This window comes from Bradyrhizobium arachidis, from assembly GCF_015291705.1.
In the GTDB taxonomy this organism is placed as follows: Bacteria; Pseudomonadota; Alphaproteobacteria; order Rhizobiales; family Xanthobacteraceae; genus Bradyrhizobium; species Bradyrhizobium arachidis.
Genome location: NZ_CP030050.1, coordinates 3296835 through 3353156, shown reverse-complemented (window position 1 = coordinate 3353156; position 56322 = coordinate 3296835). Strand labels below are relative to the sequence as shown.

The following is a 56322-nucleotide window of genomic DNA, read 5'->3' as shown; positions in this document are numbered from 1 at the left end:
CTTCCAGACGTTCCTGTTTCTCACGCCGATCATCGGCCCGGACAAGGCGATCGCCGAAGCGCTCGAGATCGCAGGCGATCCGGTGGAGATCCTCACCGTGAACCTGATCTCGCATCGGGAGCTCGGGCTGATCAAGTCCAGGGGGCTCGATCCATTTCTCGACCTGCTCGATGACAACGACTATCCGCCGATCTTCGATCCGGCACGGAAGTCGTATGTGTAGGGTGCGCCCTTCCTTCTCCCCTTGTGGGAGAAGGTGGCATAGGCGGCCTTCGGCCGCCGTTCTTAAGAACGCCGATGCTTCGCATCGGCCATGGCGCCGGATGAGGGGTTCTCTCTCCGCGACCAATTCTACGACTGATAGGTCTGCATCTGCGGAGACAGACCCCTCACCCGTCTCGCCGCTGCGCGGCGAGCCACCCTCCCCCGCAAGGGGAGAGGGTGAGGAGCCTCAATCCACCATGTCCGCGACCGCCTTGCCGCAGGCCGTGGTGTCGGCGTTGCCGCCGAGATCCTTGGTCCGCAACGTGCGTTCGGCCAGCGTGCGCTCGATCGCCTCGACGATCGACTTGCCGGCGACCTTCTCGCCGAGATGCTCGAGCATCATCGCGCCCGACCAGATCATGCCGATCGGGTTGGCGACGCCCTGCCCTGCGATATCAGGCGCCGAGCCGTGCACCGGCTCGAACACCGACGGGAAATCGCCCTCGGGATTGATGTTGCCCGACGGCGCGATGCCGATGGTGCCGGTGCAGGCCGGGCCGAGATCGGACAGGATGTCGCCGAACAGGTTCGAGCCGACCACGACGTCGAACCAGTCCGGATGCAGCACGAAGTTCGCGGTGAGAATGTCGATGTGGTACTTGTCCCACTTCACGCCCGGAAACTTCTTGGCCATCGCCTCCACGCGCTCGTCCCAATAGGGCATGGTGATGGAGATGCCGTTGGACTTGGTCGCCGAGGTCAAATGCTTCTTCGGCCGCGACTGCGCGAGCTCGAAGGCGAACTTCAGGATGCGGTCGACGCCGGTGCGGGTCATCACCGTCTGCTGCGTCACAAATTCGCGGTCGGTGTCCGGGAACATGCGGCCGCCGACCGAGGAATACTCGCCTTCGGTGTTCTCGCGCACCACCCAGAAATCGATGTCGCCAGGCTTGCGGTTCGCCAGCGGCGACGGCACGCCGGGCATCAGGCGCACCGGGCGCAAATTCACGTACTGATCGAACTCGCGGCGAAACTTGATCAGCGAGCCCCACAGGGAGACGTGATCCGGAATCTTGGCCGGCCAGCCGACCGCGCCGAAGTAGATCGCATCGTGCTTGCCGATCTTCTCCTTCCAGTCGCCGGGCATCATCTGGCCGTGCTTCTCGTAATAGTCCCAGGACGAGAAGTCGAAATGATCGAATTGCAGCGCGACGCCGTGCTTCTTCGCCGCTGCCTCCAGAACGCGCAGGCCTTCGGGCATCACTTCCTTGCCGATGCCGTCACCGGGAATGACTGCGATCCGGTATTGTTTCTTGCTCATCGAGAACGTCCTTGGTTGGTCCGGCAGCCGCCGCGTTTTGACCGCACTGCAATGGACCAAAGTCGCGGGCAGCGCAACGCTGCACTGCAATGTTGACCATGGCGCGGCCGAGCGCCTACTGATTTCATCTTGTTCCCATCCTTGCGAGTACTCCCATGGATCTGCATCTGCGTGGCAAACGCGTCCTGATCACAGGCGCGTCCAAGGGCATTGGCGCAGCCGCCGCCGAGGCTTTCGCTGAAGAAGGCGCGCACCTCCTGCTCGCCGCCCGCAGCGGCGACCAGCTCAAGGCGCTGGCGGAGCGCCTGCGTTCTGCGCACCAGATCGACGCCGCGACCAGTGTCGTGGACCTGCGCAAGGCCGAGGACGTTGGGCGGCTCGCCAGCGAAGCCGCCGACATCGATATCCTTGTCAACAATGCCGGCGACATTCCAGGCGGCTCGATCGACAAGATCGACGAGGCGACCTGGCGCCACGCCTGGGAATTGAAAGTGTTCGGCTACATCAACCTGACGCGGCAGATCTACGCGCAGATGAAGGCCAGGGGCGGCGGCGTCATCGTCAATGACATTGGTGCCGCCGGCGAGAAGTTCGATGCCAACTACATCTGCGGCAGCGCCGGCAATGCCGCGCTGATGGCCTTCACCCGTGCGCTCGGGGGAAAAAGCCTCGCCGACAACATTCGCGTGGTCGGCATCAATCCCGGCCCGGTCGGCACCGACCGCCACGTCACCCTGCTCAAGACCCGCGCAAAGCACCAGTTCGGCGACGAGAGCCGCTACAAGGAATTCCAGAAGAGCCTCCCGCTCGGCCGGCCTGCGCATGCGCGCGAGATCGGCGATCTCATGGCGTTCCTGGCGTCGGATCGCGCGGGCTATACGTCCGGCGTGATCTACACGGTGGACGGCGGCATCAGCGCGGGATGGGGTTAAACTAACATAGAGCATCGAGCGTCGTCGTTCCGGGGCGATGCGAAGCATCGAACTATGGTGCGCAATTGCGCACCTGAGAATCTCGAGATTCCGGGTTCGCCCTCCGGGCGCCCCGGAACGACAATCAATTGATAGGAGTAAAACACTTGTCTCAAGACCTGATCCGCGACACCGCCTGCACCGTCGTCGACAAGCTGCGTTCGGGCGATGTCTCGCCGCTCGAGCTGCTGGATGTGGTGGAGAAGCGCGTCAGGGAGGTCGACGGCAAGGTCAACGCGCTGCCGACGCTGTGCTTCGATCGCGCGCGCGACAATGCCAAGGCGTTGATGCAGAAGCCGGCCGGCGCGCGGGGGCTGCTCGCCGGCCTGCCGGTTCCGATCAAGGACCTGACCGACGTCGCGGGCGTCCTGAACACCCAGGGCTCGCCGATCTTCAAGGATAACATCCCCGCAACGTCCGACCTCATGGTCGAGAACCTCGAGGCCAACGGCGCGGTGGTCTACGCCAAATCCAACACGCCGGAATTCGGTGCCGGCGCCAACACCTTCAACGAGGTGTTCGGCGCGACGCTCAATCCCTGGGATACGTCAAGGTCGGCGGCCGGCTCGTCCGGCGGCGCCGCCGTGGCGCTCGCCACCGGCATGGCCTGGCTCGCGCAGGGCTCCGACATGGGCGGCAGCTTGCGCAGCCCGGCGGCATTCTGCGGCGTCGTCGGCATGCGGCCGAGCATCGGCCGCGTCGCGCATACCCCGAAATCGGCGATCGACCGCAATCTCGGGGTGGTCGGCCCGATGGCGCGCAACGTCGAGGATCTCGCGCTGCTGCTCGACGCCATGAGCGGTGATTATGCCGCCGACCCACTGTCGCTGCCGGCGCCCCTGACCTCGTTCCTGTCCGCCGCGCAGTCGGGCAAGAGACCGAAGCGCATCGCCTATTCGCCCGATCTCGGCATCACGCCGGTTGATCCCGAGGTGAAGGCGATCACGCGCAAGGCAGCGGAGCGTTTTGCCGAAGCCGGCGCCATCGTCGAGGAGGCGCATCCGGATTGGCGCGAGGCGCATGAATGCTTCCACGTGTTGCGCGCTTTCGATTTTGCGATCACCAAGGCCAACCTGCTGCGCACCAAGCGCGACCTGCTCAAGCCGGAGGTGATCTGGAACATCGAGGAAGGCCTCAAGCTCACGGTCGAGCAGCTCGCGCGCGCCGAAGCGCAGCGCGTCGGCATGACCGCACGCGCCATCGAGTTCTTCAAGACCTATGACCTGTTGCTGACGCCCACGACCATCGTGCCGCCCTTCCCGATCGAGCACCGCTATGTCGCCGAATGCGCCGGCAAGAAGTTCGAGAACTACGTCGAATGGCTCGGCATCGTCTACGCGATCACGCTTGCCTGCTGCCCGTCGCTATCGCTGCCCTGCGGCTTCACCGCCTCGGGCCTGCCGGTCGGCGTGCAGGTCGTCGGCGCCCCGCGCGCGGATGCGCAGGTGCTCGCCGGCGCAAAGGTGCTGGAGGACATTCTGGGCCTTCGCGGCACCACGCCGATTGACCCGAAGGTCAAGGCATGATGCGGGCCGCACCGGGGGACCTAGCCGTCCCCCGATGCCGGCATCCGCGTGCCCTAGTCGTTTGCTTTCGGGCCGCCGTGATATTGATGCGCGTCGTAGCCCGCATCCTCCGACATAGCCGTGTAAGCCATGGAGCCCGGATGGACCTGTGACATCCGGACAGCCGCTTCCGAAGCCATGGATGGATGGTGCACCACCTCGCGGGCGTCGGCAGCGGAGCAAAGCGCGACCAGAACGGCCGACGCGGCGAGAACGGATTTCATCATGATTTGACGTGCCTCGTGTTGAAGCCCACCAGCAAACCAGACGTGGGTTTCGCAACGTAGGATTCCCAGTCTGAATCGGTGCTCCTGCCATAGGCGCGGCATAAACATTTCGTGCTCCCGGATTTACCTCGAAGCGGTGTGAGCCTCGAGGCTCCGGCTGTAGCGCGACATCGCGAAGCAAAATACGAAATAGATCGCGGCAACGAAGATGTAGACTTCCACGGAAAACTGCTGCCAGGCCGGATCGATGATCGCGGTTTTCGCTGTGGTCAGCAGGTCGAAGATGCCGATGATCAGGACGAGACTGGTGTCCTTGAAGAAGGCGATGAAGGTGTTGACCAACGGCGGGATGACGTGGCGGATCGCCTGCGGCAGGATGATCAGCCGGTGCTTGCGCCAATAGGACAACCCCAGCGCATCCGCCGCTTCATACTGCCCGCGCGGCACGGCCTGGAGGCCGCCGCGAATGACTTCGGCGAGGTACGCGCCCGCGAACAGGATGATCGCGATCTGCGCTCGCAAGAGCTTGTCGATGTTGAAGCCGGCAGGCATGAACAGCGGAAACATCACGCTCGCCATGAACAAGAGGCTCACCAGCGGCACGCCGCGGATCAGCTCGACATAGAGCACGCTGAGCGAGCGGATCGCCGGCAGTTTCGAACGCCGGCCGAGCGCGACCAGGATGCCGAGCGGAAAGCCGAACGCCAACCCGAACGTCGCCAGGATCAACGTCACCGGCAGGCCGCCCCAGCGGTCCTGCGAGACGAAGGAGAGCCCGAACACCCCGCCCCACATCAGCACGCTGATCAGGGCCAGTGCCCCGATCCAGAGATAGACCAGCTCGCGCCGCCAGAGGACGCGACGGGTCGAGAGATAATACAGCGCGATGAACAGCAGCACCGACAGCGCCGGCCGCCACTGCTCGTCGAACGGATAGGTGCCGAACAGGATGAAGCGGTATTTTTCGGGGATGATCGCCCAGCAGGCGCCGATGCCACGCGCGGCACGACAGGCGCTGGAGTCATTGGCCGGCGCCAGCCAGACCGCATTCGCGATACCCCATTGCACGAAGCTGAAGATGCCCTTGGCGAGCAGCGCCAGCAGCACGACCGTGAGGATGCCGTTCGGGATCGACGAGAACAGGTTGGTGCGCAGCCAGCGCAGCACCGGGTTACCGGCTTGCGGACGCCGGGCTGCACGTGGTGCATCGGGGATGTCGGTGATCGCGGTCATGCTCAGCGCTCCACCAGCGCGATGCGCGCATTGTACCAGTTCATGAAGAAGCTGATGGACAGGCTGATGGTCAAAAACACCGCCATGATCAGCGCGATCGCCTCGATTGCCTGCCCGGTCTGGTTCAACGTGGTGTTGGCGACCGAGACCACGTCCTGGTACCCGATCGCGACCGCGAGCGAGGAGTTCTTGGTGAGATTGAGATACTGGCTCGTCATCGGCGGCACGATGACGCGCAGCGCCTGCGGCAGGATGATCTGCCGCAGCATGAAGCTGCGGCGCAGGCCCAGCGCATTGGCGGCATCCCACTGCCCGCGCGGCACCGACTGGATGCCGCTGCGCACGATCTCGGCGATGAACGCCGAGGTGTAGGTGACGAGCGCGATCAGCAGCGCGAAATATTCCGGCGCGAGCGTGAGCCCGCCGACGAAATTGAAGCCGCGCAGCTGCGGCCATTCGATGGTCCAGGATACGCCGAGCACCAGCGAGACGGCCACAGGCAGCGCGACGATGAGGCCAATCGCAAACGGCCAAGCCGGCCGCGGTTTGCCGTCGCGCATCTGCTCCGCGATCAACCGTCGCCGGATCAGATAGAATAGGGCTAGCCCAAGCACGGCCGTGCCGAGCACCCAGAGCTGCGGCAAACCAACCGGGATGGCCGGCAGGATCAGGCCGCGATTGGACAGGAACACACCCTCGACCGGCCGCCACGCTGCGCGCGCGGCCGGCAGCGCCTGCATCAGCACGTACCAGAACAGGAGCTGGAGCAGCAGCGGAATGTCGCGCAGCGTTTCGACATAGACGGCGGCAAGCCGCGACAGCAGCCAATTCGCCGATAGCCTGGAGATGCCGATCAGCGTGCCCACGATGGTGGCGAGCACGATGCCGATCACGGCGACGCGCAGGGTGTTGGCAACGCCGACGACGAACGCCCAGAGATAGGTATCCCTAGGACTATAGGGGAGCAGGCTGTCGGCGATGGGCATGCCGGCCTCGCGGCCGAGGAAGGCAAAGCCTGTGGTGATGCGGCGCGCCGACAGATTGGTGACGGTGTTGGACCAGAGGAAGGCGATGACCGCGACCGCGATCCCGACCACCAGCACCTGCCAGAACAGGCCCTTCAGCTCGCGGGGGCCCCACGCACCGAACAGGCGGCGGCGCGGCGGCGGTCTTGGCGTGTCTGATGTCACAGCACAAAAATCCTTCTCAAAAGCAACGATTTCCGGCGGCGCACGTCAACTGTTGCACCAATCCAAGATTCATGCAACAAATGTTTCATGGCCGAGCCCGCGAAATCCTCGCCGCTGAGCGAACTGCGTATCGCATTGCCATCGCTTCCCCTGCGCCTGCAGGAGGTCGGCCGCTTCGTCGCCGCCAATGATTACGACGCCACCACCCGTTCGATGCGCGATCTGGCCGCCGAAGCCGGCGCCGATCCCGCCGCGTTCACGCGGCTTGCCAAGGCGATCGGCTATTCCGGCTGGGACGAGCTCCGCGCGGCGCTGACCGAAGCGCGGCGGCCGTCACAGACCTCGCCGTTCTCCGCCAGGGCGAAGGGCCGGCGTCATGGCCCCAACGCCGATGTCGCGCTCGTCATCGACAAGCTCGCGGCCGAAGGCGCCGGCCTGCCACGCATTCCGGCGCAGCCGATTGTGGCCGCAGCCCGCGCGCTGCACGACGCCAAGCGGATCTGGATCGCCGGCTACCGCAGCTGCCGCAGCGTCGCTGAGCTGTTGAACTACGAACTGCGGCTGTTCCGCCCGGAGCAGGTACAGCTCGTCGGCGCGTCCGGACCCGACGATCTCGATCTCGGCGCCTTCCGTCCCGGCGAAGCCGTCATCGTCGTCGGCTTTCTGCCCTACACGAACGCGAGCGTGCGCGTCGCGCAAGCCGCCCATCGCGCCGGCGCAACGCTGATCGCGATCGCGGACAGCCTCTCGGCACCGATGGCCGAGGGCGCCGACCAGGTGCTGCTGTTCGAGGCGGCCTCCTCGCCCGGCTTCTTCCCCAGCCTCACCGGCGCCATCGCGATCGCGCAGTCGCTCGCCGCGGTGACGTTCTCGCTCGGCGGCACCGCCGCGAAGAAGCGACTGGAACATACCGAGGCGCGGCTCGCCGCTGCCTCCACCTACGTCTCAGAGAAAGGTTGACCCATGAGCACCCGCACCAGCCGCGTGCTGCACCGCTCTCTCCGCGAAACGCCGCCCAAGGCGATCGGCGGCGAAGGCGTCTATCTCTTCGCCGAGGATGGGCGCCGCGTGATCGATGCCTCCGGCGGGGCGGCGGTCTCCTGCCTCGGCCACCAGCATCCGCGCGTGATCGCGGCGATTGCCAAGCAGGCCTCCACGCTGGCCTATGCCCACACCGCGTTCTTCTCATCCGAGCCGGCCGAGGCGCTCGCGGAGACGCTGGTCGGGCACGAGCCCGGCGGTCTCGCCTACGCCTATTTCGTCAGCGGCGGATCGGAGGCGATCGAAGCCAGCATCAAGCTGGCGCGGCAATATTTCATCGAGCGCGGTGAGCCGCAGCGGCAGCATTTCATCGCGCGGCGGCAGAGCTATCACGGCAACACGCTCGGCGCGCTCGCCGCCGGCGGCAATGCCTGGCGCCGCGCACCCTATGCGCCGCTGCTCTCGGCCGCGTTCAGCCATGTGACGCCGGCCTTCGCCTATCACGAGAAGAACGACGGCGAGTCGGATGCGCAGTTCGTCGCGCGCCTTGCCGCGGAGCTGGAGGCCGAGTTCCAGCGCCTCGGCCCGAACAGTGTCGCGGCGTTCCTCGCCGAGCCCGTTGTCGGCGCCACCGCCGGCGCGGTGACGGCGCCGGACGGCTACTTCAAGGCGGTGCGCGAGATCTGTAACCGGCATGGCGCGCTGCTCATTCTCGACGAGGTCATGAGCGGCATGGGCCGCACCGGCACGACGCATGCCTGGGAGCAGGAAGGCATCTCACCTGACATCCAGGCGATTGCAAAGGGTCTCGGCGGCGGCTACCAGCCGATCGGCGCGATGCTCGCGAGCAGAGAGATCATCGATACCATCCGGTCCGGCTCCGGCGCGTTCCAGCACGGCCACACTTATCTCGCCCATCCCCTCGCCTGCGCAGCCGCGCTTGCGGTGCAGGATGTGATCCGCGAGGACCGCCTGCTCGATCGCGTGAGGGAGCGCGGCAAGCAGCTCGAGCAGCGGCTGACCGAGCGATTCGGCAATCATCGCCATGTCGGCGACATCCGCGGGCGCGGCCTGTTCTGGGCGATCGAGCTCGTCGCCGATCGGGCCAGCCGCACCTCGTTCGACCCAGCGCTCAAGCTGCACCAGAAGATCAAGGCGGAGGCCTTTGCTAACGGGCTCGGCTGCTATCCCGGCGGCGGCACCGTGGACGGCGTCCGCGGCGACCATGTGCTGCTGGCGCCGCCCTATATCGCCTCGGCCGACGAGATCGATCAGATTGTCGACAAGCTCGGCACGGCCGTCGACAACGTGTTGCGTAGTGTCAATCACTGAGGGGAGAGTAGAATGAGGAAAGTGGTTATCGCAGCGGGCGTGCTCGCGGCATCGACGGTTGTCGCATCGGCGGCGACGCTGGACACGGTGAAGAGCCGCGGCACGCTGGTGTGCGGCGTCAGCGCCGGCTTCGCTGGTTTCTCGGCACCGGACTCGCAAGGCAATTACAAGGGTCTCGACGTCGACTATTGCCGCGCGCTCGCCGCCGGCGTGCTCGGTGATCCCAGCAAGGTGCGCTACGTCTCTCTGACGGCGCAAAACCGCTTCACAGCCCTGCAATCGGGCGAGATCGATGTGCTCTACCGCAACTCGACCCAGACCTATTTGCGCGGCGTGACGCTGGGCCTGCGCCAGGGTCCGATCAATTTCTACGACGGCCAGGGCTTTGTCGTGAAGAAGGACCTCGGCGTGAAGGAGCTGAAGGACCTCAAGGGTGCCACGGTCTGCGTCGCGCAGGGCACCACGCATGAGGTCACGCTCGGCGATTACGGCCGGGCCAACGGCATCGACTGGAAGCCGCTGGTGTTCGACCGCGTCGACACCATGTACCAGACCTTCTTCGGCGGCCGCTGCGATGCCATGACCCAGGATGCCTCGGCGCTCGCCGGCGCCGTGACGACCGCCGCACCGAACCCGGCCGATTACGTCGTGTTGCCGCAGACCATCAGCAAGGAGCCGCTCGGCCCCTTCACCCGCAACGGCGACGAAGTCTGGAGCGACATCATCACCTGGCTGCATTACGGCCTGATCGAAGCCGAGGAGCTCGGCGTCACGCAGGCCAATGTCGAGGAGATGACGAAGTCGCAGACGCCTGCGATCCAGCGGCTGTTGGGTGCCTCCGGCGATCTCGGCTCGCGGCTCGGGCTCGACAACAAATGGCTGGTCATCGCGATCAAGGCCACCGGCAATTACGGCGAGATCTACGAGCGCAATGTCGGCAAGGCGAGCCCGCTCAAGCTCGAGCGCGGCCTCAATGGCCTCTGGAGCAAGGGCGGCTTGATGTACGCGGTGCCGTTCAAATAACTTCTCTCGTGTCCCGGACGCGCTGCAGCGTGCAACGCTGCTGCGCAGAGCCGGGACCCGGCAGCCGCGATTGGCCCCGGCTCTGCAGCGCAATACTACGCATTGCGCTGCGTCCGGGGCACGAGACATATCAGGTAGTCACCTGCAATGAGCACGCCTCCTCGCATCGCCCTGATCCACGCCCTCAAGCATTCCATCGCCCCGATCGAGGCGGCGTTCGCGCAGGCGTGGCCGGAGGCGCGGCTGATGAACCTGCTCGACGACAGCCTGTCGGCGGATCTGGCGCGCGACGGCGAGCTCAATGATGCCATGACCGAGCGTTTCCTTGCGCTCGGCGACTATGCGGCGGCGACCGGAGCAAATGCGATCCTGTTCACCTGCTCGGCCTTCGGTCCCTGCATCGAGGCGGTAGCGCGGGCGCATGCGCCGATGCCGGTGCTGAAGCCGAACGAAGCCATGATCGAGCGTGCCGTGACGATGGGCAAGCGGATCGGCCTGCTCTCGACCTTCCCGCCGACGTTGGTATCGATGCCGCCGGAGTTTCCCGCCTCCGTCCAGATCGTGCCGAAGCTCGCCGAGGGCGCACTGGCGGCGCTCGACCGCGGCGACCGCGCCACGCACGACCGGCTGATCGCGGAAGCCTCGCGCGACCTGCACGATTGCGACGTCATTGCGCTGGCGCAGTTCAGCATCGCGGCGACTGCGCCGCTGGTCGCAGAGGCGACGGGCCGTCCCGTGGTGACAACGCCAGACAGCGCGGTCGAGAAGCTGATGCGGCTCTTGAAGGCGAAAACCTAGGCGCCAGCCTTCTTCTGGCGCCGCGCGTCCTTGATCGCAACCGCGAGCGCGGCCTTCGTCTCGTTGACAAAATCCTCGACCAGCTCCTCGCGCGTGGCGTGCGCCGACTCGCCCGTGAACAGGCCCTGCTCGGCCAGCATCACCACGCCGTGCAGCGCGGCCCAGATCTTCAGCGCCTGCCGCTCGCGCAAATAGCCGACGGCGGGCGCTTCCAAGGCTTCGATCACGAGCCCGAACGTCTCGCGCGTCGCCGCGTGCAGCTCGCTGCCCTTGGCCGCGCATGACACGATGCGGGATGCGAACATCAACCGGTAGATGCCGTTGCGGCGCAGGCCGAAATCGAGCGTCGCCTGCGCCAACCGCGACAGTTTCGATTGCTTCGACGGCTTCGCCATCGCCTCGCGCAGGATCGTACTGAGCTGGCGGAACGCTTCGGCCGTCGCCGCCGCAAGCAGCGCCTCGCGATCCGCGAAGTGCCGGTACGGCGCCGGCTGCGAGACGCCGAGCTGCTTTGCCAGCGCCTTGATGCTGATCGCTTCAGCCCCGCCCTGCTCCGCCTCTCGGAGCGCGGCCTTGATCAGAGCGTCGCGGAGATCGCCGTGATGGTAGGTCTTCTCGGGCTTGCGGGCGAGTTGTGAGCGCATGTTGCGGTCAAGCCTATAAGTTTGCCCTTGACAGGGGAAGCCTGTCGCGAATGTAATATCATATAACTTAGAATAAGCCGCAAATGTCGCGGACAAGATTGACACGAGGAACGCGCCGCCCTTCGGGCCCGGCGCATACGACCGAGGAAGCCGCCATGACAGAGCGACTGAGGGTTCACGTCGATCCCGACAAGTGCCAGGGCCACGCACGCTGCAAGGCGCTGGCGCCGGAGCTGTTCGAGCTCGACGAATACGGCAACGCCCATGAGGCTGGCGATGGCGTCGTGCCGCCGGGCCTCGAAGACAAGGCCTGGCTTGCCAAATCCAACTGCCCGGAAATCGCAATCGATGTGATCGAAGAGTAGCGGGGACCTCCCCCCGCGCCCCGCGTGCTTTCAGCGAACACGAGCTACAAGGGATTTTCGAGATGTCCGACGTCAGCCAGCCCGCCGCCCATCCGCCCGTGACCGACTGGGTCCATGATTTCGACCACACCGACCCGCAATGGACCGACGACCCCTTCCCGATCTGGGAAGAATTGCGCGCCGCCAGCCCCGTCGTGCATACCGACCGCTTCCTCGGCTGCTACATGCCGACGACCTACGAGGCGGTACGCGCGATTGCCAACGACACCGAGCATTTCTCCTCCCGCCGCATCATCGTCCGCGACGTGCGGCCGGAGATCACCAGCAAAAACGCCGCCCCGCCGATCACGTCCGATCCGCCCGTGCACAAGCCGGCCAAGCAGCTGCTGCTGCCGCCTTTCACGCCGGACGCGATGAAAAAGCTCGAGCCGCGAGTGCGCGCGATCTGCAACGAGCTGATCGACGGCTTCATCACCGAAGGCCGGATCGACGCGGCGGAGCGCTACACCAAGCACATCCCGGTGCGTGCGATCGCACATATGCTCGGCATTCCCGAGACCGACAGCGATCTCTTCATCAACTGGATCCACATGATCCTCGAGCTCGGCATCAAGGACGAGAACGTGCTGCTCCAGGCCGTGCAAGAGATGAGCGCCTATTTCAGCGGACACATCGAGGCGCGCAAGAACAAGCCCACCGACGACCTCATCTCCTATTTGATGAATGCGAAGGACAAGGAGGGCAATCCGCTCGAGGATTCCCATGTGCTGGGCTCGCTGCGGCTGCTCCTGATCGCCGGCATCGACACCACCTGGAGCGCGATCGGCTCCTCGCTCTGGCATCTCGCCAAGACGCCTGTTGACCGCGAGCGGCTGATCGCCGAGCCCGGGCTGATCCCGACTGCGGTGGAGGAACTGCTGCGCGCTTATTCGCCGGTGACGATGGCCCGCGAGGTGGTCAAGGAGACCACGATCTCGGGCTGCCCGGTCAAGACGGGCAACATGGTGCTGCTGTCGTTCCCGGCCGCCAACCGCGACCCGAAAATGTTTCCGGACGCTGACAAAGTCGTGATCGACCGCCGCGAGAACCGCCACGCCGCCTTCGGCCTCGGCATCCACCGTTGCGTCGGTTCCAATCTTGCGCGCATGGAGATGCAGGTTGCGCTGGAGGAATGGCTGAAGCGGATTCCCGACTTCCGGCTTGATCCGGCAGGCACCGTGACCTGGTCGCAGGGCACGGTGAGAGGCCCCCGCCAGTTGCCATTTTTGCTGGGAAAGGCGATGTAGGCCTTTTCCAGGACCAACGGAGAGGCCGGACGTGACTGAGCAAGCAACCCAACCGGCCTCTGACCACTTCGACATCGCCGACGCCGAGCGGCGGATCAAGGCGATCTTCATCGGCTCGATCGGCAATCTCGTCGAGTGGTACGACTTCTACGCCTACACCGCGTCTGCGCTCTATTTCGCCCCGGCGTTCTTCCCCGGCAACGACCCCGTCGTACAGCAATTGAATGTCGCCGTGGTGTTCGCTGCGACCTTCTTGATGCGCCCCCTGGGCGGCTGGTTCTTCGGCTACCTCGCCGACCATTTCGGCCGGCGCATCTCGCTGACCCTGTCGGTCGTCTTCATGTGCTTCGGCTCGCTGATCATCGCGGTGACGCCGACCTATGCCTCGATCGGTCTTGCCGCCCCGGCCATCCTGGCGGTCGCGCGCGTGATCGAGGGCTTAAGTCTTGGCGGCGAATACGGCGCCAGCGCCACTTACCTGAGTGAAGTTGCCGATCCCAGGCACCGCGGCTTCTATTCCAGCTTCCAGTACGTCACGCTAATCGGCGGCCAGCTCACCGCGATCATCGTGCTGTTGCTCCTGCAAAAGGTGTTCCTCACGCCAGAGGAGCTCAAGGCCTGGGGCTGGCGCATCCCGTTCGCGATCGGCGCGGCGCTCGCGATCTTCGCCGCCGTGATGCGGCGCGGCCTGCACGAGACCGAGGCTTTCGAGGAAGCCAAGAAGGTGGTGAAACCAACGGGCTCGCTCGCCAATCTGCTGCGTTACCCGCGCGAGCTGTTGCTCGTGGTCGGCCTCACCGCTGGCGGCACCGCGGCGTTTTATACCTTCACCACCTACATGCAGACCTTCGTCAAGCTCTCGGTCGGGCTCACCGAGGACCAGACCACTTTCGTGATCTTCGGCACGCTGATCTTCGCGACCATCCTGCAGCCGATCTACGGCGCGATCTCCGACAAGATCGGGCGCAAGCCGCTTTTGATCTTCTTCGGCGTCGCCGGTACGCTCGCGACCGTGCCGCTGCTGATGACGCTGAAGGAGACCAAGTCGCCTTTCATGGCCTTCATCCTGATCTGCTGCGCCTGGCTGTTCGTCGCCGGCTACACCTCGATCAACGCGGTGGTAAAGGCCGAGCTGTTCCCGACCAATGTCCGCGCGCTCGGCGTCGGCCTGCCCTATGCCATCACGGTGTCGATCTTCGGCGGCACGGCTCCTGCGATCGCGCTCTATTTCAAGAGCATCGGGCACGAGGACTGGTTCTATTACTATCTCGCCGGAATCATCTTCCTGTCGCTGATCATCTACTCCACCATGCGCGACACCAAGCACGCCTCGGCGATGCATCGCCACGAGTAGCCCATTCACGAGCAACCCATGGCCGACGAGACGCCATCCGACAGCAAGCTGACGCGCACCAAGGAGAAATGGGCGCGCGAGGGCCGCTTCCTCACCGGCAAGGTCACGCGGCCGGAGGACCAGCGTCTGCCGCCGGGCCAGCATCTGACACAAGACTGGCCGGTGCTCGATCTCGGCGTCGTGCCGCCGGTGTCGCGCGAGCGCTGGCGGCTCGACGTCTATGGCGCGGTCGACAATCCCGTGTTCTGGACCTTCGCCGAATTCGCCGCGCAGAAGCAGGCGCAGTTCACCTCCGACATCCACTGCGTAACCACCTGGTCGCGCTACGACAATCTTTGGGAGGGCCTCGCGACGCGCGAGCTGCTCACGGCCTGCCAGCCGCGCGAAGATGCACGCTTCGTGGTGCTGCATTCCTATGATGGCTACATCACCAACCTCGCGCTGGAAGATTTTGCCGCCGAGGACGCGCTGCTCGCCCATAGCTGGTCAGGCCAGCCGCTGTCCGACGAGCATGGCGGCCCGGTGCGGCTGGTCGTGCCGCATCTGTACTTCTGGAAGAGTGCAAAGTGGCTTCAGGCCATCGAGTTCCTCACCGAGGACGCGCCGGGTTTCTGGGAAGTCCGCGGCTATCATAACCGCGGCGATCCCTGGGCCGAGCAGCGCTATTCAGGCGATTAGACTTCGAACAAGAGCGGGGGAGAATCATGGCAACGGAGCGCTTCCAATTCACCGGCGAGGGTGGCCATCAGCTCGCGGCCGCACTGGAGTTGCCTGACGGAGAGCCCACGGCTTACGCGCTGTTCGCGCACTGTTTCACCTGCGGCAAGGACACGCTGGCGGCCAAGCGCATCTCGGTTGCGCTCGCCGCAAGGGGCATCGCCGTGCTCCGCTTCGACTTCACCGGGCTCGGCTCCAGCGAAGGCGATTTTGCCAATTCGACCTTCTCCTCCAACGTCGCCGATCTCGTGCGCGCCGCCGATCATCTGCGCAGCGTCCGCAAGGCGCCATCGATCCTGATCGGCCACAGCCTCGGCGGCGCCGCGATCCTCGCGGCCGCCGGGAAGATCCCCGAAGCCAGGGCGGTCGCGACCATCGCGGCACCTTCGGACCCGGCCCACGTCACAGGTCTCTTCAAGGACCATCTCGACAACATCCGCGCGCAGGGCGAGGTCGAGGTCTCGCTCGCAGGGCGCCCGTTCCGGATCAAGCGCGAATTCCTCGACGATATCGTCGAGCACGAGCTGATGAAGGACGTCACCGGCCTGCACAAGGCGCTGCTGGTGATGCATTCGCCTGTCGACGACACCGTCGGCATCGACAACGCCACGAAGATTTTCGTTGCGGCGAAACACCCCAAGAGCTTCGTCTCACTGGATCACACCGATCATCTGCTGACCAAGCCGGCCGACGCGCTCTACGCAGCCGATGTGATCACGGCCTGGGCGACCCGTTACATCGATACGGCGACACCTGCAAAGGCGATGGACCTCCCCGAGGAGCCGCGCAGAGTCGTGGTTCAGGAGACCCGCGAGAGCAAGTTCAACCAGATCATCACCGTGGGGCCGCATCATCTGATCGCGGACGAACCGAAGGCTGCCGGCGGCGAGGATGCTGGCCCGGGACCTTACGACTTCCTGCTCGCCGGTCTGGGTGCCTGCACCTCCATGACCATGCGCCTCTATGCCGATCGCAAGTCGCTGCCACTCGATCGCGTCACGGTGACGCTGAAGCATTCGAAGATCTACGCCAAGGACTGCGCGGAGTGCGAGACGCGCGACGGCATGCTCGACCAGATCGAGCGTGATATCGCAATGGACGGCGCGCTCGATGCCGAGCAGCGCAAGAAGCTGATGGAAATCGCCGACAAGTGCCCGGTGCACCGGACGCTGACCTCGGAGATCCGCATCGTGACGAAGGCCGTGGACTGAAGTGGTGCGCTAGAAACACGACGCCATTGTCCGCACCGCCGCGCTGATCTCGCTCTCGCGCCAGGCCGCGAAGCCGAGCAGCAGGCCGTGATCGCGTGGCCGGCCGAGCGCGAGACTCGATAGAGCGCGCGTCTCGACACCCGCCGCGACCAGCCGCCTCACGGCCGCCTGATCGGCCCGGCCGCGCTTGAGGCGCGCGACGAGCTGGATGCCTCCGGAGGGCACCTCGACCGAAAGCGCCTCGCCGAGATGACGCTCCAGTCCCGCGGCGAGATGATCGCGGCGGGCGTGATAGAGCCGGCGCATCCGGCGCAGATGCGCGAGGAAGTGCCCGTCGGCAATGAACTCGGCCAGCGCCTCCTGGATGTGGCTGGACGCGATCAGTCCGATGTGCCGCTGCGCGATCTCGAGGGTGCTGACCAGCGCGGGCGGGACGACGAGATAGCCGAGCCGGATATCCGAGGTCATCGCCTTCGAGAACGTACCGACATAGAACACACGGCCATGGGCATCGAGCCCTTGCAGGGCCGGCACGGGGCGGCTGTCGTAGTGGAATTCGCCGTCGTAATCGTCCTCGACGATCCAGGTCTTGCCGGGCTTGCTCGACCTGAGAAATTCGGTGCGGCGCGCCAGCGACATCAGCCGTCCCGTCGGGTGCTGGTGCGATGGCGTCATGAAGATGAGCGTCGGGGCCGCCAAGCCCGGCATCCGCTGCATGCCCTGCTCGTCCAGCCTGATGCCGGTCACGCGCGCGCCGGAGGCGCGGAAGGCGGCCGCCGCGCCGGGATAGCCGGGATCCTCGACCCAGACCTCGTCACTGGGCGAGATCAGCGCAGCCGCGATCAAGGTCAGCGCGGCCTGCGCGCTCGGCAGGATCAGGATCTGGTCCACTGTGGCGCGAACACCCCTGCTCGTCGCGAGATAATGCGCGAGCGACTCGCGCAGGCGCGGCCGGTTGATCGGTCCGAGCTCGCGTCTGGCCGCGCGCACGGCACCGCGGCGCAGGCAGCGCGCCCAGACCTCGTTGGGAAACTCCCTGGAATCGCCATGGCCCGGACGCAACGGCTTTAGCGGTGCCTGATAGGACATCGGCCAATCGGTCTGCCTGAGCTTCGACGCCCATGGCGAGAGCCGCGGCTCGGCGGTACGCGCACTCGCGGCGCTCGCCCCTTTGCCGGGCTCGCCGCCATCGACCGTCACGACTGGACGGCGACCATGCGATGCCTCGAGATATCCCTCAGCGGCGAGCTGCTCGAACGCATAGGTCACAGTGTTACGCGAGACACCGAGATCGCTTGCGAGCCGGCGGCTCGACGGCAACACGCGGCCTTTGCCGAGACGGCCGCTCGCGATCAGGCTGCGAAGCTGGCCCGTAAGCTGTGCCATCAGCCCCTGCTCGTCGGCCCGGTTCAGGGCGATCATGGCGGAGATCACACCATCCAAGACTGGCACTCTGTTATTCTCCAATCTGGCCCTTTTTCAGGTGCCAGCGACGATGCTATCCGGCGCACTGGACTGCTTCAAGGACCTACGAGATGAACTCCCTGTCACCCCGCGCGGCCATCGGCCTGTTCCTGATCGTCGTCGTGGCCTGGGGCGTGAACTGGTCGGTGACGAAGCAGCTCGTCCAGTTCTTTCCACCGCTCTGGACGTCAGCGATCCGGAGCTGGATCGCGCTGGGCGGATTGTTCGTGATCCTCGGACTGAGCAACAATCTGGTCATCCCCGAGCGGCGCGACATCCCGGTGGTCCTGAGCGTGGCGCTGCTGCACATGACGGTGTTCTCGGTCCTGGTTGCGGCCGGTGTGCGCTTCCTGCCCGCGGGCAAGGCCATCGTGCTCGGTTACACCACGCCGCTCTGGGTCGCGATCGCCGCGCCCATGCTGGGGAAGGACACGCTGACCGCGCCAAAGCTCGCCGGCGCACTGCTCGGGCTGATCGGCCTTGCCGTGATCCTGAACCCCGCATCGATCGACTGGACCAACGTCAACGTCCTCATCGGCGCCGGGATGGTCATCCTCGCCGCGATGTCCTGGGCGGCGAACATCATCTATATCCGCGCGCATCGCTGGATCGCCTCTCCGCTCCAGCTTCTGATCTGGCAGGTGCTCGTCGCGACGATCGTGCTGACAGTCAGCGCGACGGTCGTGGATGGGCTGCCGCATGCGGAATGGTCGTGGAAGCTCGTGCTGCTGTTCCTGTATTCCGGCCTGATCGGAACGGCGCTGGCCTATTGGGCGATGTCGATGGTCAACAAGAGCATCTCGGCGCTGACGACTTCGCTCGGCACCACCGGGACACCGCTCGTCGGCATCGCCGCCGCCGCAATCCTGCTGGGTGAGCCGATCGACATCAGCCTTGCCGTTGCGGCCGGACTGATCGTCACCGGCATTGGTCTTGCGACACTGGGCGACCGGCTGCTGCGCGGTCAGGCCACCGCGAGCGGCTGAACGCGCAACACGCCGCGCAGACCTGCCGTGGTGCCGAGCAGGATGCCGGCGACGGCAATGAACGAGCCCAGTGCGAGCGTCGATAGGCCCGTAAGCCCCTGCCCGATCGAACAGCCGAACGCCATCACGCCGCCGATGCCCATCAGCGCAGCGCCACCACCTGAGCGCAGCATGTGGCGCGGCGAGGAATAGCCTTCGAGATGGAACCGGCCGGTGGCGAGCGCGGTGACTAGGCTACCGCTGAAGACGCCGGCGACCGTCGCGATGCCGAAGTTGAGCGTCAGGCCGGTCGAGAGCATCGCGTATTGCAGGCTGTCGGCGATCGGCGCGATGAAGGTCAGCGACGTCACCGGAACAGGGTTGAAGTCGTCGGCACCGAGATGGCCGGTGACGTACCAGCCGCCGGCGACGAGGAGACCGACGATGATGCCCGCTGCGATCTGGCCCGGCGAGCGCCGGAACGGCGGATGAGCCAAGGCGAACAGGACCAGGGCAAGAACGATCGTGGCACCGGCTAGCGCGCGCGCAACCACCTCCGTGAGTCCGAGCGTCGTCAGCAGTGACGGCAGCGAGTTCGCGCTGACGGTCGTCTGCGAAGACTGCACCATCGCGATGCGCGCAGGTGCGATCAAGCCCTTCAGCGTCATCTGCGCGGCGATGCCGAGCACGATCACGACGACGAAGGAGCGGAGATTGCCGCGGCCGAGCAACACCAGCGCACGCGAGCCGCAGCCGTTCGACAGCACCATGCCATAGCCAAACAGCAGGCCGCCAAGGAATAGCACCGGCACCGAGAAGGTTGGTTGCAGGTAGATCGACTTGCCGAGATCGACCGTGCCGTTGCCGGCCAGGAACTGGCTCGCGGCGATCGCGACCGCGATTGCCAATGCATAAGAGCGCACCAGCCGCCCGTCTCCCTTCGTCAGCCAGTCGCGCATGCTGCTCATCAGGCAGAAGCCGCTGAGCAGCCCGACGCTGCCGTAGATGAGGCCGATGACCAGGCCGGCGAGAATGACGGGTTGGGTGGATTCCATCGCTACGGCTTCAGGATCACACGGTCGCGCGACGAGCCGGCGACGGCAGTGTACGCCTCCCTCGCGCGCTCCAGCGGATAGATCGCATTCGCCTTGATCGGGAATGGCTTGAGGTGACTGCTCGCAAAGCCCGGACCGAGATCGCGCAGCACCGCGCCGGTCGCCGCCGAGGACAGGCCGAGCGTATCGATGCCGACATAAGTGTGCTGGCCTCGGTAGAATTCGAGGATGTTGAACTGCACGATGCGATCGATCGCGGCGATCAGGATCTGGCGGCCCCGAAGAGCAAGCGACTTGTGCGCGGCCTGGAAATAGGGATCGCCGACGGTGTTGAAGACGATGTCGGCCCCCTTGCCGCCGGTCAGTTCGCGCACGCGCGTGGCGACGTCCGTTGCGGAGGCGTCGATCACCTCGATGGGCGCGTTGGTGTGGCCTTCATAAGCTTCCGCCTTGCGCACCACGCCGATGACGCGCGCGCCCTGCCAGGTCGCGATCTGCACCGCGGCCTGACCGACCTTGCCGTTCACGCCGAACACCAGCACCGTTTCGCCGCTCTTCGGAATGCCGGCACGGCGAAAGCCTTCCATCGCGGTGACGAAGGGCACGCCGATGCCGGCGGCCTCCTCCCAGGACACCGTCTTCGGCTTCTCCACGACCGCATCGGCCTCGACGACGAGATGGCTGGCGTGGGTGCCGTCGCGGCGAATGCCGAGATCGCCGGAGGAGCCGAACACTTCCCGGCCAATCGTGCCGGCCGGCCCGTCGATCACCACGCCGGCGTAGTCGCGGCCGGGCGTGCGCGGGAACACGGCATAGGGCATCAGCCCTGTCGCAGCCTTGACGTCGGACGGATTGACGGCGGCAGCCTTCACCTCGATCAGGAGATCGTTCGGCCCGCGCGCGAGCGTATGGTGCTCGACCACCGGCGCAAGCGCGGCGGCATTTTCGGCCTTGGCATTAAGGCGCACGCAGCGCGCTGCGACGGTTTTGGTATCGGCTGACGACATGGAAAGACCCGCGATTTCTCGCGGGCCTTGTCGCCTCTGGGGCCGGTCAAGTCAATCCGTCAAGTCAGTCCTTGGGCCGCTTGTCGTAGAGCCGTTTGGCCTTGCCGAGCGAGCGCTCCAGCGTGGCCGGCGCGACCACCTGCACCCTGGAGCTGATGCCGATCGTGTTCTTGATATGGGTCGAGACCCGGTCGGCATGGTCGACGAGGCCGCGGCCGTCCCAGCTCTCGGGCCGCGCCTCGGCGATGATGGTCAGCTCGTCCATGCGGCCCTCACGGGTCAGCTCCAGGATGAAGTGGCCGCCGCACCAGTCCGTCGCAAGCAGGACTTCCTCGATCTGGGTCGGGAACAGATTGACGCCGCGCAGGATGATCATGTCGTCGGAGCGGCCCGTCACCTTCTCCATGCGCCGCATGCCCGGCCGCGCCGTGCCTGGCAGCAGCCGCGTCAGATCGCGGGTGCGATAGCGGATCACCGGAAAGGCTTCCTTGGTGAGCGAGGTGAATACCAGCTCACCCCTCTCGCCATCGGGCAGCACCGCACCGGTCTCGGGATCGATCACCTCCGGATAGAAATGATCTTCCCAGATGTGCAGGCCGTCCTTGGTCTCGATGCATTCCTGCGCGACGCCGGGGCCGATCACCTCCGACAGGCCATAGATGTCGGTCGCGTCCATATCGAAGGCGTCCTCGATCTCGCCGCGCATCGCATTGGTCCAGGGCTCGGCGCCGAAGATGCCGACCTTGAGCGAGCACTGGCGCGGATCGAGCTTCTGCCGTTTGAACTCGTCGAGGATCGCCAGCATGTAGCTCGGCGTCACCGTGATGATGTCGGGCCGGAAGTCGTTGATGAGCTGCACCTGCCGCTCGGTCATGCCGCCGGAGATCGGCACCACCGTGCAGCCGAGCTTCTCCGCGCCGTAGTGCACGCCAAGTCCGCCGGTGAAGAGACCGTAGCCATAAGCATTATGGATGATCATGCCGGTGCGGCCGCCGGCGGCGCGGATCGAGCGCGCCATCACCTCCGACCAGGTGTCGATGTCGCGCTGGGTGTAGCCGACAACGATCGGCTTGCCCGTCGTGCCGGAGGAGGCATGCACGCGCACCAGTTTTTCGCGCGGCACGGCGAACATGTTGAAGGGATAGTTGTCGCGGAGATCCGTCTTCACCGTGAACGGGAATTTCGCGAGATCGGAGAGCTCGCGAAAGTCGGACGGATGCACGCCAGCCTTGTCGAACGCCTTGCGATAATGCGCGACGTTGTCGTAGGCGTGCTTCAGCGACCAGGCCAGGCGCTGCTTCTGCAACGCCACGATCTCGTCGCGTGAGGCGCGCTCATGCGCGTCCATCTCGGCACTATAGGAATTGCCGCCTTCCTTGAGCCTCGTCAGAGCCATCCTCGTTTCCCCACATCATTGATTTGTTCTTTTTATTGGTCTTATTGATCTTGTGTCGGCAGCCACGTCCCGGGAATGACACGCGAATGCCCACGGAATTCCGCGATGACGGTGTCGCCGGCGGTGACGCGCACATCGTAGATGCCGGAGCGGCCGCCGCGGGTGACCTCGCGCGCTTTCGCGACGAGGCGGTCGTCGAGCTTGCCGGGCTTGATGAAGGTGATCTGCCCCTGCGCCGCCACCACGCGCTCGTTGTGCGAGTTGCAGGCAAAGGCGAAGGCGGAATCGGCGAGCGTGAAGATGAAGCCGCCATGGGCGATGCGCTGGCCGTTGACCATGTCGGGCCGCACCGTCATCGCGAGCGTCGCAAAGCCCGGGCCGATCTCGACGATCTCCATGCCGAGCCCCTTGGACGCATCGTCCTCCGCCCACATCGCATCGGCGCAGGCGCGCGCAATATCCTGAGGTGACAGGGCGGCTTTGACGTTCACGCGCTTCTCCCGGCCAATCGTTTGCTCATGATGTTCTGCTGCCTGGCCAAAACTGTCAAACGTGGTCGTAGTCGACCACAACCCGCTCGGAGGATGGCTTGGCCTGGCAGGTGAGGACAAAGCCGGCTTTCAGCTCCCAGGGTTCCAGCGAATAGTTGAGGTCCATCGGCGCCTCGCCCTCGACCAGCTTTGCGCGGCAGGTCGAGCACATGCCGCCCTTGCAGGCGAAGGGCAGATCGACACCGGCGCGCAGCGCGGCATCGAGGATGGCTTCGTCCTCCGCGACCGGCACGTCGCGGCGCTTGCCGTCGATGATCAGGGAGGCGATCGCCTTCGGCGGCGCGTCGGGTGCAACTTCCTTCTTCGGCCGTGGCTTGCCGCCGAACTCGGAGACGAAACGTTCGACATGGATGCGTTCGTCGGCGATGCCGAGGCCGCGGCAGGTTGCCTCGATCTCCTCGCTCATACCGGATGGACCGCAGATGAAGACGTGGTCGACGCTTGAAGCCGGCACCAGCGAACGCAGCAGCACCCTCACCTTCTCGCCATCGAGCCGGCCATGCAGGATCGGGATGTCCTGCTCCTCGCCGGAGATGACATGGAAGATCGAAAGGCGGTCGATGAAGCGGTCCTTCAGCTCCTCCAGCGCCTCGAGGAACATGATGTTGTCGGTCGCGCGGTTGCCGTAGAACAGGAAGAAGCGGCTGCCCGGCTCGCGCACGAGGATGCCCTTGACGATCGACAGGATCGGCGTGATGCCGGAGCCCGCGGCGAAGCCGACATGGATGCGCCCGGCTTCGGCAGGCGGGACCACGCCAAAGCGGCCCGTCGGCGTCATCACGTCGAGCTCGTCGCCGCATTTCAGCTCATCCGCGGCCCAGCTCGAAAACGCGCCGCCGTCGACCTTCTTCACGGCAATGCGGATCTCGCCGTCATCAGGGCCGGAGCAGATCGAATAGGAGCGGCGGACCTCTTCGCCGTCCAGCATGGTGCGGAGCGTGAGGTACTGGCCGGGCGTGAAGGCGTAATCACCGGCGAGTTCGCCGGGGATGGTGAAGGTCATCGAGACGGCGTCCGACGCTTCGCGGCGGAGGTCGTTGACGGCCAGGCGATGGAAGCGTGGTGCGGCTGCTGACATGGTCAATGACACTTGAAGTAATCGAAGGGTTCGCGGCAGGCCTTGCAGCGCCACAGCGCCTTGCAGGAGGTCGAGCCGAATTCGGACAGTAATTCCGTCTTGTCAGAGCCGCATTGCGGGCACGCGACGGCCTCCTCGCCGAACAGCGCCCGGCGTGAACTTGAAGCTTGCGGCGGCGCGATGCCGTAAGCACGCAGCTTGCAGCGCCCTTCTTCGCTCATCCAGTCGGTGGTCCAGGCCGGCGACAGCACCGTGCGCACCTTCGGACGCTGAAAACCAGCGCGCTCCAGTGCAACCTCGATTTCGAGCGCGATCATATTCATGGCCGGGCAGCCCGAATAGGTCGGCGTGATCGTGACCTCGACATGATCGCCGTCGAGAAAGACATCGCGGAGCACGCCGAGGTCGGCAATGGTCAGCACCGGAATCTCGGGATCGACCACGCTCGCCGCGGCATCCCAGGCGCGCCGGCGCAACTCGCTATCGCGCTCCAGCACCGTCACCATGTCTGCCCCGGAAAAGTGCGCTGCATCGATTGCAGCTCGGACAGGAGATGGCCGAGATGCTCGCTGTGGCGGCCGGCGCGGCCGCCCTGCTGCATCCAGTCGTTCTGCGGCAACTGGAGCGTTGCTTCACTGGCGACACCCGAGAGCGTCGTCAGCCAACGGCCGCGCAAGGTGCCGGGATCGATGGCGATACCGGCATGAATCAGCGCGCGCTCGCCATCATCGACGGCAAACATCTCGCCGGTGAAGGCCCAGAGGTGATCGATCGCGGCCTGAGCGCGCTTGTGGCTTTCATCCGTGCCATCACCAAGCCGGATGATCCATTCCGAAGCGTGGCGCAGGTGATAGGCGCTCTCCTTCTCCGACTTGGCAGCAATCGCTGCGAGCGTCGTATCGCGCGAAGTCATCATCGCGCGCCAATAGAGGTCGGCGAAGGCGGAATAAAAGAACTGCCGCACCAGGGTCTGGGCGAAGTCGCCATTGGGCTGCTCGACCAGCAGCAGGTTGCGGTACTGCCGGACGTCGCGCAAATACGCGAGCTTATCCTCGTCGTTGTCGTTGCCTTCAGCCTTGGCCGCGTAGGTGTAGAGTTCGCGGGCCTGGCCGATCAGGTCGAGCGCGATGTTGGAGAGTGCCATGTCCTCTTCCAGCATCGGCGCGTGACCGCACCATTCCGACAGCCGGTGGCCGAGGATCAGCGCATCATCGGCCCGGCGTAGCGCGTACAGCACCAGCGGCGTTTCCGAGACCTGGATGTTGGCGGTCGCCATCACATGTGCCCCACTTCCTCGGGCACCTCGTAAAACGTCGGATGCCGGTAGATCTTGGATTCCGCCGGCTCGAACATCATACCCTTCTCGGCGGGATCGCTCGCGGTGATCGCGGTCGAGGGCACGACCCAGATCGAGAGGCCTTCGCCGCGACGGGTGTAGATGTCGCGGGCGGCCTGCAACGCCATGGTCGCATCGCTCGCATGCAGCGAGCCGACATGCTTGTGCGCGAGCCCGTTGCGGCTGCGAATGAAGACTTCCCACAGCGGCGTGTTCGGCGTGGCCATATTGATCTCCTTATTCCGCGGCTTGCGCGGTCTGACGCTGCGCGCGCTTGGCCGCATAAGCGGCCGCCGCCTCGCGCACCCAGGCGCCCTCGTCGTGCGCCTTGCGGCGCGCGGCCATGCGATCGCGGTTGCAGGGGCCGTTGCCGGCGAGCACCTGCTTGAACTCAGTCCAGTCGATTTCGCTGTAGCGCCAGTGGCCGTCGGCATCCTGAATCATGCCGGGATCGGGAATGGCGAGGCCGAGATATTGCGCCTGCGGCACGGTTGCATCGACGAATTTCTGGCGCAGCTCGTCATTGGAGAAGCGCTTGATCTTCCACTTGGTCGAGGTGTCGCTGTGCTGGCTGGTCGCATCAGGCGGACCGAACATCATCAGCACCGGCCACCACCAGCGGTTCAGCGCGTCCTGCGCCATCGCCTTCTGCTCGTCCGAGCCGCGGCACAGCGTCAGCATGATCTCGTAGCCCTGGCGCTGGTGGAACGACTCCTCCTTGCAGACGCGGATCATCGCGCGCGCATAGGGGCCATAGGAGCAGCGGCACAGCGGGATCTGGTTCATGATCGCGGCGCCATCGACCAGCCAGCCGATCGTGCCGATGTCGGCCCAGGTCAGCGTTGGATAGTTGAAGATCGAGGAGTACTTGGCCTTGCCGGCGAGCATCGCATCGACCAGCTCCTCGCGCGAGGTGCCGAGCGTCTCGGCGGCGGCGTAGAGATACAGCCCATGGCCGCACTCGTCCTGCACCTTGGCGAGCAGCGCGGCCTTGCGGCGCAAGGTCGGCGCGCGCGTGATCCAGTTGCCCTCGGGCAGCATGCCGACGATTTCGGAATGGGCGTGCTGGGAGATCTGGCGGGTCAGCGTCTTGCGATAGGCCGCCGGCATCCAGTCGTTCGGCTCGATGCGCTCCTCGGCATCGATGCGGGCCTGGAACTGCGCAGCTCGGCCTGCGTCCTCAAGACCGCGATCGTCAGTCTCGGCCGTGTTCAGCGCCTGGGTGTACATGCGCGTCCTCCCGTTTTATTGGGAGGCAATATATAACAGAAATTACATCATGCAAGATATTTCTGTAACATAAAGATCAGACGCCGAACCTCCTTTCCAGGAGCTTTCGGGCGGGTGGCAGCGGCCCCTTTTCGTTGGTTCCATGGCCATCAAGCCATTGTTCGGACGGGGCAAGCAGCGCGCGATAGATCTCGCCGCAGAGCGCGCGAGCCGCCCTGCCCGGCCAGTCCCCCGGCAGCAGGCTCTCGGGCAGCAGCGGATCGCGCAGCACGACACGGCGGTAATAGTGGATCAAGAGGATGCGCGCGGTGAAGGCGTCGGCGTCAGAAAGATCCGTACCGCGCGCGATCGCGGCGCGGAGCGGCTCAAAGGTCTTCATGAATTTCAGATAGGCGTCCGCGGTGCGCTCCAGCGGCCAGCTCGCGCTGAGCAGTCGGCGGCCATTGTCGTCCTCCGCGGAGACTTCGAGACGGATCGCACCCGCGGCCTCCTCCGGCACCGGCACGCCTGACGGCGCGACCCAGACACCGGGAAGCGGACTGCCAAAGCCGGCGTTGCGCAGCGCTTCGCGCGAGGCGTCGCGGTCTTCGCCATTGCCGATCAGCAGCAGCTCGAAGCGCCCGGTCCAGTCCGACGGCGGCGGATCGTAGATGTGGCGCGTCGCGGCTTCAAACGTCTGGCGGCCCTTGTCGGCGAGGCGATAGAAACTGTTGCGGCCGACCTTTTCGCGCGTCAGCCAGCCATCGGCGGCAAGCCGCGACATCGCGGTACGCACCACGCCGCTGTCGATGTCGAGGCCTTCGAAGAATTCCAAGAGCGTGCCGAGCCACACGGAGCCGCCGCGCGGCACGATGGCGTCGCCGAACACGGTGATGACGATGGAGCCGGTGCGCGACGGCTCGCGCTTGAGCTGGTCGATGATGCGGGAGAGCGGATGCGCCATGCGCGAGGCATAGCGCGTTTGGTGCGGGCGCGACAATGGACGCGAGCGACGCTTCCTCTCCCTCTCCCCGTTCTTACGGGGAGAGGGTTGGGATGAGGGGGACTCTCCGCGCGTTCGGTGAGAGTTGGACTCGGGGAGACTCCCCCTCACCCGGAATTTGCTCTTCGCAAATTCCGACCTCTCCCCGCAAGCGGGGCGAGGCGAAGAAGATCACCGATGCGGGTCGGGATAGGCCAGGCTGCGCCAGCCGCTGCGATCGAACGGGCGCCACTGGCCTTCCTTCTGCGCAAGCCGGTCGGCGACGGCATAGACCGCGGCGGGATGGTGGCCCATGCCGCAATGGCTGCTCTCGACCTCGATGCTCTCGGTCTGCGCGCCTGATTTCTCCATGCAGCCCTGCCAGGCGCAGACGCCGTCGGTCCGGCTGAAGATGGCGGTGGTCGGCACCGGCGGCGGCACCGCGAGCTCACCGCCGAACTGCGGATCGACTTCGTCGGCGCGGCGGCCGCTCGCCCATTCATAGACGCGCCAGGCATTGGTCGAACGGGGATCGCCCGCGAAGGGGCTGCCGAGCGTGATCACCTGGCGCACGCGCTCGGGCATCATCTTGGCGAGCTGGCGCGCATAGAGGCCACCGAGGCTCCAGCCAACCAGGCTGATCTTGCGGCCGTGCCTGTCGCTGAGCTCCTCGACCAGATCGACCATCGCATGCTGCACGCCCGGGCGCAGGCCGTAATTGCGGCCCTGGCGCCAGCCGCTCACCGCGTAGCCCTTGCTGGTCAGGAACGTGCGCAGCGCGCGCGTAGACTCATCAGAAGCGACGAGGCCCGGCAGCACCAGCACCGGGTGCCCGTCGCCGCGCGGCGCGAGGCTCAAGAGCGGCAGTGCGCCGAGGAATGCGCCGAACTCGTGGATCGCGCGCCCTTCCAGGAACATCAGAGTACGGGATGGCGGACGCAGCGTCTGGGCAGTAGCGGTCATCAATGAATCCCCTGGAGAAGGTGCCGGTCGCGATGCCGGCAATGGGCATGAATTCCAATACGCCGGCTTCTTGAACGTTCCGCAGCGCAACATGAATCAGCTAGGCGGCCGGTTCCCGACATTCAAGCGGGAGAGACGCAAGGCGACAATAGGCCCGCGCGTTAATGCTAACGGCCGTGACGCAAAAGTCACAACAATCGAAGCAGGAATTCTACGGAGTAGAGCGCAAGGCCGGCGAGCCCACCGATCAGCGAGCCGTTGAAGCGGATGTATTGCAGGTCGCGGCCGATGTTGATTTCGATCAGCGAAATCAGCTGCGTCATATTCCACGCCTTGACCTGGTCGGAGATGAAGGTCGAGACGCCGCTCTTCTGGTCGGCGACGAAGCTGCGCAACACCGTCACCAGGCCCTGGTTGATCTCGCCGCGCAGCTCGGCATCGGCGGCGAGCGCATCGCCTGCCGAAACGAACATGCCGGCGAGATGATGCTGGAGCACCTGCGTCTCGCCGCTCGCGCTGCGCTCGATGAAGGAGCGCATGTTGGCCCAGACGGTACGGGCAAGCTCAGCAAGCTCGGGGCGCGCGAGCAGATCACGCTTCAAGCCGTCGATGCGGCCGATATAGGCCTGATCGGTGCCGAGGCGATCGACGAAGCTCAGCACCATGCGATCGAACTCGCCGCGGAACGGATGCTTGGGATCGCTGCGCACCTCGTTGAAGAACGCGGTGGCGGACGACACGATCTTGTTCACCAGAAACTTGTCGGCACGATAGAGCTTGAGCAGGGTCGGCAATTCCGCGCGCACCTTGTCGCGGATCATCGCCATCGTCTCTTTCTGGTTCATCGTCTCGTGCATCACCCGCAGGAGATCGTCGAACAGGATCTGGTGCCGCCCCTCCGCGACGAAGCCGCGCAGCGTGCCGGCCGCGAGCGGCGCGAGGTCGATGGCCTGGAGCTGCGAGGACATGCGGCGGACGATGAAGGTCATCAGGCCCGAGCTTTCCGTCGCGGAGACGGCTTCCGGCAGCAGGCGCAGCGCGAAACGCGCGAGATCGTCGCTGCGCTTGCGGTCACGGAGCCAGTCGGCGACGAAGGAGCCGAAATCGATCTCCTTCAGCTTGGCCTCGACGGGACCGGCCTCGAGGAAATGCACCTGGATGAACTCGCCGAGCTTGTCGGCGATGCGGGCCTGGTTGCTCTGAATGATCGCGGTATGCGGGATCGGCAGGCCGAGCGGCCGCTTGAACAGCGCGACCACCGCATACCAGTCGGCGAGCCCGCCGATGGTCGCGGCTTCCGCGAAGGCGGCGATGAAGCCGAACACGGGATGCACGGGCAGAAGCCATTTTGCGAGGATGAACAGCGCCAGCGTCGAGGCCAGCACCAACGTCGCCAAGGCCTTCACGCGGCGCAGCTCGGCCGCGCGTTCGGCATCGCCGGGGGTATCGAAGGTGAAGGTGGCGGGTGCGTTCATGATAAATTCTAGAGTACGTCATTCCGGTGCGGTCCGCAGGACCGAACCCGGAATCTCGAGATTCCGGGTTCGCCCTTCGGGCGCCCCGGAATGACAAGTGGTGATGACCGCGGCGCAAAAAACAAAGGCCCGCCGAAGCGGGCCTCAAATTCAGTTTCTCTACTCAGGGCGCCGGATCAGGCAGTCTTGGTGTAGACCTTGGCAAAATTGTCCTGAGCGGACTTGGCACCGTTGGCGGCGAGCTTGCCGAGATAGTCGGCGGTCGCCTTGGCGCGCGAGACGAACACTTCGCCGCGGGCACGGAGCAGGCTCGACTGGATCTCGACGGCTTCGCTGACCGACTTGGCGGACGCGAGCTTGTCGATGCCCGAGAAAAACGCCTCGGCGTCCTCGTAGATCGCCTGCTGGATGTTGCGGCTGATCTTGCCGGCCTCGGTGACGGACTCGGTCACCGCGTTCTCGACGGCGGCGGTCACGCGCTCGGAGCCAGCGAACACCTCGGCAGCACGGTCCTTGGCGGTGTTGGCGGTCTTCTTGACGAATTCGCGGGCGGCCTCGGGAACTTCCAGATTCTGGATGTTCTTGAAAGCGTCCTTGAAGCCCTCGAAAGCAGTGTTGGTTTCAGTGGTCATGGGGTTCTCTCCATCCTCATTGGGTTGAGCTATGGGCTCACCCCGTCCGCATTGGCCCGGGGCACGGCTCATATGGCATAGTTAATTGTGCGATGCAATATTCTTATTGCACTGCGATATCACGAGATCGTGAACAGCCTTAACGGGAGGCAATCTGCTGCCTTCGTGGCCCCTGCCTACTGTGCATGGGGTTGAATTCCACTTTTTGTTTGCTGGACGGCACCCTAATGCTGGACCGCGCCCGGCAACCCGTAGGCCTCCATCTGGGCCTGCACCTGCGCGATGTTGTGGCCGAGCACGACGATGTCGTGGGTCTTGCCATCGACGTCCCGGACGTGGTCGCGCAGCAGCGCCTCGGCCTTGAAGCCGAGGCTCTCGAACAGCGCGATCGCCGCCTGCTGGTCCACCGTCATCTGCACGGAGAGCTTTTCGAGGCCCGCGCCCAGCGCGAGCGCAAAGGTCTCCTGCGATACCGCCTTTCCTACCCCCTTCCCGCGCACGTCGGGCGAGACCACCATGCGGATCTCTCCGACATGCGGCGACCAGGAGTGGGGATCGCGCACCAAGGTGCCGCAGCCAACCACCCTGCCGTCCTTGACGGCGAGCAGGCTCTGAATCGCGCCGCGCTCGATCTCCTTGACCCAGGCCGACAGCACCTTTGGCTCGCTGATATTGCGCGGCAGGAACAACAAATCATGGGTCGGCAGGCCCTTGCCGAAGGCCAGCACCGCGGCCTCGTCCGCGGGCGACATCAGGCGGATCTCGATGTCGCCGGCGTCGGTCTTGACGTGACGCGGATAGGAACGCTGCTCGCTCATGTCGATCTCTTCCCCAGCCAGGAGTCCAGTTTCGGCCACAGCCGCTTCACCGCGTTGGCGCCGGCGACCAGCGAGACGTGTCCGCCTTTCAGCATCACCTCTTCCTTGTCCGCCGAGCCGATCTTGGCGATCAGGTGCTTTGCGGCGTCATAAGGCACGATGTGATCGTGCTCGGCGACCGCATGCAGGATCGGCACCTTGATGTCCTCGAGCTTCGCCGCACGGCCGCCCACCGACATGGTGTCGTTGAACAGCTTGTTGTCCCACATCAGATCCTTGGTGATGGTGCGGAAATATTCGCCCGCCAGCGGCAGCGTGTCGGTCGCCCAGCGGTCGAACATCCGATAGGACTTCACGAACTCGTCGTTCCAGATGTTTTCCCAGAGCTGGATCTGGCTCACCGTGCGCGAGGCCGGACGCAGCATCTCGAACGAGGACAGGATCATCTCCGGCGGCACGTTGCCGACGCTGTCGACGAGGCGGTCGACGTCGAAATAGCGACGGTCGGAGAAGTTCGAGAACAGCTTCATCTCGCGGAAGTCGATCGGCGTGGTGAAGCAGATCAAATTCTTCATCGGCCCGTCCGGGAAAATCGAGCCGTAAAGCAGCGACAGCACGCCGCCGAAACAATAGCCGACGACGGAGACATCTTGCTCGCCGGAATCGGCTTGCACGCGGCGCACGCAATCCGGGATGAAGTCGAGGACATAGTCCTCCATGCGCAGGTTCTTCTCCTCCGGGCGCGGCGCGCTCCAGTCGAGCATGTAGACGTCGTAGCCGCGCTTCAGCAGGAACTCGATGAAGCTCTGGCCGGGTACGAGGTCGAGAATGTAGCCGCGGTTGGTGGTCGCCATCACGATCAGCACCGGCACGCGGTAGATCTCGTCCGACATCGGCCGGTAGTGATAGAGACTCATCGTGCCGCGCGAATGCAGCACGTCCTTCGGCGTGGAGCCGAGCGTGGGACCGGAGGTGGAGAAATATTCGACGCCCTTGATGCTGCGCATGATGGCGCGCTGCACTTCGGACTGGATGCGCTCCGGGATGGCTGCAAAATCAAGTCCCGTTGGCGCGTTCATTTTTGCTCTCCGCCTTCGGACGGCGGCCGTTTCGTGCGCGGCGGCCGCGGCGCAGCGCCAATCTGCGCCGCGCCCGAACTGGCCGACATCTGGCTCAGCATCGACTTGATCTCACCGAGCTGGCCCTCGATCGACTGAAGCCGCTCGGCGATACCGGTCATCTGCTCGCGGCTCGGCAGGTTCATGGAGAGCAGGTATTTCTCCATGAGATCGCCGAATTGCTTCTGAGCACCTGCAGCAACGCCGCCAGCGCGGTTCATGGCCTGCGAGAATTCGGGCGTCTCCATGGCCTTGGTCGCGAAGGAGTTGAAACCCTTCTCCATCTCGCCAACCATCTGCTGCCACAAGGCAACCGGATCGGTGATCTTGTCGGTCATCAGCGTCCTCCCAATGTGGAGGGCTTTGCACCCTTCTTGTCTCGCCATACCACACCGTTGCGCGATGCCGGTCAACCGGCAAGCCACGGGCGCGGTGTCGCGCACGCGGCTTCATCATGGAACGAAACCGTGCGATACAGCATCGATCAGCAGGAGGGACCGCGCCCGTGACCACCCATCAGCCGCCCCAGACCGTCCGCGCCAACGGCATCGACATCTGCTACGAGATTTTTGGCAACGACAATGCCGAGCCGCTGCTGCTGATCATGGGGCTCGGGGCGCAGATGATCCATTGGGACGATGGGTTCTGCGAGCAACTTGCCGCACGCGGCTTTCGTGTGATCCGCTTCGACAATCGCGACATCGGCAAGTCGAGTCATCTCACCGGCGGCAAGCGCCTGACGCCGCTCGAGCTGCTGAAGCTGCGCTTCCTCAGGATTCCCGTCGCCGCGCCCTACAAGCTGATCGACATGGCCAGGGACACGATCGGGCTGATGGACGCGCTCGGCATCAAGTCGGCGCATCTGGTCGGCGCATCCATGGGCGGCATGATCGCGCAGGAGGTGACGCTGTCGTTTCCCGAGCGCGTGCGCTCGCTGACCTCGATCATGTCGACCACCGGCAATCCACGCATCCCGCCGCCGACGCGCGAAGCCGCGGCGATGCTGATGGCGCCGCCGCCACAGAGCAAGGAAGAGTTCATCGTCCGCTTCGGCCAGACCTGGAAAGTGCTGCGCGCCGGGTCGTTTCCGGAAGAGGAAGCTCTCGACCCCGGCCGCGCCGAGCGCGTGTTCGCGCGCGGCCTCAATCCGGCCGGCGTCGGCCGACAGCTCCGCGCCGTGCTTGCCTCCGGCAGCCGCAAGGAGCGCCTGCACAGCGTCAAGACACCGACGCTGGTGATCCACGGCACGGTCGATCCGCTGGTGCGGCCCGAAGGCGGCAAGGACACGGCAGCGTCCATTCCCGGCGCCAAGCTGCTGATGATCGAGGGCATGGGTCACGCTTTGCCGATGCGCTTCTGGCCGGAGATCATCGCCGCCATCGACAAGCACGCGCATGGCGCGGCGGCGAAGGCGGCGTAGACCGGCAGGTCTCCTCACGGTGACCATGTGAGCTTCCGGTTACTCTCTTAACGCAAGCCGGCGCGAAAGCTATACAGGCCTCCCTCAGTCGCAAGATAAAGGGGCTGCGGCCTCTCGGAGTTCACATGCATCCCATCGTCCGGCCCGTCGCAATGATTGCGGCCTCCATTCTCACGTTGTCCTTCGCTGGCGGCGCTGCGATTGCCGGCAGCCCGCAGGAAGAAGCCAATCGCGCCGCCGTGCTTGCCTTCTACGAAAAGGGCCTCAACCAGAAGGACGTCGATGCCGCCCTTGCCTATGTCGGCGACCGCTATGTGCAGCACAATCCCAATGCGGCCGATGGTCCGGAAGGGTTCCGGAAATTCATCGGTTTCCTCCGTGAAAAGTTTCCGAACTCGCACAGCGAGATCAAGCGCAGCTTCGTGGATGGCGACTACGTCATCCTGCACGTTCACTCCCTTCGCGAGCCCGGCACCAGGGGCCGCGCGATCGTGGACATCTTCAAGCTGGAGAACGGCAAGATCGTCGAGCACTGGGACGTCGTCCAGGAGATTCCCGAGACCCCGGCGAACGGCAACACGATGTTCTAGCGGAGACGCGTAGTCCGGATGGTCGCCTAACCCTTCCGCGCCATCCAGATCACATGGCGCGCGCCACCGCCTCTGCCGGTCGCGCGGACGTTGACTTCGTTGACCTCGAAACCGCCGCTGCGAACGCGCTTGGTGAATGCGGGGTTGGGTCCCGACGACCAGACCGCGAGCACACCGCCGGGCCGCAGCGCCGTCTTTGCAGCTTTAAGCCCGCTCGCACTATACAGCGCGTCATTGCCTTTCCGGGTCAGCCCTTCCGGCCCGTTGTCGACATCGAGCAGAATGGCATCGAAGGCCGAGCTCTTCGCCCGGATGATCTCGCCGACGTCGATCTCGCGGATGCTGACGCGTGGATCATCGAGGCTGTCACCAAAAACCTCCGCCATCGGCCCTCGCGCCCAGGCAACGACCGACGGCACGAGCTCGGAGACGACGATCTTCGCCTTGGCGCCGAACACGGCGAGCGCCGCGCGCAGCGTAAAACCCATGCCGAGACCGCCGATCAGGACGACAGGCTTGGCAACCTTCTCGATTCTCTTCGCCGCGAGCGTCGCGAGCGCGGCCTCGGAACCCGACAGGCGGCTGTTCATCAGCTCGTTGGTGCCGAGCTTGATGGAGAACTCCTTGCCCCGGCGCATCAGGCGTAGCTCTTCGTCGGAGCCGGGGATTTTGGCTGTGTCGAGTTTTTCCCAGGGAATCATGAGGGAGTCTTTAGCACGATCGGGCGAACAATCACCCGCCCGCCCAGACGTCCAGCACATACCGGTTCTTCGTGCCCATGTCCTCGATCCAGCGTGCGCCAGTGGCGGCATCGCTGCCGGTCTTCTCGCGATGGATCGCGACCAGCTCGGCCTTCACGTCGGGCTCCATCTTGCCGCCATCGCCGCAGACATAGATGATCGCACCCTGCTCGATCAGCGGCCAGACCTTGTCCTTTTGGGCGGCGAGCACGTGCTGCACATAGGTCTTCGGTCCATCCGCGCGCGAGAACGCCGTGAACAGCTCGGTGATGCCGCCGGCCGCCAGCGCCTTCAGCTCCTCCGCATAGAGAAAATCCTGGTCGGGATGGCGGCAGCCGAAGAACAGCATGGCTGGGCCGAGGGTGGCCCCTTTCGCCTTGCGCGCGGCGCGCTCCTGCAGAAAGCCGCGGAACGGCGCGAGGCCCGTGCCCGGGCCGATCATGATGATCGGCACGGATGGGTCATCCGGCAAACGGAAGCCGGCCTTGGTTTCGCGCACGGTGGCGTAGATCGTATCGCCCGTGCGCCGGTCGGCGAGATAGTTCGAGCAGATGCCTTTGTAGACGCCGCGCCCGGAGGCCGCCGGCCCTTCGACCACGCCGACGGTGACGCTGCATCGCGCCGGATCCACTGACGGCGAGGACGAGATCGAGTAATAGCGCGGCGCCAGCAGCGAGAGCATTTCCAGGTAAACGTGGAACGGCAATTCGCAGGCGGGATATTCCAGCAGCAGGTCGAACACCGATTTGCGCCTGGACAGGATCTCGGTGCGGTAACGCTCTAGCGTATCAGCCTCCTCGCCGACGAAGGCCAGCAGCTTCGGCTTTGTGACGGGGCAGCGGGTGTGATCCGCCATGATCTGGATTTGCTTGCGCGTTGCGACCTGTTGCAGCTCGACGAACTCGCTGAGCAGGCGGCCGACCGATACGGCATCGCCCACCGGCAATTGTGCGCGGCGGCCTTCTGCGACCTGAAGCCTGATCTGGTCGGCCGGCAGGAAGCCGAAGCGGCGGGCAACTGAATCCACCAGCGTCGGATCGTTGCGAGGGACCACACTCAAATGATCGCCGACGCGATAACTGATGTTGGACGGCAGCTGCACCTCGATATGGCGCGTCGAGCGCTCCGAGGGATTGGACCCGACCTTGTTCTGGAGCTCGCCATTGACCAGCACCTTCATCGCCACCGCGCCACCCTGGGCGACGATGGTGTTGACGGCGGTCACCGCCACCGGCTCGATCGCATAGAGCGGATCGTCTTCCGCGGTGCGGGTGAAATTCCAGTCGATGCCGAATTCCTTGGTCGCGACCTGCGCGGCCGCCGGGAACCATTTCTGGAACTGGCCGTCGAGGTCGCTGCGCGCATCGCCCTCGCCGCGCGGATAGACCGCGCGCGCACCATGCCCCGACAATTTCTCGTCGATGAAGCGCGGCACCGATTGATAGGTCGCGGCCCAATCGCTGTTACCGCAGCCGAACACGGCGTAGCGCACATTGGCGAAGGCATCCTTCGGCAGGTCCTCGCCGAGCCATTTGACGAACTGCGTCGCGTTGTCAGGCGGGGCGCCGTTATACGAGGCGCAGATGATCAGCACGCCGCCCTCCTGCGGCAGCTTGCCGACATAGTCGTCCAGCGCTCCGAGATGCACGGCAAAGCCGTTGATCTCGGCAAGATCCGCCATGCGGGTGGCAAGCTCCTCGGCGGTGCCGAGATTGGAGCCGTACAGCACCAGCATCGGCGTGTTGTGGCCGGGGCGCGTGGTCGGCTGGCGCTGCGCCTTCGGCGCCGAGGATGCAGCCGCGATCGGCCCGCCATAGGCGCCGCGCTCGCGGTCGGCCCGCGGCCGCACCTTGATCTTGAAGCCTTCCGGCTTCATCGTCAGGGTTTCCTTCAGATGCATCTGGTAGCGCTGGTGATCGATCAGCTTGAAGCGCTGCAGGATCATGCCGAGTGCGAGTGCGGCCTCGTGCATGGCAAAGCCACGGCCGATGCAGGCGCGCTGACCGTTGCCGAACGGCTTCCAGGCATTGACTGGCCGTTTCGCCTCGGCCTCGCGGCTGAAATTCTCGGGATCGAAGGCATCCGGATTCGGCCCCCAGACAGAGGGATCGCGATGCAGCGCCGTCACCAGGATGGTGATGAAGGTGCCTTTCCTGAGCTTGTACTTGCCGCCGCCGATGGTCTCGTCCGCGAGCGGCGAGATGCCGTAGGCGGGCGCCGGCGGCCACAGCCGCAGCGCCTCCTTCAGGATCTGCGTGATGTAGGTGAGCTGCGTCACCTGCTGATAGGTCGGCTTCGCGTTGACATCAGGGCCGAAGACGCGGTCGACCTCGTCATAGGCCTTCTTGAGAATGTCCGGATGCTTGAGCAGCGCATAGAGCGTGTAGGACAACAGGCCGCTGGTGGTCTCATGCCCCGCGATCAGGAAGGTGTTGATCTGGTAGCGGATATTGACGTCGTCGAGCTGCTCGCCGGTGGAGCGATCGACGCCGGTCATCATCGCGGCGAGCATGTCCTTCTTGTCGTCGATCCCTTCCGCGCTCTTGCGGCGCTCGGCGATGATCTCGTCGACCATCTTGTTCATGAAGGCGACGTCTTCGGCGAGCGTCTTGCGCCGCTTTTGCATCCAAAACTGCTCGAACGGCAGGCCGCGCGTCATCATGATGGTTTCGAGCGAGCGCACCAGCGACTCGACGAAGGGATGGTAGTCTCGGCGGTAGAACGAGTTGAAGCGGTAGTCGAAGCCGCACAGGCCGATCGTATCAAGCGTCAGCGCGGTCATGTCGTGGACGACGTCGATCTCGTCGTCGGCGTTGAGCCGCTCCCATTTCTGCACGAGCTGCTCGGCGATATCGACCATGCTCGGGTGATAGGACTGCATGGCGCGGTTGCCGAACGGCTGCAGCAGAATGTTGTGCGCCTTGCTCCAGTTCGGCTCGCGGGTGTCGGCCGTGAACAGGCCGTCGCCGCCGACCGCGCGCACACGCCGCAGCGCACCGCGCACCGTCTTGTCGAAACGCTTTTCGTCGGAGAGCTCGTCAACGAGATCATGGCCGGAGACGACGACGATCGGCGCGCCCATCATGTCGAGCCAGAAGATCGGACCCAGGTCCTTGGCCAGCCGCGTCAGGTGCTGCACGGGGGCAGCGGAATCCAGCGACAGCATGTTGCCGACCACCGGCTTGGTCGGCGGCTGCGGAATCGGGTTCAGTCGGTTCTTGGATGACATGAAAAGTGCTTCCCCCTGATCGCGTCATTCCGGGGCTCGCGAAGCGAGAACCCGGAATCTCGAGGTTCCGGGTCTGGTCCTTCGGACCATCCCGGAACGACGTCTAAATCTCACATCGACGACCGCGTCATCACCCAAACCGCCTTGTACGCCATTCGATCAGCTTGGCACTGACCTCTTCCGGCTTCTCCTGCTGCGTCCAATGGCCGCTGTCCTTCACCAAATACTTCTCGAGGTCGGCGATCAGCTTCTCCATGCCGTCGGCCGCTGACGGCGGCAGCACCGCATCGTTCTCGGCCATGATCATCAGCGACGGCACGTGGATGTGATGATCCAGCCCCTTCGACCGCTCCCAATTGCGGGTGAAATTGCGATACCAGTTGATGCCGCCGGTGAAGCCGGTTTTCGTGAAGGTGTCGACGAACACCTTCTTCTCCTCAGCCGACAGGATCGGCGTGCGCGGATCATGTCTGGCGTCGTAATTCGCGATCATCTGTGGGAACGCCAGGTTGATGCGGGGCGAAGCACCAATGCCGGCAATCGGCTGTTCCTCGGGCGCACCCGGAGGGCGGGCGGCCGGCTTGCGCATGAAGGCGTCGAAGGTCTCTTCGACGCGGCTGCCGAAGATCTTGTCCGGCCCACGCGCGGGGTCCTGGAACTGGACGATATACATGTGCTCGCCGAAGCGCTGGCGGAACAGCGCGATCGGATCGATCGGCGCGCGGTCCCAATGCGGGGTGTTGACGCCGACGACGCCGGCGACGCGCGTGGGATGCCGCAGCGGCATCTGCCAGACGACGAAGCCGCCCCAGTCGTGACCGACGAAGATCGCCTTGTCGATGCCGAGATGATCGAGCAGCCCGACGAGATCGCCGGTCAAATGCTCCATATCGTAAGCCTCGACCGGCTCCGGCCGGTCGGTCGCGCCATAGCCGCGCTGATCGGGTGCGATCACGCGGATGCCGGCCTCGCTCAGCGCCTTGATCTGGTAACGCCAGGAGAAGGCGAGCTCGGGCCAGCCGTGGCACAGCACGATTGGCGGGGTGTCCGTGACCGGACCCGCCTCGTAATAACCCATGCGGATTCCGTTCGACTGCGCGAACTGGAGCGGCGGCATCTCAATCATGATACGCTTCCTGATCAACTCGCTATTCGGCCGCGCCCTTGACGTCGGCCGCAGGCGGCGCATAGGCCGCCTCCAGCGCGGCAAACTCCTCCGGCAGCATGTCGCACATCACCTGCACATGCGGGATGATGTTGGCGCCGACGATGAAGCCGAAATCGAGCTGGTCGCGATAGCTCTGCACGGTGATGTTGAGCGCCTGCCCGTGCGTCGAGATCGACACCGGGAAGATGTGCAGCAGCTCGGCACCCGCCGCATACAGCGTCTGCCGCGGCCCGGGCACGTTGGACACCGTGATGTTGGCCGCCGGGGGCAGCACGTCCGACAAATTGGAGCGGCTATACAGCAGCGCCAGGATCTGCACCATGATCGGCGCGCCCAGCATCGAGATGTTGGAGACCTGCGGCATCAAGGCGCGCAGCGGATGCGACATCTCCTTGGACTTGGTCGACTGCGCGATGATCGCCTCCAGCCGCGCCTTGGGATCGTCGATGTTGGTCGCGATCGCGCAGATCATGCCGAACACCTGGTTGTTGGCCTCGGTGTTGCCCTCCTCGCGCAGCGAGATCGGCACCGCCGCCGTCAAGGATTTTGCCGGCAGCGTGCCATATTGCTGGAGGTAGCGGCGGACCACGCCGGAGGCCAGCGCCAGCACGACGTCGTTGAGCTTGCCGCCGGCCTGCTTGGCCAGCGCCTTCGCCCGCGACAGCGAGATCGAGACGCCGGCGAAGCTCCGCTCGGACGAGATGGTCTTGTTGAGCATGGTCGGCGGCGACACCATGCTGGCGAGGCTCTCGCGCGATTTGGGATCGGAGACCTTGCCAAGCACCTCGGAGACGCTCTTGACCATGGTCGGGATGTTGCCGGCAAAGCGCACCGCGCTCTCGATCTGGTACATCGCGTTGTCGAACAGGATCGAGCCGATGTCGCTCTTGCCGGTGCGCGGCAGTTGCAGGTTCTTCGCCGCGGCCGAAGCATCGAGTGGCTGGCTGAACAGCTGCTGATAGGAATCGAGCAGGTTCGCGGCGATGTCGCGCGGCTCCTGTCCGGGCTTCGACCCGCCGGTCGGCGGATCCACCTGTCGCGGGATCGGCGAAATGTCGTAGATCATGTTGGTCAGCGCCGCACCGGCGCCGCCGTCGATGGCGGCGTGGTGCATCTTGGAATAGAGCCCGACCTCGTTGTCCTTCATGCCTTCGAACACGTAGAACTCCCAGAGCGGGCGGGCGCGGTTCAACAGCTTGGCGTGCATCCAGCCGACGATGCGTTCGAGCGTGGCGCGGTCGCGCGGCTGCGGCAGGCTGGCGCGGAAGATGTGGCGGTCGATGTCGAACTGGTCGTCCTCGACCCAGGAGGGATGGTCGATGTCGAGCGGGGCCTTCTCCAGCCGCGCCTTCAGGATCGGCGCGATGTGCAGGCGCGAGACGATCATCGCCTTGAAGTCTTCGAAGAAGTCGCCCTTGTAATCGTCTGGCAGGCGAAAGATCGCCATGCTGCCGACGTGCATCGGCATCTCAGGCGTTTCCAGATAGAGAAACGACGCGTCCAGCGACGACAGCTTCTTACCGTCAGCCATAGTTCCCTCCACTCATATTCGACGGGCGCCTTTGCCGGCGCTTCTCGTCAGGCCGATACTGCCCGCTCCGGCGGGGCATATGCAATGGCAAAGGGCCCTGCCCGGTCAAATGGCCAGAACTCTCCCTCCGGTTGCGCCAGCCGGTCCGCCACGGCCCACAGCGCGGCGGGGTTCACCCCGAGCCCGATGTGGCTCGCCAGGTGGACTTCGATGTTCTCGGCGCGGTCTGAGGGGCGGAGCAGGCAGGTCCGCCAGTTCACGACGCCGTCGGCACGCGAATAGATCGACGTCGCCGGCACCGGCAGATCGCCCGCGATGGCCGCGCGCGCTTCGGCAAAATCCTCGACCCGATCGCCGGACAGCGCCTCGTAGAGCCGCGTGGCGTTGGTCGCGCGTACGTCGTTGGCAAACGGGCTGCCGAGCGTGATCACGTAGCGGACCTTGTCGGGCGCCCAGAGCGCGAGATCGCGGGCATAGACGCCGCCGAGGCTCCATCCGACCAGGCTGACCTTGCGCCCCGTCGCAGCATGGATCTCGGCCAGGCGGGCGCGCAGCGACTCCCGCATCCGTTCGAGACCGCCGAGGTTGCGGCCCATCCGCCAAGCATGTGCCTCATAGCCGAGCTCGCTGAGATAGCGCCGCATCGGTACCATCGAGAGATCGCTGGCGAGAAAGCCCGGCAACGCCAGCACCGGATGGCCGTCGCCCCTGGGCGCGCGCATCAGCACGGGCGACAGCAACAGGCTCGCATTCAATTCGAACAGCCCGCGGGCTTCGGCGAGCAGCAGGCCGAGTGCCGGCGGACGAAGCCGGTCCGTCTCCGGCGGCGCGTCCCGCCCGGGCGCCACTATTTCTTCTTGTCGCCGCTGCGCGGGCCGCCGAGGCCGGCCATCGCGACGAACATGTCCTGAAACCGCTCGGCGATCTTTGGATCGAAGGTGAACCAGCTCTGCACCAGCGATTCCGGCGAGATCTTCTCGATGTTGCTCAGGACCTGCTGCTGCAGCTTGTCCATCACCGCCGTTTGCATCGGCGCCACGTCGGGCAATCCGAAGAACTGGCGGGCCTCAAGGGGGGTGCAGTCGATTTCGATGTTAACCTTCATGTCCCCTCCGGATCAGATTCGAGCGGCCTGCCAGAGTATCGCCGCGACACGGTGTGCAACGCAAGCGACCTGAGACGGGCGGCCGGGCGCGGGCCTGCGCAATCGGCAGGTATGGTCAATCAGATCGCTTCGCCACAAGGGCGCTCGCCGGGCGCCGGCATGGGCGTTACCGACCGGTCTTCCCGGGACGTCACGGGTCCAAAGTCGAATATCGTCCGCTGCCCGTTCGCCCCAAAATTACCGGTCAGCATTGCTGCACAGCGGTGCAACTTGGCGCGTTCCTTGCTGGAATGCCGCTTGCACGGGTCGAGAACTCTGGGCAACATGGATAAGTCAGCCCCGCCGAACAATCAAAAATCACCGGCGCGGGCGAGTGGAGAGGGTCAAGAATGTCAGTCGGACGAAGTCTGTTTGCGGCGACGCTCGCCGGTGCGCTTGCGTTGGCGGTCTCGCCGGCGTCGAGCCAGACGCTGCGCTATGCCAACCAGGGTGAGCTCAAGTCGCTCGACCCCTACACGCTGAACGAGTCAACCACTCATGCGCATCTCGGCCATGTGTACGAGGGTCTCGTTACACGCGACAAGGACCTGAAGATCATCCCGGCGCTCGCCGAAAGCTGGGAGACGCCGGAGCCGACCCGCTGGCGCTTTCATCTGCGCAAGGGCGTGAAATTCCACAATGGCGACCCCTTCACCGCGGATGACGTGGTGTTCTCGGCCGAGCGCGTGCGGGCCAAAGGCTCGAACCTGCTGAGCCGAATTCCGGCCGACGCCAAGGTCGTCAAGATCGACGATTACACCGTCGATTTCATCCTCACCGCGCCCAATCCCATCCTGACGGCGCTGTGGGCGACCTGGTACATCATGGACAAGAAATGGGCAGAGGCGAACGATGCGGTGGCACCGACGCCAGCCGCCGCCACGACCCCGAGCTATGCTTCGCTCCATGAAAACGGCACCGGCCCCTTCATGATCGAGAGCCATCAGCCGGGCGTGAAGACCGTCTTCAAGGCCAATCCGAACTGGTGGCGCAAGCCGGAACATAATCTGAAGGAGATCATCTTCACGCCGATCGCTTCGGAGGCCACGCGCGTCGCGGCCCTGCTGTCGGGCGAGGTGGACGTGATCGAACCGGTTCCGGTCCAGGACATCCAGCGCGTCAATTCGAGCCCGAACGCCACCGTGCTGACGGGCCCCGAACTGCGCACCATCTTCGTCGGCATGGATCAGTCTCGCGACGAACTGCTGTATTCGAACATCAAGGGCAAGAACCCGTTCAAGGACATCCGCGTCCGTGAAGCCGTCTACAAGACGATCGACGTCGACCTGATCAAGAACCGCGTCATGCGCGGCCTCTCGACGCCGTCCGCGTTGATGATCGCACCGGAGCTTTATCCGCTGTCGAAGGACTTCACCCGGCCGAAGCCCGATCCCGATGCCGCCAAGAAGCTCCTCGCGGAAGCCGGCTATGCCGACGGCTTCGAGGTGACGATGGACTGCCCGAACGATCGCTACGTCAACGACGCCGCGATCTGCCAGGCCATCGTCGGCATGCTCGCCCGTATCAACATCAAGGTGAACCTGCTGGCGCAGCCCAAGGCGCAATACTTCGCCAAGGTGCTGAAGCCCGGCGGCTACAAGACCTCGCTGTTCATGTTGGGCTGGACTCCCGATACGCTGGACTCCCACAACGTGATGCACGACATCATGGGCTGCCGCGAAGATCCCAAGGATCCCAACCGCGGCGAAGCCAATCTCGGCGGATACTGCAACAAGCAGTTCGACGAGCTCGCCGACAAGGTTCTCCTCGAGGCGGATGTGGCCAAGCGCGATCTGTTGATCAAGCAGGCCTACGAGCTTGCAATCAAGGACTACGCCTACGTTCCGCTGCACCAGCAGGCGCTCGCCTGGGGCGTGTCGAAGAAGGTGAAACTGACCCAGCGCGCCGACAACCAGGTCCTGCTCTATTGGGCGACCAAACAGGACGAGTAGGTTGTTGAGAAGTTGTGAAGTCCCGGAAGCGCTGGCTTCCGGGACTTGTTGTTTAGGGCTAACGCGATGATGCGTGCCACTGAAGAGATGTGAAAGGAACAGATGCTCGCTTTCACACTGCGCCGGGCAATCCAGGCCATCGGCGTCATGCTCGCCGTCGGTATCATCGCGTTCTCGATGTTCCGCTTCGCCGGCGATCCCGTGAACCAGATGGTCGGGATGGATACCTCCGGCGCCGAACGCGCCGCGATCCGCAAGTCGCTCGGGCTCGACGATCCCGTACTCGTGCAGTTCGGCCGCTATATCGGCAATGCCGCGCAATTCAAGTTCGGCGTGTCCTACCAGTTCCGACTGCCCGTCACCAATCTGCTGGTTGAGCGGATGCCGGCGACGCTCGAGCTGGCCATCGTTGCCACCATCTTCGCCATGGTCAGCGGCATCCTGATGGGCGTCTATTCCGCGCTGCGCCGCGACAGCTGGCTCGCGCACGTCTTCCAGGCCGTTTCGCTGATCGGCATCTCGCTGCCGACCTTCCTGATCGGCATCCTCCTGATCTACCTGTTCTCAGTGACGCTCGGCTGGCTGCCGTCCTTCGGCCGCGGCGAGGTGGTGCGTATCGGCTGGTGGACCACGGGCCTGCTGACGTTGTCGGGATTGAAGGCGTTGATCATGCCTGCGATCACGCTCGGCCTGTTCCAGATGACGCTGATCATGCGCCTCGTTCGCGCCGAGATGCTGGAGGTCATGCGGACCGACTACATCCGCTTCGCCCGCGCCCGTGGCCTAACCACCCGCGCGATCCATTTCGGTCACGCCCTGCGCAACACCCTGGTTCCCGTGATTACCGTCGCCGGCCTGCAATTTGGCTCGGTAATTGCATTCGCGATCATCACCGAAACCGTGTTCCAGTGGCCGGGCATGGGCCTCCTGTTCGTGCAGGCCGTTCAGAACGTCGATATCCCGATCATGGCGGCCTATCTGATGATGGTGTCCCTGATCTTCGTCACCATCAATCTCGTGGTTGATATCCTCTACACCATCGTCGATCCGCGGCTGCGCTCGACGGTCAGCCGGGCACATTAGAGATGAGTGACGCCGTCGTTCCGCACAAAGTCGAAGGCCGCGGCGCCCACGCCGCGCCGGGCTGGTTCAAACGCGCCCTCGACAGCGATCTGTTCTACTCGTTCCGCCGCTCCAAGATCACCATGGTCGCGGCCGCGGTGACGGTACTGTTCTTCCTGCTCGCGATCTTCGCTTCGCTGCTGTCGGTGCAGAACCCGTTCGACCCGGCGCAACTCCAACTGATGAATTCGCGCATCTCGCCGCTATGGACCGCGGATGGCCAAAGCCCGTTCCTGCTCGGCACCGACGAACAGGGCCGCGACGTGCTGTCCGCGATTCTCTACGGCATGCGGATCTCGCTTCTGGTTGGTGTGCTCGGCGTGGTCTTCTCGGGCGCGCTCGGCATCCTGCTTGGGCTCACGGCCGGCTATTTCGGCGGCGCCGTCGACGGTCTGATCATGCGGATCGCCGACGTGCAGCTCTCGTTTCCGGCGATCCTGATCGCGCTCCTGATCAATGGCATCGCCAAATCCGTGCTCGGCAACAAGCTCGACGAGATGAGCATGCTCGGCGTCCTGGTGTTCGCGATCGGCCTGAGCTTCTGGGTACAATATGCTCGCACCGTGCGCGGCTCAGTGATGGTCGAGAAGAACAAGGACTATGTTGCCGCCGCGCAGCTGATTGGCCTGCCGGCGCCCGTGATCATGCTGCGCCATGTGCTGCCGAACACGATGGGCCCGATCCTCGTGATCGCCACCATCAACCTCGCCCTCGCCATCATCACCGAGGCGACACTGTCTTTCCTCGGCTCGGGCATGCCCGAGACCATGCCCTCGCTCGGCACGCTGATCCGCATCGGCAACAACTATCTGTTCGCGGGCGAATGGTGGATCGTCGCATTCCCGGGCCTCGCGCTCGCTGCACTCATCCTGTCCATCAACCTGCTGGGCGACTGGCTGCGCGACGCGCTCAACCCGAAACTGCGATGAGTATGCGTTGCCCATGACCGAACCCATTCTCTCCGTACGCGACCTTCACGTGGAATTCGCTTCCCGCCGCGGCACGCTGCGCGCCATCGACGGCGTCTCCTTCGACATCGCCAAAGGCGAGGTGCTGGGGGTGGTCGGCGAATCCGGCGCCGGAAAATCCGTCACCGGCTTGTCCGTGATCGGCCTGATCGATCCGCCCGGGCGCATCGCCGGCGGCGAGATTCGTTTGGCTGGAATGCGGATCGACAACCTGCCGCCCGAGGAGATGCGCCGTATCAGGGGCAAGCGCATCGGCATGATCTTCCAGGATCCCCTCACCTCCCTCAATCCACTGTACAAGGTCGGCGACCAGATCGTGGAGACGATCAGGACCCACCTCAATCTGTCCGAATCGGCCGCCCGCCGCCGCGCCATCGATCTGCTTGCCGAGGTCGGCATCCCCGCACCGGAAAAGCGCATCGACGGCTACCCCCACGAGTTCTCCGGCGGTATGCGCCAGCGCGTCGTCATTGCGCTCGCGATCTGCGCCGAGCCGGAGCTGATCATCGCGGACGAGCCGACCACCGCGCTCGACGTCTCCGTGCAGGCGCAGATCATCTCGCTGATCAAGCGGCTCGGCCGCGACCACGGCACCGCCGTGATGCTGGTGACGCACGACATGGGCGTAATCGCGGAAACCTCCGACCGCGTCGCCGTGATGTATGCCGGGCGCGTCGCCGAGATCGGCCCGGTCCAGGACGTCGTCAGGAATCCGCTGCATCCCTACGCCAAGGGCCTGATGGGCGCGATCCCGACGCTTGCCGGCGACGACAAGCGCCTCGTGCAGATCCCGGGCTCGATGCCACGCCTGTCGGCGATCCCGCGCGGCTGCTCGTTCAATCCGCGCTGCGCGTTCGCCTTCGATCGTTGCCGGGTGGAGCGGCCCGAGCCGTTGCCGCGCGGCGCGCAATCTGTCGCCTGCCACCTCTATGACACCGTGCCGGCGGAGAGCGCGGCATGAGCGCTTCTTTCGTCCAGGCCACAAACTTGCGCCGCGTCTTCGACGTCTCGAAGCCGTGGCTCAATCGCGTTCTCGAAGGCGGGCATCTCGAATATCTCAAGGCGGTCGACGGCGTCACCTTCGACATCAGGAAAGGCGAGACCTTTGCGCTGGTCGGCGAGTCCGGGTCAGGCAAGACCACGGTGGCACGTATGGTGGTCGGCCTGCTGCCGCCGAGCTCCGGCGACGTCTTGATCGACGGCGTCTCCATGACCGATCCGCGGCAGGCGCCCGCGCGTCGAAAACTGCGCCGCCGGATCCAGATGATTTTTCAGGACCCCTATGCCAGCTTGAACCCGCGCTTCCGCGTCGATGCCATCATTTCCGAGCCGATCCGCGCCTTCGACCTGATCCAGGGCGAGCGCGACATCCAGGCCCGCGTCGGCGAGCTGCTCACCCTCGTCGGCCTGCATCCCGACGACCGGCTGAAATTCCCGCACGAATTTTCCGGCGGCCAGCGTCAGCGTATCGCGATCGCGCGGGCGCTCGCCTCCGACGCCGAGTTCATCGTCTGCGACGAGCCGACCTCGGCGCTCGATGTCTCCGTGCAGGCCCAGATCCTGAACCTGATGCGCGACCTCCAGGACAAGTTCGGCCTGACCTACATGTTCATCAGCCACAACCTCGCCGTGGTCCGCCACATGGCGAGTCGCGTCGGCGTGATGTATCTCGGCCGCATCGTCGAGATCGCGGAGGGACGCGAGCTGTTTTCCCGGCCGCGCATGCCCTACACCAAGATGCTGCTGGGCGCGGTGCCTGATCTCGCCATGAGCGGCCGCCAGCGCATTCCGGTGAAGGGCGAGATCCCGAACCCGATCAATCCGCCGTCCGGGTGCGCCTTCAATCCGCGCTGTCCGCTGGCGTTCGATCTCTGCCGCAAGGAAACGCCGGAACTGATCGACGGCGTCGCCTGCCACGCGGTGAACACCGCACCGGTCCCAGCGTGACGCGCGCGTGCCATGCGGCCTGCGCATTTGGCATCCCAGCATCGGCTGTGATCAATTGCGCACGCCGCAAATGAGGTAGCCCATGGCCAGCAACATCAATCCCGATCCGTTCACGACGCGCCCCGAGATCGAGGGCACGTTCGGGGTCGTCGCCTCGACGCACTGGATCGCAACGGCGGTCGGCATGGGCATTCTGGAAAAGGGCGGCAACGCCTTCGACGCCGGTGTCGCCACCGCCTTCACGCTCCAGGTCGTCGAACCGCATCTGAACGGCCCCGGCGGCGATGTCCCTATCATCGTGCATGACGTGAAGCGCGGCCGCACCGAGGTGATCTGCGGCCAGGGCCCGGCGCCGGCCCGCGCCACCATCGCGCACTACAAGAGCGAAGGCCTCGACATGGTGCCCGGCACCGGCCTGCTCGCCGCCTGCGTGCCCGGCACGTTCGAATCCTGGATGATGCTCTTGCGCGACTACGGCACGATGCGTGTGCGCGACGTGCTGGAGCCCGCGATCTCCTATGCCCGCGACGGCTATCCGCTGGTCGAGCGCGCCTGCGCCACAATCCAGACGGTCGAGCAATTGTTCCGCAAGCACTGGCCGACCTCGGCCGCGGTCTATTTGCCAAATGGCGAGGTGCCGAAGCCCGGTACGCTCTTCACCAACAAGACGCTGGCTGCGACCTACACCCGGATCTTGAACGAGGCCGAGAGCGGCGGCGGTGGCCGCGATGCCGAGATCGAGCGCGCGCGAAAGGCCTGGTCACAGGGCTTCGTTGCCGAAGCCATCGACAAGTTCTGTCGGACGCAAGAAGTGATGGACGTCAGCGGCTCGCCGCATCGCGGCGTGCTCTCGGCCGATGACATGGCGCGCTGGCAGCCGACGGTCGAGGCGCCGCTCACCTACGATTATGGCCGCTACACCGTCTGCAAGGCGGGCGTCTGGAGCCAGGGCCCGGTGACATTGCAGCAGCTCGCGCTGCTGAAGGGCTTTGCGCTCGACGGGCTTGATCCGACCGGGCCTGAGTTCATCCATCTCCAGATCGAATGCGCAAAGCTCGCCTTCGCGGATCGCGAGAAGTTCTACGGCGATCCCAAGTTCACGGAGATCCCGATCGCAACGCTGCTGTCGGATGCCTACAACGACGAGCGCCGCAAGCTCGTGACCGACAAGGCCTCGCTCGATTTCATTCCTGGTTCGGTCGAGGGCTTTGGCGGCGTGGTCAAGCTGCGCCGCGCGGAAGGCCAGCGCGAGGCTGTCGGCGCGCTTGGCGCCGGCGAGCCGACTGTCGGCCGCTTCGGCGAGGTGCGCGGCGACACCGTGCATTTCGACATCATCGACAAGGCCGGCAACATGGTGTCCTCGACACCATCCGGCGGCTGGCTGCAGTCCTCGCCGATCATTCCGGAGCTCGGCTTTTGCCTGGGCAGCCGCGCCCAGATGTTCTGGCTGGAGGAAGACCACCCCGCAGCGCTCGCCCCGGGCAAGCGGCCCCGCACCACGCTCTCGCCGACCATGGCGCTGCGCGACGGCGAGCCATATCTGGCCTGGGGCTCGCCGGGCGGCGACCAGCAGGACCAATGGATCACGCAGTTCTTCCTGCGCCACGTGCACTGCAACCTCAATCTCCAGGAGGCCATCGACGCGCCGGCCTGGCATTCCGAGCATTTTCCGATCTCGTTCTGGCCGCGCACCGCACGCCCCGGTGTGCTCGTGGTCGAGAACCGGGTGCCGAAGGCGACGATCGAGAACCTGCGCGAGCGCGGGCATATCGTCGAGGTCGGGCCCGACTGGTCGGAAGGCCGCCTCACCGCGGCTTCACGCGTCGGCGTGCGCCGGCGCGCCGCCGCCAATCCGCGCGGCATGCAGGGCTACGCCGCGGGACGCTGAAGGCAGCACATGACCTGGTCGATCATCGCGCGAGACCCTGCCACCGGCCAGTTCGGCATCGCGGTTGCGACCCGCTTCTTCGCCGTCGGCGCGCGCGTGCCCTATATCGCTGCCGGCCTCGGCGCCATCGCGACGCAGGCCTTCGTCAATCCCTATTACGGCATTGACGGCGTCAAGCTGCTGCGCGAGGGCCTCAACGCCCACGACGTGCTCGCCACGCTGCTCGCGACCGATGACGGCCGCGAGAGCCGTCAGATCCATATCATGGATGCGAGCGGCGAGATCGCCGCGCATACGGGCCGCGATTGCATCGACTGGTGCGGCCACATCGCCGGCAGCGGCTTTTCCATTGCCGGCAACATGCTGGCCGGCGCCGACGTGCTCGACGAGACCGCGAAGACCTATATCGCCAATGACAGCCTGCCCTTCCCGCGCCGCCTGCTCGCCGCGATGCGCGCGGGCGAGGCCGCCGGCGGCGACAAGCGCGGCAAGCAGTCGGCTGCGCTCTTGATCCACGACGAGGAGGAGTGGCCGGCGTTAGACATCCGCGCCGACGATCATCCCGATCCGCTCGGCGAGCTCGAACGGCTCGAGCGCGTCAGCCAGGAGCTCTGGGTCCACTTCCGCCCGTCCATGCCGACGCGGCAGAACCCGGCCGGCAACACCGATCGCAGCGTCATCGACGCCAGCATCGCAGCCGCGCGTGCAAGGACGTCATGAGCGCGAGCCCCCTCATCGAAATCAGGGACCTGCGCATCCGCTTCCACGGCGACGACGGCCGCATCACCAACGCGGTCGACAGTGTCGACCTCAGCGTCGCCAATGGCGCCACGCTTGGCCTCGTCGGCGAATCCGGCTGCGGCAAGAGCGTGACGTCGCTGGCGATCATGGGCCTGCTGCCGAAGCAAAGCGCCGAGATATCAGGCGCGATCCGCTTCGACGGTTTCGACCTGCTGCATACGTCCGATCAGACCCTGCGCGACTTGCGCGGCAACCGGCTCGCGATGATCTTCCAGGAGCCGATGACCTCGCTCAATCCGAGCTTTACGATCGGTGACCAGATCATCGAGACGATCCTGCGTCACCGCGGCGGCTCGCGGAAAAGCGCGCGCGAGCGGGCGATCGAGCTCTTGCGCCGCGTCCACATCCCCTCGCCGGAACGGCGGATCGACGAATATCCGCACAAGCTCTCCGGCGGCATGCGTCAACGCGTGATGATCGCGATGGCGCTGGCCTGCGACCCGCAGCTCCTGATCGCGGACGAGCCGACCACGGCGCTCGACGTCACCTTGCAGGCTCAGATTTTGGAGCTGATGCGCGAGTTGAAAGCGGCGAGCGGCGCCGCGATCATCCTGATCACCCACGATCTCGGCGTGGTCGCCGAGGTCTGTGACGAGGTCGCGGTAATGTATGCCGGCGAGATCGTCGAGCGCGCGCCGGTGGATGAGCTGTTCTCCACGCCGCAGCATCCCTACACCGTCGGCCTGCTCGGCTCGATCCCGCGGCTCGATCACCGCGCCGAGCAGCTTGCGACGATCGAGGGGATGGTGCCGAACATGGCGCAGCCGCCCATGGGCTGCCGCTTCGCCGCGCGCTGCCCGTTCGTGCTGGAGGCCTGCACCAAGGCGCCGCCACCGCTGGTCGAAGTCAGCCCCGGCCACCTCTCGCGCTGCATCCGCGCGCCGCTCGAACTCTTGGTGTCATGATGGCGCTGCTCGAGGTCAAAGGCCTGGTCAAGCATTTCGTCGCCCAGCGTTCGCTGTTCGGCCGGGCGCTGGCTCACGTCAAGGCGGTCGACGGTGTTTCCTTCTCTCTCGAAGCCGGCAAGACGCTGGCGCTGGTTGGCGAATCCGGCTGCGGCAAATCCACTGTCAGCCGCCTGGTGCTGCGGCTGATCGAGCCGGATGCAGGCACTGTGCGGTTCGACGGCCGCGATCTGCTCACACTCGACGCCGACGCGCTGCGCAAATTCCGCCGCGAGGCGCAGATCATCTTCCAGGATCCCTACGCCTCGCTCAATCCGCGCATGACGGTCGGCCAGATCCTGACCGAGCCGCTGGCGCTGCACGATCTGGTGCCCCCGGCGCAGCGACGCGAGCGAGTCGCAGAGATCTTGCGCGTGGTCGGCCTCGAGCCACGGCTCGAGCGGCGCTACCCGCACGAATTCTCCGGCGGCCAGCGCCAGCGCATCGCTATTGCCCGCGCGCTCGCGGTCGAGCCAAAACTGATCATCTGTGACGAGCCGGTCTCTGCGCTCGACGTCTCGATCCGTTCGCAGATCCTGAACCTGTTGCGTGAGCTCCAGGACCGGCTCGGCCTCGCCTATATTTTCGTCTCGCACGATCTCGCGGTGGTCAAGCACATCGCCGACCGCGTCGCGGTGATGAATCTGGGCCAGATCGTCGAGACCGCGGAGGCCGACGCGCTTTTCGCCGCGCCGCGCCATCCCTATAGCCGGGCGCTGTTGTCCGCGATCCCCGTGCCTAAACCACGGGCAAAGAGCAGCCGGATTGTGCTCCAGGGCGAGATCCCGAGCGCCCTCAATCCGCCCGCCGGATGCCGCTTCCATACCCGCTGCCCCTACGTGATCGACCGCTGCCGCAGCGAAATGCCTCAGCTGGCAGCGGATGGCACCGGACATGCAACGGCCTGCCACCGAACGTCGGAACTGCCGTCCTCCGCCGCGATCGTCCCGATGGACGGCGGCTTCTCGCCGGTCCTTGAAAAATTGGTCGCCGCCTTCAGCGGCGGCCCGGAAGCAGCGCGCGCAAGCGGGGTTAGTCCATTGGGGACCGATCCCGCATAGCCGCAAAACAGAGGTTGAGAGCGATGAGTTTCATGCGTTTGGCAATCCTGGCGTCGGCCCTGCTGACGTCGCTCGTGGGCGCGGCCCAAACCCAAGTTCAAGCTCAGACCACGCTCCGCATCGGCATCGCCGAGGACCCCGACATCCTCGATCCCAGCATCGGCCGCACCTATGTCGGGCGCATCGTCTTCTCCGCCTTCTGCGACAAGCTGTTCGACATCGACGAGAAGCTCAACATCGTGCCGCAACTCGCGCTGTCCTACGAGACCTCGGCCGACGGCAAGGAGATGACGGTCAAGCTGCGGCCGGGCGTCAAATTCCATGACGGCGAGCCCCTCGACGCCGAGGCCGCCAAATTCTCACTCGAGCGTCACATGACATTGCCCGGCTCGTTCCGGAAATCCGAGCTCGCAAGCGTGGATCATGTCGAGGTCGTCGATCCCCTCACCATCAAGCTGGTGCTCAAGACCCCTTACTCGCCGCTGATCGCCCAGCTCACGGACCGTTCCGGTATGATGGTCTCGCCGAAAGCTGCGAAGGAAGCCGGCGACAAGTTCGGCCTGCATCCGGTCTGCGCCGGCCCCTACAAATTCGTCGAACGCGTCCAGCAGGACCGCATGGTATTCGAAAAGTTCGCCGACTACTGGAACAAGGACAACATCCACATCGATCGCGTCGTGTTCCTGCCGATCGTCGATGCCACCGTCCGCCTCGCCAATCTGAAATCGGGCGGACTCGACCTGATCGAGCGCGTGCTCGCCACCGACATCAAGGATGTGCGCGCCGATTCCCGCCTCGTGCTGTCGACCGCGCCGGAGCTCGGCTATCTCGGCCTGACCGTCAACATCGGCAACGAGAAGAACAAGGGACCGCTGAGCCAGTCGGCAAAAGTCCGGCAGGCGCTTGATCTGTCGATCGACCGCGAAGCACTCAATCAGGTCGTCTTCAACGGCGAGTTCACACCCGGCAACCAATGGGTCAGCCCGACGCATCCCTATTACCAGAAGGCATTCCCGGTTCACGGTCGCGACATCGCGAAGGCGAAGGCACTGTTGAAGGAAGCCGGCGTCACCACGCCGGTGACGGTGGACTACATGATCCCCAAGGGCGCAGAGAACGAGGCCGTCGCCCAGGTCGTGCAGTCGATGGCCGCGGAAGCGGGCTTCGACATCAAGATTCGCGCGGTCGAGTTCGCGACGACTTTCAAGCAGGCCCAGGCCGGCGAGTTCCAGGTGTTCCAGATCAACTGGAGCGGCCGCATCGACCCCGACGGCAATTCCTACATCTTCATGCGCAGCAAGGCGCCGCAGAACGACGGCGTGTACTCGAACCCCGAGGCCGACAAGCTGATGGAGGATGGGCGCGCGACCTCCAACGTCGAGGAGCGCAAGGCGATCTACCAGAAGCTGACGAAAATCCTGCTTGAGGACCTCCCGATCATCTACATCTACCACCGCACGCTCCTGATCGCGCATACCAAGAAGCTCGACGGCTACAGGCAGATGCCGGACGGGCTGGTCCGCGTGGTCGGACTGAAGTTCAAGTGACGACGACATCGCAGACGAAGCGATCGGCATCATGCTGAACTTCCTCGCCCGCCGTCTTGCGCAGATCGTACCGACACTGTTCTTCGTGTCGGTGCTGATCTTCTCGCTCCAGCAATTGCTGCCGGGCGATCCCGCTCTGGTCATGGCCGGCGAGGAACGCGATCCGGCCGTCATCGAGCAGATCCGCCAGCAATATAAGCTCGATCAGCCGATCCCCGTGCAATACGTCTACTGGCTCAAGGGGGTGCTGACGGGCAATTTTGGCGAGTCCTTGCGCAACAAGATGCCGGTGCGCGAGCTGATCGCGCAGAAGCTGCCGGTGACGCTCCAGCTCGGCTCGATGGCGATTGTCATCGCGTTCTGCATCGGCATTCCCGCCGGCATCGTCTCGGCGGTGAAGAAGGGCACGGCCTGGGACTACGGCGCCAACCTGTTCGCGCTGTGGGGCATCTCGACGCCGAACTTCTGGCTCGGAATTCTCCTCATCTTCCTGTTCTCGATCAAGCTGGGCTGGCTGCCGGCCTCGGGCTATGTGCCGCTCACCGAGAACTGGCGCGCCAGCCTCGCCGCCACCATCATGCCGGCCTTCGTGCTCGGCAACGCGATCTCCGCGATCCTGATGCGGCATACCCGCAGCGCGATGCTCCAGGTGCTCGAGAGCGACTACGTCCGCACCGCGCGTGCGAAGGGATTGTCGGAGCGTTCCGTGATCCTCAAGCACGCGATGCGCAATGCGCTCACACCGATCATCACGCTCGGCGCGCTCGAGCTCGGCACGCTGCTCTCAGGCGCCGTGCTGACCGAGCAGATCTTCTCCATTCCCGGCTTCGGCAAGCTGATCGTGGATGCCGTGTTCAACCGCGACTACGCCGTGGTGCAGGGCGTCGTGCTGGTGACGGCCACGGTCTATATCACGCTCAACCTCGTCGCCGACATCGCCTATGTCCTCGTCAATCCACGATTGAGGGGCTAGGCCATGACCGACGCCGCGCTTTCAGCCAGTCCCGCCACGCAAGCCTACGAGCTCGACAGCCCGGCCCGCCGCGCGCGGCGCCGCCTGTTCAAGCGCAAGGCCGCCGTGTTCGGCCTTGTCGTGATCATTGCGTTCATCCTGCTTGCGGCCCTCGCGCCGCTGGTCGTGCCCTATGATCCCATCGCGACGAGCTGGAGCCTGGTGCGCAAGCCGCCGACGGCGGCGCACTGGTTCGGCACCGACGAGCTCGGCCGCGATATCCTCAGCCGCGTCGTCTACGGCGCGCGGGCATCCCTGATGGCGGGTCTGATCTCGGTTGCGATCGCGCTCGGGATCGGCGTGCCGCTCGGCCTGCTCGCCGGCTATCGCGGCGGATTTGTCGACGCGCTGATCAGCCGGATCACCGATGCGATGCTGGCCTGCCCATTTCTGATCCTGGCAATCGCGCTCGCCGCGTTCCTCGGGCCGAGCCTCGGCAACGCCATGATCGCGATCGGCATCTCGGCGACGCCGATCTTCATCCGCCTGACGCGTGGGCAGGTCCTGAGCGTCAAGGCCGAGGACTATGTCGAGGCCGCCCGCGCGCTCGGCAACCCGCCGTGGCGGATCGCGTTCTCGCACATCCTGCCGAACATCCTGCCGGCGCTGCTGGTGCAGGCCACGCTCTCGATCGCCGCCGCCATCATCGCCGAAGCCGCGCTATCCTTCCTCGGCCTCGGCCAGCAGCCACCGGCGCCGTCCTGGGGCAGCATGCTCAATGCGGCGCAGCGCTTCCTGACCCAGGCACCGTGGATGGCGATCTGGCCGGGCTTAGCGATCTTCCTCG

At 65.1% G+C, this 56322-nt stretch carries 55 protein-coding genes (2 of these 55 running past the window's edge); 27 read left to right on the top strand and 28 right to left on the bottom strand.

Annotated elements, in window-relative coordinates; translation table 11 throughout:
• A protein-coding gene (locus WN72_RS15505; RefSeq protein ID WP_092216917.1) for a suppressor of fused domain protein crosses the window boundary here: on the top strand, nucleotides 1-223 show its end. 419 nt of this gene lie to the left of the window's left edge; 223 of the gene's 642 nt are visible here — the last part of the coding sequence; its start codon lies beyond the left edge, outside the window; it ends in the stop codon at nucleotides 221-223.
• 228 nt (nucleotides 224-451) lie between these two features.
• Here the strand turns inward: WN72_RS15505 and WN72_RS15500 are convergent, their stop codons facing one another.
• A complete protein-coding gene (locus tag WN72_RS15500; RefSeq protein WP_092216916.1) occupies nucleotides 452-1525 on the bottom strand; it encodes a tartrate dehydrogenase in 1074 nt (357 codons plus the stop codon).
• A gap of 155 nt (nucleotides 1526-1680) precedes the next feature.
• Between WN72_RS15500 and WN72_RS15495 the strand changes: the two genes are divergently transcribed.
• Entirely contained in the window at nucleotides 1681-2457 is a 777-nt protein-coding gene (locus tag WN72_RS15495) for an SDR family oxidoreductase (RefSeq protein WP_027558607.1), read from the top strand.
• A gap of 146 nt (nucleotides 2458-2603) precedes the next feature.
• Nucleotides 2604-4022: an amidase gene (locus WN72_RS15490; RefSeq protein ID WP_092216915.1), complete on the top strand. Its 1419-nt coding sequence runs from the start codon at nucleotides 2604-2606 to the stop codon at nucleotides 4020-4022.
• A 53-nt stretch (nucleotides 4023-4075) separates the two neighbouring features.
• Here the strand turns inward: WN72_RS15490 and WN72_RS15485 are convergent, their stop codons facing one another.
• Genes WN72_RS15485 through WN72_RS15475 form a run of 3 tightly spaced genes read right to left on the bottom strand, consistent with a single transcriptional unit; the run spans nucleotide 4076 to nucleotide 6711 of the window.
• Nucleotides 4076-4396: a hypothetical protein gene (locus WN72_RS15485; RefSeq protein ID WP_143130633.1), complete on the bottom strand. Its 321-nt coding sequence runs from the start codon at nucleotides 4394-4396 to the stop codon at nucleotides 4076-4078.
• A 15-nt stretch (nucleotides 4397-4411) separates the two neighbouring features.
• A complete protein-coding gene (locus WN72_RS15480) occupies nucleotides 4412-5521 on the bottom strand; it encodes an amino acid ABC transporter permease (RefSeq protein WP_092216913.1) in 1110 nt (369 codons plus the stop codon).
• A gap of 2 nt (nucleotides 5522-5523) precedes the next feature.
• Nucleotides 5524-6711, bottom strand: a complete 1188-nt coding sequence (locus WN72_RS15475) for an amino acid ABC transporter permease (protein ID WP_027558603.1) — start codon at nucleotides 6709-6711, stop codon at nucleotides 5524-5526.
• An 87-nt stretch (nucleotides 6712-6798) separates the two neighbouring features.
• On the opposite strand from WN72_RS15475, the gene WN72_RS15470 reads away from it, so the two are divergent.
• The 4 genes from WN72_RS15470 (at nucleotide 6799) to WN72_RS15455 (ending at nucleotide 10845) form a co-directional block, all read left to right on the top strand.
• Nucleotides 6799-7671: a MurR/RpiR family transcriptional regulator gene (locus WN72_RS15470; RefSeq protein ID WP_092216912.1), complete on the top strand. Its 873-nt coding sequence runs from the start codon at nucleotides 6799-6801 to the stop codon at nucleotides 7669-7671.
• 3 nt (nucleotides 7672-7674) lie between these two features.
• Entirely contained in the window at nucleotides 7675-9024 is a 1350-nt protein-coding gene (locus WN72_RS15465; RefSeq protein ID WP_027558601.1) for an aspartate aminotransferase family protein, read from the top strand.
• Between the two features lie 12 nt (nucleotides 9025-9036).
• Entirely contained in the window at nucleotides 9037-10047 is a 1011-nt protein-coding gene (locus tag WN72_RS15460) for an amino acid ABC transporter substrate-binding protein (protein WP_027558600.1), read from the top strand.
• A gap of 147 nt (nucleotides 10048-10194) precedes the next feature.
• Nucleotides 10195-10845: an aspartate/glutamate racemase family protein gene (locus WN72_RS15455; protein WP_092216911.1), complete on the top strand. Its 651-nt coding sequence runs from the start codon at nucleotides 10195-10197 to the stop codon at nucleotides 10843-10845.
• Here WN72_RS15455 and WN72_RS15450 read toward each other — a convergent pair.
• Nucleotides 10842-11489: a TetR/AcrR family transcriptional regulator gene (locus tag WN72_RS15450; RefSeq protein WP_092216910.1), complete on the bottom strand. Its 648-nt coding sequence runs from the start codon at nucleotides 11487-11489 to the stop codon at nucleotides 10842-10844. The two genes, WN72_RS15455 and WN72_RS15450, sit on opposite strands and share 4 nt — an antisense overlap.
• A gap of 155 nt (nucleotides 11490-11644) precedes the next feature.
• Between WN72_RS15450 and WN72_RS15445 the strand changes: the two genes are divergently transcribed.
• From WN72_RS15445 to WN72_RS15425, 5 genes are all read left to right on the top strand, one after another.
• Complete coding sequence (locus tag WN72_RS15445) at nucleotides 11645-11854, top strand: ferredoxin (protein WP_027558597.1); 210 nt, start codon at nucleotides 11645-11647, stop codon at nucleotides 11852-11854.
• 62 nt (nucleotides 11855-11916) lie between these two features.
• On the top strand, nucleotides 11917-13140 hold the full coding sequence (locus tag WN72_RS15440; RefSeq protein WP_027558596.1) for a cytochrome P450: 1224 nt from the start codon (nucleotides 11917-11919) through the stop codon (nucleotides 13138-13140).
• 31 nt (nucleotides 13141-13171) lie between these two features.
• Complete coding sequence (locus tag WN72_RS15435; RefSeq protein ID WP_092216909.1) at nucleotides 13172-14494, top strand: MFS transporter; 1323 nt, start codon at nucleotides 13172-13174, stop codon at nucleotides 14492-14494.
• Nucleotides 14495-14512: 18 nt separating this feature from the next.
• Entirely contained in the window at nucleotides 14513-15172 is a 660-nt protein-coding gene (locus WN72_RS15430) for a sulfite oxidase-like oxidoreductase (protein WP_092216908.1), read from the top strand.
• A gap of 26 nt (nucleotides 15173-15198) precedes the next feature.
• Entirely contained in the window at nucleotides 15199-16422 is a 1224-nt protein-coding gene (locus WN72_RS15425; RefSeq protein WP_092216907.1) for a bifunctional alpha/beta hydrolase/OsmC family protein, read from the top strand.
• A 9-nt stretch (nucleotides 16423-16431) separates the two neighbouring features.
• Here the strand turns inward: WN72_RS15425 and pdxR are convergent, their stop codons facing one another.
• The gene (pdxR, locus tag WN72_RS15420; protein WP_194483047.1) at nucleotides 16432-17844 is read right to left on the bottom strand and encodes a MocR-like pyridoxine biosynthesis transcription factor PdxR; all 1413 of its coding nucleotides are present in this window, start codon (nucleotides 17842-17844) and stop codon (nucleotides 16432-16434) included.
• 113 nt (nucleotides 17845-17957) lie between these two features.
• Here pdxR and WN72_RS15415 point away from each other — a divergent pair, with 113 nt between their 5' ends.
• Nucleotides 17958-18872 (top strand): DMT family transporter, encoded by a 915-nt coding sequence (locus WN72_RS15415; RefSeq protein WP_092216905.1) that lies wholly within the window; start codon nucleotides 17958-17960, stop codon nucleotides 18870-18872.
• Here WN72_RS15415 and WN72_RS15410 read toward each other — a convergent pair.
• The 16 genes from WN72_RS15410 to WN72_RS15335 all read right to left on the bottom strand — a co-directional run bounded on the left by WN72_RS15410 (nucleotide 18851) and on the right by WN72_RS15335 (nucleotide 32809).
• Complete coding sequence (locus WN72_RS15410) at nucleotides 18851-19906, bottom strand: YeeE/YedE family protein (RefSeq protein ID WP_027558590.1); 1056 nt, start codon at nucleotides 19904-19906, stop codon at nucleotides 18851-18853. The two genes, WN72_RS15415 and WN72_RS15410, sit on opposite strands and share 22 nt — an antisense overlap.
• A 2-nt stretch (nucleotides 19907-19908) precedes the next feature.
• Nucleotides 19909-20913: a quinone oxidoreductase family protein gene (locus tag WN72_RS15405; RefSeq protein WP_092216904.1), complete on the bottom strand. Its 1005-nt coding sequence runs from the start codon at nucleotides 20911-20913 to the stop codon at nucleotides 19909-19911.
• 64 nt (nucleotides 20914-20977) lie between these two features.
• Entirely contained in the window at nucleotides 20978-22309 is a 1332-nt protein-coding gene (gene paaK, locus WN72_RS15400) for a phenylacetate--CoA ligase PaaK (RefSeq protein WP_027558588.1), read from the bottom strand.
• A gap of 41 nt (nucleotides 22310-22350) precedes the next feature.
• A complete protein-coding gene (gene paaI, locus WN72_RS15395; protein ID WP_092216903.1) occupies nucleotides 22351-22800 on the bottom strand; it encodes a hydroxyphenylacetyl-CoA thioesterase PaaI in 450 nt (149 codons plus the stop codon).
• Nucleotides 22801-22855: 55 nt separating this feature from the next.
• Nucleotides 22856-23938 carry a 1,2-phenylacetyl-CoA epoxidase subunit PaaE gene (paaE, locus tag WN72_RS15390; RefSeq protein WP_092216902.1) on the bottom strand — a complete coding sequence of 361 codons (1083 nt, stop codon included), beginning with the start codon at nucleotides 23936-23938 and terminating at the stop codon, nucleotides 22856-22858.
• A 2-nt stretch (nucleotides 23939-23940) separates the two neighbouring features.
• The gene (gene paaD, locus WN72_RS15385; RefSeq protein ID WP_092216901.1) at nucleotides 23941-24444 is read right to left on the bottom strand and encodes a 1,2-phenylacetyl-CoA epoxidase subunit PaaD; all 504 of its coding nucleotides are present in this window, start codon (nucleotides 24442-24444) and stop codon (nucleotides 23941-23943) included.
• Entirely contained in the window at nucleotides 24438-25214 is a 777-nt protein-coding gene (gene paaC / locus WN72_RS15380) for a 1,2-phenylacetyl-CoA epoxidase subunit PaaC (RefSeq protein WP_027558584.1), read from the bottom strand. The genes paaD and paaC overlap by 7 nt, the downstream gene beginning before the upstream one ends.
• Nucleotides 25214-25501, bottom strand: a complete 288-nt coding sequence (gene paaB / locus WN72_RS15375; RefSeq protein ID WP_008136594.1) for a 1,2-phenylacetyl-CoA epoxidase subunit PaaB — start codon at nucleotides 25499-25501, stop codon at nucleotides 25214-25216. Before paaB ends, paaC begins: the two co-directional genes overlap by 1 nt.
• Before the next feature lie 10 nt (nucleotides 25502-25511).
• The gene (gene paaA / locus WN72_RS15370) at nucleotides 25512-26504 is read right to left on the bottom strand and encodes a 1,2-phenylacetyl-CoA epoxidase subunit PaaA (RefSeq protein WP_092216899.1); all 993 of its coding nucleotides are present in this window, start codon (nucleotides 26502-26504) and stop codon (nucleotides 25512-25514) included.
• A gap of 76 nt (nucleotides 26505-26580) precedes the next feature.
• Nucleotides 26581-27447 (bottom strand): phenylacetic acid degradation operon negative regulatory protein PaaX, encoded by an 867-nt coding sequence (gene paaX / locus WN72_RS15365; protein WP_027558582.1) that lies wholly within the window; start codon nucleotides 27445-27447, stop codon nucleotides 26581-26583.
• Between the two features lie 210 nt (nucleotides 27448-27657).
• Nucleotides 27658-28428, bottom strand: coding sequence for an esterase/lipase family protein (locus WN72_RS15360; protein ID WP_167380890.1), 771 nt, complete (start codon nucleotides 28426-28428; stop codon nucleotides 27658-27660).
• 188 nt (nucleotides 28429-28616) lie between these two features.
• Nucleotides 28617-29903, bottom strand: a complete 1287-nt coding sequence (locus WN72_RS15355) for a DUF445 domain-containing protein (RefSeq protein ID WP_027558580.1) — start codon at nucleotides 29901-29903, stop codon at nucleotides 28617-28619.
• A gap of 176 nt (nucleotides 29904-30079) precedes the next feature.
• Entirely contained in the window at nucleotides 30080-30535 is a 456-nt protein-coding gene (locus WN72_RS15350; protein ID WP_027558579.1) for a phasin, read from the bottom strand.
• Between the two features lie 224 nt (nucleotides 30536-30759).
• Nucleotides 30760-31353: a GNAT family N-acetyltransferase gene (locus WN72_RS15345; RefSeq protein ID WP_027558578.1), complete on the bottom strand. Its 594-nt coding sequence runs from the start codon at nucleotides 31351-31353 to the stop codon at nucleotides 30760-30762.
• Nucleotides 31350-32432: a PHA/PHB synthase family protein gene (locus tag WN72_RS15340; protein ID WP_027558577.1), complete on the bottom strand. Its 1083-nt coding sequence runs from the start codon at nucleotides 32430-32432 to the stop codon at nucleotides 31350-31352. The genes WN72_RS15345 and WN72_RS15340 overlap by 4 nt, the downstream gene beginning before the upstream one ends.
• Nucleotides 32429-32809, bottom strand: a complete 381-nt coding sequence (locus tag WN72_RS15335; RefSeq protein WP_092216896.1) for a hypothetical protein — start codon at nucleotides 32807-32809, stop codon at nucleotides 32429-32431. The genes WN72_RS15340 and WN72_RS15335 overlap by 4 nt, the downstream gene beginning before the upstream one ends.
• 167 nt (nucleotides 32810-32976) lie before the next feature.
• On the opposite strand from WN72_RS15335, the gene WN72_RS15330 reads away from it, so the two are divergent.
• Nucleotides 32977-33891: an alpha/beta fold hydrolase gene (locus tag WN72_RS15330; RefSeq protein ID WP_092216895.1), complete on the top strand. Its 915-nt coding sequence runs from the start codon at nucleotides 32977-32979 to the stop codon at nucleotides 33889-33891.
• A gap of 125 nt (nucleotides 33892-34016) precedes the next feature.
• Nucleotides 34017-34481: a nuclear transport factor 2 family protein gene (locus tag WN72_RS15325; RefSeq protein WP_092216894.1), complete on the top strand. Its 465-nt coding sequence runs from the start codon at nucleotides 34017-34019 to the stop codon at nucleotides 34479-34481.
• Nucleotides 34482-34507: 26 nt separating this feature from the next.
• On the opposite strand, the gene WN72_RS15320 is transcribed toward WN72_RS15325, so the two are convergent.
• From WN72_RS15320 to WN72_RS15295, 6 genes are all read right to left on the bottom strand, one after another.
• Nucleotides 34508-35182 carry a spermidine synthase gene (locus tag WN72_RS15320; protein ID WP_027558573.1) on the bottom strand — a complete coding sequence of 225 codons (675 nt, stop codon included), beginning with the start codon at nucleotides 35180-35182 and terminating at the stop codon, nucleotides 34508-34510.
• A gap of 31 nt (nucleotides 35183-35213) precedes the next feature.
• Nucleotides 35214-38450: a bifunctional cytochrome P450/NADPH--P450 reductase gene (locus WN72_RS15315; RefSeq protein ID WP_092216893.1), complete on the bottom strand. Its 3237-nt coding sequence runs from the start codon at nucleotides 38448-38450 to the stop codon at nucleotides 35214-35216.
• 130 nt (nucleotides 38451-38580) lie between these two features.
• Nucleotides 38581-39576: an alpha/beta fold hydrolase gene (locus WN72_RS15310; RefSeq protein WP_027558571.1), complete on the bottom strand. Its 996-nt coding sequence runs from the start codon at nucleotides 39574-39576 to the stop codon at nucleotides 38581-38583.
• A gap of 22 nt (nucleotides 39577-39598) precedes the next feature.
• Nucleotides 39599-41149 (bottom strand): WS/DGAT/MGAT family O-acyltransferase, encoded by a 1551-nt coding sequence (locus WN72_RS15305; protein WP_027558570.1) that lies wholly within the window; start codon nucleotides 41147-41149, stop codon nucleotides 39599-39601.
• A 47-nt stretch (nucleotides 41150-41196) separates the two neighbouring features.
• Entirely contained in the window at nucleotides 41197-41997 is an 801-nt protein-coding gene (locus tag WN72_RS15300; protein ID WP_027558569.1) for an esterase/lipase family protein, read from the bottom strand.
• Nucleotides 41997-42254, bottom strand: coding sequence for a DUF6489 family protein (locus WN72_RS15295; RefSeq protein WP_027558568.1), 258 nt, complete (start codon nucleotides 42252-42254; stop codon nucleotides 41997-41999). The genes WN72_RS15300 and WN72_RS15295 overlap by 1 nt, the downstream gene beginning before the upstream one ends.
• 389 nt (nucleotides 42255-42643) lie before the next feature.
• On the opposite strand from WN72_RS15295, the gene WN72_RS15290 reads away from it, so the two are divergent.
• The 12 genes from WN72_RS15290 to WN72_RS15235 all read left to right on the top strand — a co-directional run.
• Nucleotides 42644-44245 (top strand): ABC transporter substrate-binding protein, encoded by a 1602-nt coding sequence (locus WN72_RS15290; protein WP_092216891.1) that lies wholly within the window; start codon nucleotides 42644-42646, stop codon nucleotides 44243-44245.
• Nucleotides 44246-44347: 102 nt separating this feature from the next.
• The gene (locus tag WN72_RS15285; RefSeq protein ID WP_027558566.1) at nucleotides 44348-45328 is read left to right on the top strand and encodes an ABC transporter permease; all 981 of its coding nucleotides are present in this window, start codon (nucleotides 44348-44350) and stop codon (nucleotides 45326-45328) included.
• A gap of 2 nt (nucleotides 45329-45330) precedes the next feature.
• Nucleotides 45331-46296, top strand: a complete 966-nt coding sequence (locus WN72_RS15280; RefSeq protein ID WP_027558565.1) for an ABC transporter permease — start codon at nucleotides 45331-45333, stop codon at nucleotides 46294-46296.
• 13 nt (nucleotides 46297-46309) lie between these two features.
• Complete coding sequence (locus WN72_RS15275; protein WP_092216890.1) at nucleotides 46310-47296, top strand: ABC transporter ATP-binding protein; 987 nt, start codon at nucleotides 46310-46312, stop codon at nucleotides 47294-47296.
• A complete protein-coding gene (locus WN72_RS15270; RefSeq protein ID WP_092216889.1) occupies nucleotides 47293-48282 on the top strand; it encodes an ABC transporter ATP-binding protein in 990 nt (329 codons plus the stop codon). The genes WN72_RS15275 and WN72_RS15270 overlap by 4 nt, the downstream gene beginning before the upstream one ends.
• An 82-nt stretch (nucleotides 48283-48364) precedes the next feature.
• The gene (locus WN72_RS15265) at nucleotides 48365-50170 is read left to right on the top strand and encodes a gamma-glutamyltransferase family protein (protein ID WP_092216888.1); all 1806 of its coding nucleotides are present in this window, start codon (nucleotides 48365-48367) and stop codon (nucleotides 50168-50170) included.
• A gap of 9 nt (nucleotides 50171-50179) precedes the next feature.
• A complete protein-coding gene (locus tag WN72_RS15260; RefSeq protein WP_027558561.1) occupies nucleotides 50180-50890 on the top strand; it encodes a DUF1028 domain-containing protein in 711 nt (236 codons plus the stop codon).
• Complete coding sequence (locus WN72_RS15255) at nucleotides 50887-51876, top strand: ABC transporter ATP-binding protein (protein ID WP_092216887.1); 990 nt, start codon at nucleotides 50887-50889, stop codon at nucleotides 51874-51876. The genes WN72_RS15260 and WN72_RS15255 overlap by 4 nt, the downstream gene beginning before the upstream one ends.
• Nucleotides 51873-52976 (top strand): ABC transporter ATP-binding protein, encoded by a 1104-nt coding sequence (locus WN72_RS15250; protein WP_092216886.1) that lies wholly within the window; start codon nucleotides 51873-51875, stop codon nucleotides 52974-52976. The genes WN72_RS15255 and WN72_RS15250 overlap by 4 nt, the downstream gene beginning before the upstream one ends.
• Before the next feature lie 23 nt (nucleotides 52977-52999).
• Nucleotides 53000-54523, top strand: coding sequence for an ABC transporter substrate-binding protein (locus tag WN72_RS15245; RefSeq protein ID WP_027558558.1), 1524 nt, complete (start codon nucleotides 53000-53002; stop codon nucleotides 54521-54523).
• A gap of 31 nt (nucleotides 54524-54554) precedes the next feature.
• On the top strand, nucleotides 54555-55496 hold the full coding sequence (locus WN72_RS15240; RefSeq protein ID WP_027558557.1) for an ABC transporter permease: 942 nt from the start codon (nucleotides 54555-54557) through the stop codon (nucleotides 55494-55496).
• A gap of 3 nt (nucleotides 55497-55499) precedes the next feature.
• Nucleotides 55500-56322, top strand: the 5' portion of a protein-coding gene (locus WN72_RS15235; protein ID WP_027558556.1) for an ABC transporter permease. The gene runs 65 nt beyond the window's last position; 823 of the gene's 888 nt are visible here — the first part of the coding sequence; its start codon is at nucleotides 55500-55502; its stop codon lies off the right edge, out of view.

Coding starts and splice junctions, on each gene's coding strand:
- WN72_RS15500 (WP_092216916.1), bottom strand. CDS start 1,525: ATGAGCAAGAAACAATACCGGATCGCAGTCATTCCCGGTGACGGCATC.
- WN72_RS15495 (WP_027558607.1), top strand. CDS start 1,681: ATGGATCTGCATCTGCGTGGCAAACGCGTCCTGATCACAGGCGCGTCC.
- WN72_RS15485 (WP_143130633.1), bottom strand. CDS start 4,396: ATGTTTATGCCGCGCCTATGGCAGGAGCACCGATTCAGACTGGGAATC.
- WN72_RS15480 (WP_092216913.1), bottom strand. CDS start 5,521: ATGACCGCGATCACCGACATCCCCGATGCACCACGTGCAGCCCGGCGT.
- WN72_RS15470 (WP_092216912.1), top strand. CDS start 6,799: ATGGCCGAGCCCGCGAAATCCTCGCCGCTGAGCGAACTGCGTATCGCA.
- WN72_RS15465 (WP_027558601.1), top strand. CDS start 7,675: ATGAGCACCCGCACCAGCCGCGTGCTGCACCGCTCTCTCCGCGAAACG.
- WN72_RS15460 (WP_027558600.1), top strand. CDS start 9,037: ATGAGGAAAGTGGTTATCGCAGCGGGCGTGCTCGCGGCATCGACGGTT.
- WN72_RS15455 (WP_092216911.1), top strand. CDS start 10,195: ATGAGCACGCCTCCTCGCATCGCCCTGATCCACGCCCTCAAGCATTCC.
- WN72_RS15450 (WP_092216910.1), bottom strand. CDS start 11,489: ATGCGCTCACAACTCGCCCGCAAGCCCGAGAAGACCTACCATCACGGC.
- WN72_RS15445 (WP_027558597.1), top strand. CDS start 11,645: ATGACAGAGCGACTGAGGGTTCACGTCGATCCCGACAAGTGCCAGGGC.
- WN72_RS15440 (WP_027558596.1), top strand. CDS start 11,917: ATGTCCGACGTCAGCCAGCCCGCCGCCCATCCGCCCGTGACCGACTGG.
- WN72_RS15430 (WP_092216908.1), top strand. CDS start 14,513: ATGGCCGACGAGACGCCATCCGACAGCAAGCTGACGCGCACCAAGGAG.
- WN72_RS15425 (WP_092216907.1), top strand. CDS start 15,199: ATGGCAACGGAGCGCTTCCAATTCACCGGCGAGGGTGGCCATCAGCTC.
- pdxR (WP_194483047.1), bottom strand. CDS start 17,844: ATGATCGCCCTGAACCGGGCCGACGAGCAGGGGCTGATGGCACAGCTT.
- WN72_RS15415 (WP_092216905.1), top strand. CDS start 17,958: ATGAACTCCCTGTCACCCCGCGCGGCCATCGGCCTGTTCCTGATCGTC.
- WN72_RS15410 (WP_027558590.1), bottom strand. CDS start 19,906: ATGGAATCCACCCAACCCGTCATTCTCGCCGGCCTGGTCATCGGCCTC.
- WN72_RS15405 (WP_092216904.1), bottom strand. CDS start 20,913: ATGTCGTCAGCCGATACCAAAACCGTCGCAGCGCGCTGCGTGCGCCTT.
- paaK (WP_027558588.1), bottom strand. CDS start 22,309: ATGGCTCTGACGAGGCTCAAGGAAGGCGGCAATTCCTATAGTGCCGAG.
- paaE (WP_092216902.1), bottom strand. CDS start 23,938: ATGTCAGCAGCCGCACCACGCTTCCATCGCCTGGCCGTCAACGACCTC.
- paaD (WP_092216901.1), bottom strand. CDS start 24,444: ATGGTGACGGTGCTGGAGCGCGATAGCGAGTTGCGCCGGCGCGCCTGG.
- paaC (WP_027558584.1), bottom strand. CDS start 25,214: ATGGCGACCGCCAACATCCAGGTCTCGGAAACGCCGCTGGTGCTGTAC.
- paaB (WP_008136594.1), bottom strand. CDS start 25,501: ATGGCCACGCCGAACACGCCGCTGTGGGAAGTCTTCATTCGCAGCCGC.
- paaA (WP_092216899.1), bottom strand. CDS start 26,504: ATGTACACCCAGGCGCTGAACACGGCCGAGACTGACGATCGCGGTCTT.
- paaX (WP_027558582.1), bottom strand. CDS start 27,447: ATGGCGCATCCGCTCTCCCGCATCATCGACCAGCTCAAGCGCGAGCCG.
- WN72_RS15360 (WP_167380890.1), bottom strand. CDS start 28,428: ATGACCGCTACTGCCCAGACGCTGCGTCCGCCATCCCGTACTCTGATG.
- WN72_RS15355 (WP_027558580.1), bottom strand. CDS start 29,903: ATGAACGCACCCGCCACCTTCACCTTCGATACCCCCGGCGATGCCGAA.
- WN72_RS15350 (WP_027558579.1), bottom strand. CDS start 30,535: ATGACCACTGAAACCAACACTGCTTTCGAGGGCTTCAAGGACGCTTTC.
- WN72_RS15345 (WP_027558578.1), bottom strand. CDS start 31,353: ATGAGCGAGCAGCGTTCCTATCCGCGTCACGTCAAGACCGACGCCGGC.
- WN72_RS15340 (WP_027558577.1), bottom strand. CDS start 32,432: ATGAACGCGCCAACGGGACTTGATTTTGCAGCCATCCCGGAGCGCATC.
- WN72_RS15335 (WP_092216896.1), bottom strand. CDS start 32,809: ATGACCGACAAGATCACCGATCCGGTTGCCTTGTGGCAGCAGATGGTT.
- WN72_RS15325 (WP_092216894.1), top strand. CDS start 34,017: ATGCATCCCATCGTCCGGCCCGTCGCAATGATTGCGGCCTCCATTCTC.
- WN72_RS15320 (WP_027558573.1), bottom strand. CDS start 35,182: ATGATTCCCTGGGAAAAACTCGACACAGCCAAAATCCCCGGCTCCGAC.
- WN72_RS15315 (WP_092216893.1), bottom strand. CDS start 38,450: ATGTCATCCAAGAACCGACTGAACCCGATTCCGCAGCCGCCGACCAAG.
- WN72_RS15310 (WP_027558571.1), bottom strand. CDS start 39,576: ATGATTGAGATGCCGCCGCTCCAGTTCGCGCAGTCGAACGGAATCCGC.
- WN72_RS15305 (WP_027558570.1), bottom strand. CDS start 41,149: ATGGCTGACGGTAAGAAGCTGTCGTCGCTGGACGCGTCGTTTCTCTAT.
- WN72_RS15295 (WP_027558568.1), bottom strand. CDS start 42,254: ATGAAGGTTAACATCGAAATCGACTGCACCCCCCTTGAGGCCCGCCAG.
- WN72_RS15290 (WP_092216891.1), top strand. CDS start 42,644: ATGTCAGTCGGACGAAGTCTGTTTGCGGCGACGCTCGCCGGTGCGCTT.
- WN72_RS15285 (WP_027558566.1), top strand. CDS start 44,348: ATGCTCGCTTTCACACTGCGCCGGGCAATCCAGGCCATCGGCGTCATG.
- WN72_RS15280 (WP_027558565.1), top strand. CDS start 45,331: ATGAGTGACGCCGTCGTTCCGCACAAAGTCGAAGGCCGCGGCGCCCAC.
- WN72_RS15275 (WP_092216890.1), top strand. CDS start 46,310: ATGACCGAACCCATTCTCTCCGTACGCGACCTTCACGTGGAATTCGCT.
- WN72_RS15270 (WP_092216889.1), top strand. CDS start 47,293: ATGAGCGCTTCTTTCGTCCAGGCCACAAACTTGCGCCGCGTCTTCGAC.
- WN72_RS15265 (WP_092216888.1), top strand. CDS start 48,365: ATGGCCAGCAACATCAATCCCGATCCGTTCACGACGCGCCCCGAGATC.
- WN72_RS15260 (WP_027558561.1), top strand. CDS start 50,180: ATGACCTGGTCGATCATCGCGCGAGACCCTGCCACCGGCCAGTTCGGC.
- WN72_RS15255 (WP_092216887.1), top strand. CDS start 50,887: ATGAGCGCGAGCCCCCTCATCGAAATCAGGGACCTGCGCATCCGCTTC.
- WN72_RS15250 (WP_092216886.1), top strand. CDS start 51,873: ATGATGGCGCTGCTCGAGGTCAAAGGCCTGGTCAAGCATTTCGTCGCC.
- WN72_RS15245 (WP_027558558.1), top strand. CDS start 53,000: ATGAGTTTCATGCGTTTGGCAATCCTGGCGTCGGCCCTGCTGACGTCG.
- WN72_RS15240 (WP_027558557.1), top strand. CDS start 54,555: ATGCTGAACTTCCTCGCCCGCCGTCTTGCGCAGATCGTACCGACACTG.